General features: G+C 60.4%; 53 protein-coding genes and 1 pseudogene (2 of these 54 cut by a window edge). 26 read left to right on the top strand and 28 right to left on the bottom strand.

The genetic code is table 11. From position 1 onward, the window contains the following. Positions 1 to 374, bottom strand: the beginning of a protein-coding gene (locus tag ACVWVP_RS25845; protein ID WP_178922008.1) for a helix-turn-helix transcriptional regulator. It extends 391 nt beyond the left edge of the window; the window shows 374 of its 765 coding nt (coding positions 1-374); the start codon lies at positions 372 to 374; its stop codon lies off the left edge, out of view. Positions 375 to 467: 93 nt separating this feature from the next. On the opposite strand from ACVWVP_RS25845, the gene ACVWVP_RS25840 reads away from it, so the two are divergent. From ACVWVP_RS25840 to ACVWVP_RS25815, 6 genes are all read left to right on the top strand, one after another. Beyond that, a complete protein-coding gene (locus ACVWVP_RS25840; RefSeq protein ID WP_259171866.1) occupies positions 468 to 1289 on the top strand; it encodes a carbon-nitrogen hydrolase family protein in 822 nt (273 codons plus the stop codon). A 212-nt stretch (positions 1290 to 1501) separates the two neighbouring features. Further along, the gene (locus ACVWVP_RS25835; RefSeq protein ID WP_457408756.1) at positions 1502 to 2827 is read left to right on the top strand and encodes an APC family permease; all 1326 of its coding nucleotides are present in this window, start codon (positions 1502 to 1504) and stop codon (positions 2825 to 2827) included. A gap of 100 nt (positions 2828 to 2927) precedes the next feature. Next, on the top strand, positions 2928 to 3200 hold the full coding sequence (locus ACVWVP_RS25830) for a type B 50S ribosomal protein L31 (protein WP_176994891.1): 273 nt from the start codon (positions 2928 to 2930) through the stop codon (positions 3198 to 3200). Between the two features lie 168 nt (positions 3201 to 3368). Next, on the top strand, positions 3369 to 4709 hold the full coding sequence (locus ACVWVP_RS25825) for an HD domain-containing phosphohydrolase (RefSeq protein ID WP_457408754.1): 1341 nt from the start codon (positions 3369 to 3371) through the stop codon (positions 4707 to 4709). 165 nt (positions 4710 to 4874) lie between these two features. Continuing rightward, positions 4875 to 5282: an NUDIX hydrolase gene (locus ACVWVP_RS25820; protein ID WP_178922016.1), complete on the top strand. Its 408-nt coding sequence runs from the start codon at positions 4875 to 4877 to the stop codon at positions 5280 to 5282. Continuing rightward, positions 5279 to 5785 carry an N-acetyltransferase family protein gene (locus tag ACVWVP_RS25815; RefSeq protein ID WP_457408752.1) on the top strand — a complete coding sequence of 169 codons (507 nt, stop codon included), beginning with the start codon at positions 5279 to 5281 and terminating at the stop codon, positions 5783 to 5785. The genes ACVWVP_RS25820 and ACVWVP_RS25815 overlap by 4 nt, the downstream gene beginning before the upstream one ends. Before the next feature lie 139 nt (positions 5786 to 5924). Here the strand turns inward: ACVWVP_RS25815 and metR are convergent, their stop codons facing one another. Next, on the bottom strand, positions 5925 to 6842 hold the full coding sequence (gene metR, locus ACVWVP_RS25810) for a transcriptional regulator MetR (RefSeq protein WP_178922019.1): 918 nt from the start codon (positions 6840 to 6842) through the stop codon (positions 5925 to 5927). 186 nt (positions 6843 to 7028) lie between these two features. On the opposite strand from metR, the gene ACVWVP_RS25805 reads away from it, so the two are divergent. The 5 genes from ACVWVP_RS25805 (at position 7029) to ACVWVP_RS25785 (ending at position 10622) form a co-directional block, all read left to right on the top strand. Continuing rightward, positions 7029 to 8048, top strand: coding sequence for an alpha/beta fold hydrolase (locus tag ACVWVP_RS25805; RefSeq protein WP_178922021.1), 1020 nt, complete (start codon positions 7029 to 7031; stop codon positions 8046 to 8048). A gap of 55 nt (positions 8049 to 8103) precedes the next feature. Beyond that, the gene (locus ACVWVP_RS25800) at positions 8104 to 8757 is read left to right on the top strand and encodes a DsbA family oxidoreductase (RefSeq protein WP_178922023.1); all 654 of its coding nucleotides are present in this window, start codon (positions 8104 to 8106) and stop codon (positions 8755 to 8757) included. A 154-nt stretch (positions 8758 to 8911) separates the two neighbouring features. Continuing rightward, positions 8912 to 9832, top strand: a complete 921-nt coding sequence (locus ACVWVP_RS25795) for an arginase family protein (protein ID WP_176994884.1) — start codon at positions 8912 to 8914, stop codon at positions 9830 to 9832. After that, the gene (locus tag ACVWVP_RS25790) at positions 9829 to 10209 is read left to right on the top strand and encodes a DMT family transporter (RefSeq protein ID WP_176994883.1); all 381 of its coding nucleotides are present in this window, start codon (positions 9829 to 9831) and stop codon (positions 10207 to 10209) included. The genes ACVWVP_RS25795 and ACVWVP_RS25790 overlap by 4 nt, the downstream gene beginning before the upstream one ends. Continuing rightward, on the top strand, positions 10206 to 10622 hold the full coding sequence (locus ACVWVP_RS25785) for a DMT family transporter (protein ID WP_176994882.1): 417 nt from the start codon (positions 10206 to 10208) through the stop codon (positions 10620 to 10622). Before ACVWVP_RS25790 ends, ACVWVP_RS25785 begins: the two co-directional genes overlap by 4 nt. Positions 10623 to 10732: 110 nt before the next feature. Here ACVWVP_RS25785 and ACVWVP_RS25780 read toward each other — a convergent pair whose 3' ends face one another. Continuing rightward, the gene (locus ACVWVP_RS25780) at positions 10733 to 11605 is read right to left on the bottom strand and encodes a fatty acid desaturase (protein ID WP_178922025.1); all 873 of its coding nucleotides are present in this window, start codon (positions 11603 to 11605) and stop codon (positions 10733 to 10735) included. A 113-nt stretch (positions 11606 to 11718) separates the two neighbouring features. Then, a complete protein-coding gene (locus tag ACVWVP_RS25775; protein ID WP_178922027.1) occupies positions 11719 to 12489 on the bottom strand; it encodes a MipA/OmpV family protein in 771 nt (256 codons plus the stop codon). A gap of 230 nt (positions 12490 to 12719) precedes the next feature. Between ACVWVP_RS25775 and ACVWVP_RS25770 the strand changes: the two genes are divergently transcribed. The 6 genes from ACVWVP_RS25770 to ACVWVP_RS25745 are packed head-to-tail and all read left to right on the top strand — an operon-like array spanning position 12720 to position 19988. Beyond that, positions 12720 to 13433 (top strand): MtnX-like HAD-IB family phosphatase, encoded by a 714-nt coding sequence (locus ACVWVP_RS25770; RefSeq protein WP_178922030.1) that lies wholly within the window; start codon positions 12720 to 12722, stop codon positions 13431 to 13433. Then, positions 13426 to 14820 carry an aspartate aminotransferase family protein gene (locus ACVWVP_RS25765; protein ID WP_176994878.1) on the top strand — a complete coding sequence of 465 codons (1395 nt, stop codon included), beginning with the start codon at positions 13426 to 13428 and terminating at the stop codon, positions 14818 to 14820. Before ACVWVP_RS25770 ends, ACVWVP_RS25765 begins: the two co-directional genes overlap by 8 nt. Continuing rightward, complete coding sequence (locus ACVWVP_RS25760) at positions 14817 to 15683, top strand: alpha/beta hydrolase (protein ID WP_178922032.1); 867 nt, start codon at positions 14817 to 14819, stop codon at positions 15681 to 15683. The genes ACVWVP_RS25765 and ACVWVP_RS25760 overlap by 4 nt, the downstream gene beginning before the upstream one ends. Positions 15684 to 15698: 15 nt before the next feature. Further along, positions 15699 to 16823 carry a GNAT family N-acetyltransferase gene (locus ACVWVP_RS25755; protein ID WP_259171860.1) on the top strand — a complete coding sequence of 375 codons (1125 nt, stop codon included), beginning with the start codon at positions 15699 to 15701 and terminating at the stop codon, positions 16821 to 16823. Beyond that, a complete protein-coding gene (locus ACVWVP_RS25750; RefSeq protein ID WP_457408746.1) occupies positions 16823 to 18601 on the top strand; it encodes an ATP-binding protein in 1779 nt (592 codons plus the stop codon). Before ACVWVP_RS25755 ends, ACVWVP_RS25750 begins: the two co-directional genes overlap by 1 nt. Next, entirely contained in the window at positions 18591 to 19988 is a 1398-nt protein-coding gene (locus tag ACVWVP_RS25745) for a sigma-54-dependent transcriptional regulator (protein WP_176994874.1), read from the top strand. The genes ACVWVP_RS25750 and ACVWVP_RS25745 overlap by 11 nt, the downstream gene beginning before the upstream one ends. A 122-nt stretch (positions 19989 to 20110) precedes the next feature. Here the strand turns inward: ACVWVP_RS25745 and ACVWVP_RS25740 are convergent, their stop codons facing one another. The 8 genes from ACVWVP_RS25740 to ACVWVP_RS25705 all read right to left on the bottom strand — a co-directional run bounded on the left by ACVWVP_RS25740 (position 20111) and on the right by ACVWVP_RS25705 (position 29754). After that, on the bottom strand, positions 20111 to 20449 hold the full coding sequence (locus tag ACVWVP_RS25740) for a GlpM family protein (protein WP_457408744.1): 339 nt from the start codon (positions 20447 to 20449) through the stop codon (positions 20111 to 20113). Continuing rightward, entirely contained in the window at positions 20449 to 21786 is a 1338-nt protein-coding gene (gene aauR, locus ACVWVP_RS25735) for a two-component response regulator AauR (RefSeq protein ID WP_178922040.1), read from the bottom strand. The genes ACVWVP_RS25740 and aauR overlap by 1 nt, the downstream gene beginning before the upstream one ends. Further along, a complete protein-coding gene (aauS, locus tag ACVWVP_RS25730; RefSeq protein WP_259171858.1) occupies positions 21783 to 23684 on the bottom strand; it encodes a two-component sensor histidine kinase AauS in 1902 nt (633 codons plus the stop codon). The genes aauR and aauS overlap by 4 nt, the downstream gene beginning before the upstream one ends. Positions 23685 to 23855: 171 nt before the next feature. Then, positions 23856 to 24590, bottom strand: coding sequence for an amino acid ABC transporter ATP-binding protein (locus ACVWVP_RS25725; protein WP_016970736.1), 735 nt, complete (start codon positions 24588 to 24590; stop codon positions 23856 to 23858). Continuing rightward, entirely contained in the window at positions 24587 to 25258 is a 672-nt protein-coding gene (locus tag ACVWVP_RS25720) for an amino acid ABC transporter permease (RefSeq protein WP_010212763.1), read from the bottom strand. The genes ACVWVP_RS25725 and ACVWVP_RS25720 overlap by 4 nt, the downstream gene beginning before the upstream one ends. Next, the gene (locus ACVWVP_RS25715; protein ID WP_010212762.1) at positions 25258 to 26004 is read right to left on the bottom strand and encodes an amino acid ABC transporter permease; all 747 of its coding nucleotides are present in this window, start codon (positions 26002 to 26004) and stop codon (positions 25258 to 25260) included. Before ACVWVP_RS25715 ends, ACVWVP_RS25720 begins: the two co-directional genes overlap by 1 nt. Positions 26005 to 26198: 194 nt before the next feature. Next, positions 26199 to 27125, bottom strand: a complete 927-nt coding sequence (locus ACVWVP_RS25710) for a glutamate/aspartate ABC transporter substrate-binding protein (RefSeq protein ID WP_178922044.1) — start codon at positions 27123 to 27125, stop codon at positions 26199 to 26201. A gap of 376 nt (positions 27126 to 27501) precedes the next feature. Continuing rightward, complete coding sequence (locus tag ACVWVP_RS25705) at positions 27502 to 29754, bottom strand: TonB-dependent receptor (RefSeq protein WP_457408740.1); 2253 nt, start codon at positions 29752 to 29754, stop codon at positions 27502 to 27504. A gap of 194 nt (positions 29755 to 29948) precedes the next feature. Between ACVWVP_RS25705 and ACVWVP_RS25700 the strand changes: the two genes are divergently transcribed. Further along, positions 29949 to 30659, top strand: a complete 711-nt coding sequence (locus tag ACVWVP_RS25700) for a tetratricopeptide repeat protein (protein ID WP_457408737.1) — start codon at positions 29949 to 29951, stop codon at positions 30657 to 30659. 47 nt (positions 30660 to 30706) lie between these two features. Here ACVWVP_RS25700 and glpD read toward each other — a convergent pair whose 3' ends face one another. From glpD to ACVWVP_RS25680, 4 genes are all read right to left on the bottom strand, one after another. Further along, positions 30707 to 32245: a glycerol-3-phosphate dehydrogenase gene (gene glpD, locus ACVWVP_RS25695; RefSeq protein WP_457408734.1), complete on the bottom strand. Its 1539-nt coding sequence runs from the start codon at positions 32243 to 32245 to the stop codon at positions 30707 to 30709. Positions 32246 to 32506: 261 nt separating this feature from the next. After that, on the bottom strand, positions 32507 to 33262 hold the full coding sequence (locus ACVWVP_RS25690; protein WP_176994865.1) for a DeoR/GlpR family transcriptional regulator: 756 nt from the start codon (positions 33260 to 33262) through the stop codon (positions 32507 to 32509). Between the two features lie 83 nt (positions 33263 to 33345). Continuing rightward, complete coding sequence (gene glpK / locus ACVWVP_RS25685; RefSeq protein ID WP_457408732.1) at positions 33346 to 34851, bottom strand: glycerol kinase GlpK; 1506 nt, start codon at positions 34849 to 34851, stop codon at positions 33346 to 33348. A gap of 78 nt (positions 34852 to 34929) precedes the next feature. Continuing rightward, entirely contained in the window at positions 34930 to 35787 is an 858-nt protein-coding gene (locus tag ACVWVP_RS25680; protein WP_178922054.1) for an MIP/aquaporin family protein, read from the bottom strand. Positions 35788 to 36114: 327 nt separating this feature from the next. On the opposite strand from ACVWVP_RS25680, the gene ybaK reads away from it, so the two are divergent. Then, positions 36115 to 36585: a Cys-tRNA(Pro) deacylase gene (gene ybaK, locus ACVWVP_RS25675; RefSeq protein ID WP_057021816.1), complete on the top strand. Its 471-nt coding sequence runs from the start codon at positions 36115 to 36117 to the stop codon at positions 36583 to 36585. A 153-nt stretch (positions 36586 to 36738) separates the two neighbouring features. On the opposite strand, the gene ACVWVP_RS25670 is transcribed toward ybaK, so the two are convergent. Beyond that, complete coding sequence (locus tag ACVWVP_RS25670) at positions 36739 to 37848, bottom strand: ABC transporter ATP-binding protein (RefSeq protein WP_178922056.1); 1110 nt, start codon at positions 37846 to 37848, stop codon at positions 36739 to 36741. Beyond that, positions 37845 to 38765 carry an ornithine carbamoyltransferase gene (gene argF, locus ACVWVP_RS25665; protein ID WP_259171852.1) on the bottom strand — a complete coding sequence of 307 codons (921 nt, stop codon included), beginning with the start codon at positions 38763 to 38765 and terminating at the stop codon, positions 37845 to 37847. Before argF ends, ACVWVP_RS25670 begins: the two co-directional genes overlap by 4 nt. A 434-nt stretch (positions 38766 to 39199) precedes the next feature. Here argF and ACVWVP_RS25660 point away from each other — a divergent pair, with 434 nt between their 5' ends. Next, positions 39200 to 41308, top strand: coding sequence for a molybdopterin oxidoreductase family protein (locus ACVWVP_RS25660; protein ID WP_457408727.1), 2109 nt, complete (start codon positions 39200 to 39202; stop codon positions 41306 to 41308). 86 nt (positions 41309 to 41394) lie between these two features. Continuing rightward, entirely contained in the window at positions 41395 to 41733 is a 339-nt protein-coding gene (gene grxD / locus ACVWVP_RS25655) for a Grx4 family monothiol glutaredoxin (protein WP_065906770.1), read from the top strand. 159 nt (positions 41734 to 41892) lie between these two features. Here the strand turns inward: grxD and bfr are convergent, their stop codons facing one another. Beyond that, positions 41893 to 42363, bottom strand: coding sequence for a bacterioferritin (gene bfr, locus ACVWVP_RS25650; RefSeq protein WP_159956755.1), 471 nt, complete (start codon positions 42361 to 42363; stop codon positions 41893 to 41895). A gap of 201 nt (positions 42364 to 42564) precedes the next feature. Beyond that, positions 42565 to 42783 carry a bacterioferritin-associated ferredoxin gene (locus ACVWVP_RS25645; RefSeq protein WP_003208706.1) on the bottom strand — a complete coding sequence of 73 codons (219 nt, stop codon included), beginning with the start codon at positions 42781 to 42783 and terminating at the stop codon, positions 42565 to 42567. A 244-nt stretch (positions 42784 to 43027) separates the two neighbouring features. Between ACVWVP_RS25645 and ACVWVP_RS25640 the strand changes: the two genes are divergently transcribed. After that, positions 43028 to 43630: a peroxiredoxin gene (locus ACVWVP_RS25640; RefSeq protein WP_003172097.1), complete on the top strand. Its 603-nt coding sequence runs from the start codon at positions 43028 to 43030 to the stop codon at positions 43628 to 43630. 65 nt (positions 43631 to 43695) lie between these two features. Here ACVWVP_RS25640 and rnt read toward each other — a convergent pair whose 3' ends face one another. Together rnt and pyrC are read right to left on the bottom strand one after the other, a co-directional pair. Next, complete coding sequence (rnt, locus tag ACVWVP_RS25635; RefSeq protein WP_016970751.1) at positions 43696 to 44367, bottom strand: ribonuclease T; 672 nt, start codon at positions 44365 to 44367, stop codon at positions 43696 to 43698. Further along, positions 44364 to 45410 carry a dihydroorotase gene (pyrC, locus tag ACVWVP_RS25630; protein ID WP_178922062.1) on the bottom strand — a complete coding sequence of 349 codons (1047 nt, stop codon included), beginning with the start codon at positions 45408 to 45410 and terminating at the stop codon, positions 44364 to 44366. The genes rnt and pyrC overlap by 4 nt, the downstream gene beginning before the upstream one ends. A 156-nt stretch (positions 45411 to 45566) precedes the next feature. Between pyrC and ACVWVP_RS25625 the strand changes: the two genes are divergently transcribed. The 3 genes from ACVWVP_RS25625 (at position 45567) to ACVWVP_RS25615 (ending at position 49074) form a co-directional block, all read left to right on the top strand. Next, on the top strand, positions 45567 to 46475 hold the full coding sequence (locus tag ACVWVP_RS25625) for a flagellar protein MotY (RefSeq protein WP_457408723.1): 909 nt from the start codon (positions 45567 to 45569) through the stop codon (positions 46473 to 46475). Positions 46476 to 46604: 129 nt separating this feature from the next. Beyond that, positions 46605 to 47822: an argininosuccinate synthase gene (locus tag ACVWVP_RS25620; RefSeq protein ID WP_025856870.1), complete on the top strand. Its 1218-nt coding sequence runs from the start codon at positions 46605 to 46607 to the stop codon at positions 47820 to 47822. A gap of 619 nt (positions 47823 to 48441) precedes the next feature. Next, positions 48442 to 49074: a response regulator transcription factor gene (locus tag ACVWVP_RS25615; RefSeq protein WP_178922066.1), complete on the top strand. Its 633-nt coding sequence runs from the start codon at positions 48442 to 48444 to the stop codon at positions 49072 to 49074. Positions 49075 to 49159: 85 nt separating this feature from the next. Here ACVWVP_RS25615 and ACVWVP_RS25610 read toward each other — a convergent pair whose 3' ends face one another. The 4 genes and pseudogenes from ACVWVP_RS25610 to metG form a co-directional block, all read right to left on the bottom strand. Further along, positions 49160 to 49342 carry a PA3496 family putative envelope integrity protein gene (locus tag ACVWVP_RS25610; protein ID WP_178922068.1) on the bottom strand — a complete coding sequence of 61 codons (183 nt, stop codon included), beginning with the start codon at positions 49340 to 49342 and terminating at the stop codon, positions 49160 to 49162. A gap of 107 nt (positions 49343 to 49449) precedes the next feature. Beyond that, positions 49450 to 50088, bottom strand: a complete 639-nt coding sequence (gene nth / locus ACVWVP_RS25605) for an endonuclease III (protein ID WP_457408721.1) — start codon at positions 50086 to 50088, stop codon at positions 49450 to 49452. A gap of 879 nt (positions 50089 to 50967) precedes the next feature. Continuing rightward, a pseudogene (gene rsxB / locus ACVWVP_RS25600) lies at positions 50968 to 51447 on the bottom strand (electron transport complex subunit RsxB); the annotation flags it as partial. A 57-nt stretch (positions 51448 to 51504) separates the two neighbouring features. Then, on the bottom strand, positions 51505 to 53556 hold the full coding sequence (metG, locus tag ACVWVP_RS25595; RefSeq protein ID WP_178922073.1) for a methionine--tRNA ligase: 2052 nt from the start codon (positions 53554 to 53556) through the stop codon (positions 51505 to 51507). Positions 53557 to 53728: 172 nt separating this feature from the next. Here metG and apbC point away from each other — a divergent pair, with 172 nt between their 5' ends. Then, positions 53729 to 54823, top strand: coding sequence for an iron-sulfur cluster carrier protein ApbC (gene apbC / locus ACVWVP_RS25590; RefSeq protein ID WP_178922075.1), 1095 nt, complete (start codon positions 53729 to 53731; stop codon positions 54821 to 54823). A 496-nt stretch (positions 54824 to 55319) separates the two neighbouring features. Here the strand turns inward: apbC and fdxA are convergent, their stop codons facing one another. Continuing rightward, on the bottom strand, positions 55320 to 55643 hold the full coding sequence (fdxA, locus tag ACVWVP_RS25585; RefSeq protein ID WP_003208688.1) for a ferredoxin FdxA: 324 nt from the start codon (positions 55641 to 55643) through the stop codon (positions 55320 to 55322). 142 nt (positions 55644 to 55785) lie between these two features. After that, positions 55786 to 56437, bottom strand: partial view of a DNA mismatch repair protein MutS gene (gene mutS / locus ACVWVP_RS25580; protein ID WP_259171845.1) — the 3' end only. It continues 1940 nt past the right edge of the window; 652 of the gene's 2592 nt are visible here — the last part of the coding sequence; its start codon lies beyond the right edge, outside the window; its stop codon occupies positions 55786 to 55788.

Here is a 56437-nt window from a genome sequence, read left to right as displayed (position 1 = left end):
TCGTCGGCCACCACGTTCAGGCGGAAGTAGCGCTGGTAATACTCGGTGAGTTCGAAGTGCTCCGGTGCCACCTCGGCCAGGCGCAACAGGCCGGTGTGGGCGTGCTCGCGGCTGGCGATGTAGAAGGGGTCGAGCAGGTACAGGCCGTTGAGGTAATCCTGGAACAGATGGTCGGGCGTGCCGTCCGCGCCCGGGCATTCGGCGAACACCAGGGGGCGGTGCTCGCTGCTGAACAGCAGGGCCACCCAGCTGTCGGACGGCACATACTGGTCGAGCAAGCGCACCAGTTGGGTCCAGAAATTGGCCTGGTCCAGGGCGTCTATCATTTGCCCCACCGAACGGTGCCAGGCGATGTCTTCCAGCGACATGGTCATTGATCTACCCCTATCGGGTTACCCCCGCCGCGTAATTCCCTGGCAGGGTGTGGCTGCGCATACTGCGGCACAGATAAAGAACAAGGAATACTCATGAAGGTCGAATTTGCCCAGTTGGCAGGCCGTGATAACGACACAGCTTACAACCTTGAGCGCGCCTTGGCGGCAATTGCAGCCTGCGCCGACGATACCCAACTGATCGTCTTTCCGGAAACCCACCTGACGGGCTTCCCCTCGGCTGAAACCGTCGCCGCTGTGGCCGAGCCGCTGGACGGTCCCACCGTGCAAGCCATTATCCAGGCTGCCCGCGCGCGTGATGTGGCTGTGGTGATCGGCATGATCGAGAGCGAGGGCGGCCAATTCTATAACACCACCCTGCTGATCACGCCCGAAGGCATTGCCTTGCGTTATCGCAAGACCCACCTGTGGCCTTTGGAGCGCGGCGTGGTCAGCCCCGGCGATCGTTATGCCACCTGCCTGTGGAAGGGCGTACGTGTCGGCCTGCTGATCTGCTACGACATCGAATTTCCGGAAACCGCCCGCGCTTTGGGGCAGTTGGGGGCTCAATTGCTGCTGGTCACCAACGGCAACATGGACCCCTACGGGCCGACACACCGCACCGCAATCATGGCTCGCGCCCAAGAAAACCAGGCGTTTGCGCTGATGGTCAACCGTGTGGAAGACGGCGATGGCGAATTGGTGTTTGCCGGCGGCAGTGCGCTGGTGGACCCGTTCGGCACCTTGCTGTTTGAAGCTGGGCGTGAAGAAGGGCAATTCACCGTCGAGCTGGACCTCGACCAACTGGCGGCAGCGCGCAAGGACTACCGCTACCTGGACGACCAGCGCTTGAAATTGCCGGGTGAGGTGATCGAGCGCAGCGACGGGACGCGCGAACTGTTGATCCCCAAAAACTGATTTTCAAGGCTGGTGAGATTCTGTAGTGAGCGGGCTTGCCCCGCGCTGGGCTGCGAAGCGGCCCTACATCCTGCAATCCGATTGTGTCTGAACGGACGCAGCGCGAGGCAAGCTCGCTCACTACAAAACCTGTGCCTTAAATAAGAAAAAAGATACCTGCAACACCCCTTTCAGTTCTGCCATAAATCTAATAATTGCGCGGAGAATCGCTCATGGCTCGTTTGCAACGCACCCTGTCGCTAGGGTCGGTGGTGCTGTTTGGCATCGCCTATATGACGCCGATCATTGTGCTCGGTACCTTCGGTATCCTGGCGCAATCCACGGCGGGCATGGTCCCCGCCGCTTACCTGGCCGCCCTGGTGGCGATGTTCTTCACCGCCATGAGTTACGGGCGCATGGCTTCGGCCTTCCCGGTGGCCGGTTCCGCCTACAGCTACGTGCGCAAGGCCATCAGCCCCAAGCTGGGCTTTATCGCCGGTTGGGCGGTGTTGCTCGACTACCTGTTCCTGCCCATGGCCATCTGGCTGATCGGCGCGGCTTACCTGCACTCGGCGTTCCCGGCCGTGCCGCAGTGGGTGTGGGTACTGGCCTTCATCGGCATCACCACCGTGATCAATATCATCGGCCTCAAACTGGCCAACGGCATCAACGCGCTGCTGATGCTGGTGCAGTTCCTGGTGTTGATCGCGTTCGTCGCGCTGTGCATCCACTACATCGGTGGTGATGCGAGCAAGCCACTCTGGACCATCGCCCCGTTCTTCAACGGCCAGATGCAAATGCCCTTGATCATGAGCGGTGCGGCCATCGCCTGCTATTCGTTCCTGGGCTTCGACGCGGTCAGCACCCTGACCGAGGAAACCCGCGACCCGCGCCGCACCATTCCACGGGCGATCATGCTGATCACCTTGATTGGCGGGCTGATTTTTGTCGGTGTGTCGTACTTCGTGCAGGTGGCCCACCCGTCGTTCGAATTTGCCGATGTGGATTCGGCTGCGTACGAAATCGCGCGCAATATCGGTGGCGACCTGTTTGTGTCGATCTTCCTGATTGGCCTGATCGTCGGCCAGTTCGCCTCGGGGCTGTCGGCCCAGGCCAGCGGCTCGCGGTTGTTGTTTGCCATGGGACGTGACGGCGTGTTGCCCAAGTCGTTCTTCGGCACCTTGCATGCGCGCTTCGGTACGCCGGTCAACAGCATCCTGTTGTGTGCGGTCGTGGCGTTGCTGGCGCTGAAGCTGGACGTGACCACCTCCACCTCGTTCATCAACTTCGGTGCGTTCCTGGCGTTCAGCCTGGTGAACCTGTCAGTGATCTTTCACTACTGGATCGGTGCAAAAGAGCGCGGTGTGCGTGAGCTGATCCTGTTCCTGGTGTTCCCAGTGATTGGCCTGCTTGCGGATGTGTGGCTGATGGTCAGCCTGGATCACCTGGCGATTTACCTGGGCCTGGTGTGGTTGGCGATTGGCCTGGTTTACCTGGGTTTCCTGACCCGCGGTTTCTCGACACAGCCACCGGAAATGGACTTCCAGGAAGCCGCATAGAAGCGCCGGACCTAATCTTATTGCAATCCGTTCTCGTTTGGGTGCATGATTTATGTTACTGTGTAACACATATTTCGCACCCAGACGCCCCGGAGGCCTTATGAAAGCTGGTATCCATCCTGACTACCGCACCGTGCTGTTCCACGACACCGCCGCCGACGTGTTCTTCCTGATCGGCTCTACCGCCGACAGCGACCGCACCCACACGCACAGCGACGGCAACACTTACCCGTACATCCCGCTGGACGTGTCCAGCGCCTCGCACCCGATCTACACCGGCCAACAGCGCAAGACCCAGGCCGAAGGCCGGATTGCCGGGTTCAACAAGCGTTTTGCCTCCTTCGGTTCAAGCCCGAAAAAAGCCGACGCGTGACGGCACACCGTTTCACCTCGAAGGCCGCTCCGGTTTCTGGAGCGGCTTCTTTTATGCGTTGATATCGTAAGGCCATCATCTTGTCGAAAACCGACTAAACTACTCAGTAAACGCCAAGGAGGCAGGCCCAGACCGTAAGGAGCGCACACCGACGATCCGAGGTGTCCCATGGGAGAGTCCGTAACCTTCACCGATGCCGACCGTGCCGTGGTGCTGTTGATCGACGCCCACCCCGACGTGCTGCATAGCCTCACGCACCTGCTGCGGCTGGAACCCTTCGACCTTCACAGCGCCACCTGCGCTGCCGATGCCCTGGCCATCCTCGCCCGCCAACCCGTCGACCTGGTGATGAGCGCCGCGCGCTTGCCGGACATGGACGGCGCCACATTGCTGGCGCATATCCACCAGCACTATCCCCACACCGTACGCATCTTGCTCACCGGCGAAACCGACCTGACCCTGATCGTCAAAGCCATCAACGAGGGTGAGATCTACCGCTACCTCAGCAAGCCCTGGAAGGACGAAGAACTGCTGCTGGCCCTGCGCCAATCCCTGGCCCACCAACATTCGGAGCGTGAGCGCCTGCGCCTGGAGCAATTGATCCTGCAACAGAACGAGGCCCTCAAGCAGCTCAATGCCACCTTGGAAAAACGTGTGGCATCGCGCACCAGCGAGCTGCAACAGACCGCCGACATGCTCGACCTGGCCTACGAAGAGCTCAAGCACAGCTACGCCACCGGCACCGAAGTGTTCTCGCTGTTGGCCAACCTGCGCCTGCCCCGCGCCAAGCAGACCAACCGCCAGATCATCGAACTGGTGCGCACCTGGTGCGTGGCCCATGGCGTGGACGAGGCCAGCAATCGCGACCTGACCATGGCCGCTGCGCTCTACAACATCGGCAAGTTGAGCTGGAGCGACAGCATGATGGCTTCGCCCTCGGACCTGCTGCACAGCAGCGATCGTGAGCGTTATCGCGCCTACGCCGCCCAGAGTGAGTCGCTGCTGATGACCCTGGAACCGATGAAAGACGCCGCACGGCTGATCCGTCATCACCAGGAGCGCTGGGACGGCTCGGGCTTTCCCGACCACCTCAAGGGCGAGGCGATTCCGGCCGGTTCGCGCCTGTTGAAACTGGCGGTGGATTTCATCGAACTGCAAAAAGGCCTGATCCTGGAACGGCAGATGAACAGCGACGAAGCGCTGCTGTACATCCGCAAATACGCCGGGCGGCTGTATGACCCGCTGATGGTCGAGGACTTTGTGCTGGTCTGCGCCACCTACCTCAACGACGTGACTCTGGGCGACCCCAACGTCAAGGTGCTGGGCACTCGCGAACTGGAGGAGGGCATGATCCTGGCGCGCAATCTCAACGCCGATAACGGTATGCTGCTGCTCAATGCCGGGAAGGTGTTGAACCTGCCCTTGGTGGACAAGCTGATCGCTTTCGAAACCATGGAAGGTGCGCGGTACAGCGTGTTCATCAAGGACACCGCCGTAACCCCAGGCTGAACACACTCTACAACTGTGGGAGCGGGCTTGCTCGCGAAAGCGGTGGATCAGTCAATGCATCTGAGACTGACACTCCGTATTCGCGAGCAAGCCCGCTCCTACATCGATTGCGGCGTTCCCAACGATCATGTGATCCTTGCACCTTTGTGTTCAAGGTAACCTTTCATGACTTCTACCATCCGCATCGCCGCCGCCCTGCTGATCGGCAACGACGGCCAGACCCTGCTGGTGCGCAAGCGCGGTACCCAGGCTTTCATGCAGCCGGGCGGCAAGATCGATGCGGGCGAGCAACCCGCCGAAGCACTGGCCCGTGAGCTGCACGAAGAGCTGAACCTGCGGATCAATCCTGAAGATGCGCTCTACCTCGGCCACTTCTCGGCCCCGGCCGCCAACGAACCCGGCTTCACCGTACACGCGGAATTGTTCCAGGTACGGATCGACGTACCGGTAACCCCCGCTGCAGAAATCGAAGAAGTGCGCTGGATCGACCCGGCCGGTGACGGTGGCCTGCCGTTGGCGCCGCTGACGCGCGACTTGATCCTGCCGTTCTACCGCGCTTCGCTGCCCGCATGATCATTCGCACCCTGGGGGCGGGCGAGGCCGAGGCCTATCGAGCCTTGATGCTCGAAGCGTATGGCGCTTATCCCCAGGCCTTCACCTCCAGCGTGGCCGAGCGTGCGGCGATGCCGTTGAGCTGGTGGGAAAAGCGCCTGAGCAGCCCACTGGACTGTTTGCTGGGTGCTTTTGAAGAGGATGAACTGGCGGGCATTGTCGGCTTGGCCTTCGAGCCCCGGGAGAAAGCGCGGCACAAGGTGACGCTGTTCGGCATGTACGTCACCCGCGCGCATCAACGCAAAGGACTGGGCCGCCAGTTGGTGGAGGCGGCGCTCGATGAGGCACGCCGTCACCCACGCCTCAAGCTGATCCAACTGACCGTCACCGCTGGCAACGATGCCGCCTTTGCGCTGTACCAGCGTTGCGGTTTCATCCAGTACGGCCTGGAGCCGCTGGCGGTGCGGGTGGGGGTGGACTACTTCGACAAGATCCACATGTGGCGCGAACTCAAGACCGACTGATATCCAACTGTAAGAACCCATTCCAATGTGGGAGCGGGCTTGCTCGCGAATGCGGTGTGTCAGTGATGGATCTATCGACTGACACTGCGTTTTCGCGAGCAAGCCCGCTCCCACAGTTTGATCCTCACTGTTTCTAATATCAGCGCACCGCGCTGACGCCATCCAACGTTGAAAACGACGTGTCCTTGGCCGTCAGCAGGAAGTCGCGCATGTACGGCGCGTCCAGCATGTCGGCACGGATCGCCGCGTACAACGTTGCAAACAACCCTTTCTCGCCCAGGCGCTTGGCCTTCACGTAGCCACGCGAGCTGTACTCGTGCAGGGCCCAATGGGGCATGCCGCACACGCCACGGCCGCTGGCCACCAGTTGCATCATCATCACCGACAGCTCCGACGTACGTACCTGGGCGGGTTCCACGTCGGCGGGTTCGAGGAAGCGCGTGAAGATGTCCAGGCGGTCGCGCTCCACCGGGTAGGTGATCAGGGTTTCAGTCAGCAGGTCTTCGGGCACGATGTACGCCTTGTGCGCCAACGCGTGCTGGTTGGCCACCGCCAGCATGGCTTCGTAGGTGAACAACGGCACGTAGGTGATGCCCGGCAGCTCCAGCGGGTCGGAGGTCACCACCAGGTCGAGGTCGCCACGGGCCAGTGCCGGCAGTGGAGCGAAGGCGAAACCTGAGGCCAGGTCCAGCTCGACTTCCGGCCAGGCATCGCGGAATTGGTCGATGGTCGGCATCAGCCACTGGAAGCAGCTGTGGCATTCGATTGCCATGTGCAGGCGCCCGGCGGTGCCCCCCGCCAATCGTGCGATATCCCGTTCGGCACCGCGCAGCAGGGGCAGGGTGGCGTCGGCCAATTGCAGCAGGCGCAAGCCGGCGCTGGTGAAACGCAGGGGCTTGGTCTTGCGCACGAACAGCGGCATGCCCAAACGCTCTTCCAGCTCTTTGAACTGGTGGGACAGCGCCGACTGCGTCAGGTGCAAACGCTCGGCGGCTTCCACCAGGCTGTCGGCCTCGCGCAGGGCGTGCAGGGTCTTGAGGTGACGGATCTCGAGCACGGGATCTCCATGAATATAATTTGTAGAGAATCTGAATGGCGTGAGTTTGTCTCATGTTGACGCGCCTGTCGACAAAATGTGACCACTCGGCACTCTTCATCAAACTGTCACGGAACTGTGGCAGCGCGCTTGAACAAACTTCATCAGACTCGCGCTCTACTGGGGTTCTGCGTTTCGGTGTTTTTCATGCGCGTGTTGTTTTTACTGGCCGCTCTCTTGTTCGGCCTGCCGTCCTTTGCGGCTTCTCGATGTGACGTCAATGTCCCAACCCAAACGGTCGACTTGGAAAAGGTGAGCATCGCCTACCAGAGCATTGGCCGTGCGTCCGACCCTGCCTTGCTGCTGGTGATGGGCCTGGGCGGGCAGTTGATCCATTGGCCGGATGAGGTGGTGGTCGCCCTGTGCCAGCAAGGTTTCCGGGTGATCCGCTACGACAACCGCGATGTCGGCCTGTCCACCTGGCGCCAGGCGCCGGCCAGCGCCAACCTGACGTTTGAAGTGCTGCGCTACAAGCTCGGCCTGCCGGTGGCGGCGCCCTACACGCTGACCGACATGGCCGACGACGCCCTGGGCTTGATGGACGCATTGCAGGTCCAGCAGTTCCACGTGCTGGGCGCAAGCATGGGCGGCATGATCGCCCAGCACCTGGCGGCCATGGCACCGCAGCGGGTGGAAAGCCTGACCCTGGTCATGACCAGTTCCGGCGCCGAAGGACTGCCCGCCCCGAATGCGGCGCTGGTGCAGTTGCTGTCGCGGCGCAGCGCGCCCAATCGCGAAGTGGCGCTGGAACAACAGGCCGACCTGTTAGCCGCCCTCGGCAGCCCTTATGTGAAGGACGATCGCCAGGCGTTGCTGCACCAGGCGGCGCTGTCCTATGACCGCGCCTTCAACCCCGACGGCGTGAAGCGCCAGATCATGGCCATCCTTGCCGAGCCCAGCCGTGTGCCGCTGCTCAACCAATTGCGGGTGCCAACGCTGGTGGTACATGGCACCGCCGACCCGTTGTTGCCAGTGATGCATGGCGTACACCTGGCCGCGCATATCCAGGGCAGCCAACTGAAACTGATTCCGGGCATGGCCCATCGTTTCCAGGAGGCGTTCAAGGCGCCGCTGCTGACGGCGGTGCTGCCGTATCTCAAAGCCCACCGCGAAGATGCCGCGCACTGGGCGCAGATTGACCTGGGCGAGCCTTCGAAGGTGCTGTGACATTGGTGTATCGTGCGAGGTTTCCGGCGCGTGAATGCCAGCGAGGTTGCCTACCATGAGTACTCCCCTGAAAATCGATTTCGTCAGCGACGTGTCCTGCCCCTGGTGCATCATCGGCCTGCGCGGCCTGACCGAGGCCCTGGACCAACTGGGCGCCGAAGTGCAGGCCGAGATCCATTTCCAGCCGTTCGAGCTGAACCCCAACATGCCTGCCGAGGGGCAGAACATCGTCGAACACATCACCGAGAAATACGGCTCCACGGCCGAGCAGTCCCAGGCCAACCGCGAACGCATCCGCGACATGGGCGCCGCGTTGGGTTTTGCCTTTCGCACCGATGGCCAGAGCCGCATCTACAACACCTTCGACGCCCACCGCCTGCTGCATTGGGCCGGGCTGCAAGGTTTGCAGTACAACCTCAAGGAAGCGCTGTTCAAGGCATACTTCAGCGACGGCCAAGACCCGTCCGACCACGCCACCCTGGCGATCATTGCCGAAAGCGTCGGCCTGGACATCAAGCGCGCCGCCGAGATTCTCGCCAGCGACGAATACGCCGCCGACGTCCGTGAGCAGGAACAGCTGTGGATTTCCCGGGGTGTGAGCTCGGTGCCGACCATCGTGTTCAACGACCAATACGCCGTAAGCGGTGGCCAGCCGGCCGAGGCGTTTGTTGGCGCCATCCGCCAGATCATCAGCGAAGCCAAAGCCTAAGGCCGGTCACCGTTCAAAATGTGGGAGCGAGCAAGCCCGCTCCCACATTGGTTATTCACTGTTTTTAAGATAAGTGCTGGCCCGTCCCTTGCATTACCCCCTCAAAGCCCCTCCGGCAGCCGGATGGGCGCTGTTATTAGGGGGCAACACTGCCTTGAATATTCTTGACCTCGACCACAGCCTTACCGGCCAGGCACCGATTGCCCGGCGTTTGGCCAGCGGCCAGGCCACGCGCCTCGACTTGCTGGACCTGGGCCCGAAACTGCGCCTGTGGTCCACCGAAAAAACCTGGAAGTCTTTCGCCGAGCGCCTGGCCAAACGGCCGCGGCCGGTGGATGCACGCCCGGAAATCCTGTTTGTTGGCTCCGGTGATTATCACCACCTCACGCCGGCGTTCCTGGCGGACCTCAAGGAACCCATCAGCCTGATCCATTTCGACAACCACCCCGACTGGGTGCGCTTTGCGCCCAAGCGCCACTGTGGTTCCTGGGTCAACCGTGCGTTGAAGATGCCGGCCGTCAAACGCATCGTCACCCTCGGCCCATGCAGCGACGACCTGCATAACCCGCAACTGCGTGGCGGCAACCTCGGCGCCCTCAAACGCGGGCAATTGCAGCTGTTTCCGTGGCAGCATCCGCCGTCGAAAGTCTGGGGCCGGGTAGGCGATGGCGCCGGTCATCAACAGCAGGAAAACCACCTGCACTGGCGCAACCTGGCCGAGTTGGACTGGACCGCGTTTCTGGAGCAGATGATCAGCAGCCTGCCCACCGAAGCGATCTGGATCACCATCGACAAAGACGTGCTGGCCAGCGAAGACGCCGCCACCAACTGGGACCAGGGCGGCATGCGCCTGACCCATCTGCTGGAGGCCCTGCGGGCCTTGGCGGCGCGCAAGCGCATCATTGGCATCGACGTGTGCGGCGAGTTCGCCACCCCGGCGTTCAGCAACGCGTTCAAGCGCTGGGAAGCCAAGTCCGACCAGCCGCCGCCCGAGCGCTGGAGCCCGGAGGATATCCAGCGCAACGCCGCGACCAATGAAGCCCTGATTGACCTGTTTGAGGAGTTGTTCCCGTGACCTTGCTCGTAGTCATGCTGGTGGCGTTTTCCATCGTGCTCGATGTGATCGGCCAGCTGTGTTTCAAGATCGGCCTGGACCGCCTGCCGGAGCTGGAAGGCGGGTTTCGCCTGAATGCGTTCTGGGGCCAAGTGTTCAATGCGCCGTTGCTGTGGGCTGGGATCGGCGCCTATGCCATTGAGTTTTTCGTGTGGCTGGAAGCCTTGTCCCGTGCGCCGTTGAGCCTGTTGTTCCCGGCCGCAGCGCTGGCCTACTGCGGCGTGGTGCTGGCGGGCAAGCTGGTGCTCAAGGAAACCGTCAGCCGGCGTCGCTGGCTGGGCACGCTGGTGATTACCTTTGGCGTGATGTTGGTGGCCATTGCAGGGAGTCAGGCATGAGTTCGCAGAATGTAGCCGCAGAGCGGCCCAGCGGCTGGCTGCACGGGCGCCTGGGCACCGTGGTGCTGTGGGCGTTGCTGATCGGTTTTGAAAGCGCCGGGCAGCTGTTTACCAAGGTGGCCGGTGACCAACTGGGGCAGATGGATTTCAACTGGCAGTGGCTGGCCGACGTGGCGCGTAACCCGGGGATCCTGGCGGCGATCGGCAGTTACATCGGTGCCTTTTTCGTGTGGATGCTGATCCTGCGGCGCAGCAGTCTGTCCCTGGCGTTTCCGCTGAGTTCGCTGGTGTTTGTGGTGGTGCTGCTGGGGTCGTGGCTGGGGCTGGGGGAACACATCAGCCTGCTGCACTGGGTGGGGGTTGCGGTGATTATCGGCGGGATCGCCTTGCTGGCTGAGGGCGAAGAGAACTGATGCACCACCCCTGTAGGAGGCCGTCTTGCCAGCGAGTGGTGAACAGGTTGGATTGTGTAGTGAGCGAGCTTGCCTCGCGCGGGGCAAGCCCGCTCACTACAAAATCAGGATCAGCCCTGGGATTTGCGGTGTGCCACCAGGAAGCCTAGGCCGTGGGACACCGGAAGCGCCTTGACGCCCGCTTCACGCTGCTGCTCGGCAATCTCCCGATGAAACGCCTTCACTTTGGTCCAGTGCATCTTCGGCCGGTAGTGGTGCTCGGCGTGGTAGCCGTTGTTCATCCAGATCAGGTTGTACAACACGCTGTAGGAACTCACGCCCCAGGCAATCGGCAGGTCCGGGTTGCCACCGAAATGTTCGTAGTAGCCATTGAGCGATGACAGGCACTGGCCCAGGTACCAGAACGGCAACAGCCACAGCACCGCCTGCCAGTTGTAGAACGCCAGGGCGATGTAGAACGCCACCGTCACGCAGATCTCCACCTTGACCCAACGAGCGTCAGCGGGGCGCTTGCGCTTCATTTCGTCGTAGAACGGCTTGGGGTCGTCGCGGAAAAAACTGAGGAACGTGTAGGCCCACGGGTTTTCCGGCTGGCCGTCCTTGCCGCGTTGGTAGATCGACAGCGGGTCGATGGTTTGCCCGTCCGGGCCCGGCAGGTCGGCGTTGCCACGGTGGTGGCGGTTGTGGATATCGCGGTAGAGCGTCTGGGAAAACCCGATGGTCACCGACAGCAGAAGGTCGAACCCACGGTTCATGGCGCGATGGGTGAAGTAGGCGTTGTGGATCTGGTTGTGGGAGATGCTGTTGATGCTCCACGACAGGCTCACCGCGTACACCAGCGCCAGGGGCACCAGTGCCCACCAGCTCAAGCTATGAAACGCGGCAACCAGCCAGATGACAAAAGCAAAGTGCGCCAGGCCCATGGCGATCGGGACCAGGTCCCACAGCGAATGGTGCAACAGGCGGTAAGCGGGGCGAGCCATGAAGAACGTCCTGAAAAGTGGATTCCAGGGCGTTACTGCAAGGCTCAGACCAACTTCATCGGCACTCACGAAACCCAACTGTAGGATTCGACAAGCCGGCTCCTACAGGGGAATCAGTCGAATTTGTAGCTGATAGCGGTCTGCACCTGGCCCTGGTTCACTTCGCCGGTCTGGCGCACGATGCTGCTGTCCGCCGCCGAGCCCACCAGGTGGACCCAGCTGGCGCTGGTCAGCAACGACCATTTCGCCGCCAGGGGGAACTCGAAGCTCTGGGTAAACGTCAGGTTCTGGAAGCCGCCGCTGGCGTTGTAGGGCTTGAAGCCCGAAGCGGCGGCTTCGTTGTCATCCACGCCGAAAAACGTGTTGGTCTGGCGGTCGTCGGCGAAATGCGCCATCAGGCCGCTGCTGCCAATGATCCCGCCGCCCAGCGGGTAACCCAGCTCGCCACCGACCTTGCCGAGCACGCCGCCCTGGTCGTGGCCACCGCCCACGGCCCGGCCCAACTGGGCGTAGACCCGCCAGAACTCGGCCGGCGCGTACTGCACGAACCCGCCCACCTCGGCCATGCTTGAGACGTCCCGCAGGCCGGCGAGGGCGCCGTTGGCCGTGCGGCCCGGGATGTAATTGACGTAAGGCCCGGCGCTGAACCCGTTGGTATTCAGGGCGCTCCAGGTCAAGCCATCGTCAGTGCCGAGGCTGACATTGCCCCAGTCCAGGTCGAAGTACGGAATAGGGGTGATCTGATAGCGGCTGCCCGTGGGTTCGCGGGGCTGATAGCTGACGCCTGCGCCCACTTCACCGGTAATGCCCTCAGCCTGGGCGGCGTTTGAAAAGCCCCACAAGCCCAGCAAACCGGCGAATGCAGCACATGTGATCCTGAACATGGTCACGGTTCCTTGATTGATTACGTGCGCATGAACGCGCGAAGGGCCTTCCTGGCGCAAGCACTCATCTTGTTTGTAGCAAGCTACAAAAATTGTAGCTTGGGCGACACATATCACCACCGTTACACGGCAAGCCCCCAGCCCCGCTGGCTTTCGGCCAGTTGGCACGCTCCCTGCTCTACCGGTTGGGCAAGCGCATGCAGCGCGCTCCACCTTCAAGGTAAACGCAGATGATCCACTGGCATATCGTGTGTGACTTCGACGGGACCATTACCCCCACCGATGTCATCGACAACGTCCTCCAACGCTTCGCCGGCCCCGAGTGGGAAACCATCGAGCAGGAATGGCTGGATGGGCATATCGGTTCCCGCGAATGCCTGAGCCGTCAACTGGCGCTGATCAAGGCCACACCTGCCGAACTGCTGGCCTACTTCGACAGCGTCGAGATCGACCCGGACTTCCCGGACTTCGTCGACCACGTCATGGGCCTGGGCGCGACCATCGAAGTGGTCAGCGACGGCATCGAACAAGGCATCGCGCGCATCCTGTCGCGCAACTACGTGACCTTGCTGCCGATCCTCGCCAACCGCCTGCGCCAGGTCGACCAGAACAGCTGGCGCATCGACTTCCCGTACTCCAGCGATGCCTGCCGTGCCGCGTCCGGCAACTGCAAATGCAAATCCACCCCGCGCAACAAGCGCGTGCTGGTGATCGGTGACGGCAAGTCCGACATGTGCGTGGCCTCCACCGCCGATTTCGTCTTCGCCAAAGGCAGCCTGGCTGACTACTGCGAAACCAACAACATCCCTTACGCGCGCTTCGACACCTTTGCCGAAGTGCCCGCGCTGCTGGCCAAGTTGCCTCTGGGCATCGCCGCCAACGCCACCACCTTCACTGCTGCTGACCTCTCTGTTGAAAATCAGGAACTCTTCCACCATGTCTGATATCCGTATCGCTACCGCCGAAGACCAGATTCTTCTGGATAAAGAAGCCAAGTACTGCTCCTACGGCGACACCGTTCACTACATCGAGCCACCGCGTATTTTCAGCCGTTGCGAAGGCTCCTACGTGTGGGACACCGAAGACCAGGCGTACCTCGACCTGCAAATGTGGTACTCGGCCGTTAACTTCGGCTACGCCAACCCGCGCCTGAACAACGCGCTGAAGCAGCAGATCGACACCCTGCCGCAAATCGCCAGCCAGTACCTGCACAAAGGCAAGATCGAGCTGTCGGAAATGATCGCAGTCGACGCCAAGAAGAAGTTCGGCCTCGACGGTCGCGTGCACTTCAACGTCGGCGGTTCGCAGTCTATCGAAGACTCCCTGAAGGTCGTGCGTAACGCCACCAACGGCAAGAGCCTGATGTTCGCCTTCGAAGGCGGCTACCACGGCCGTACCCTCGGCGCCTCGTCGATCACCTCCAGCTACCGCTACCGTCGTCGCTACGGTCACTTCGGCGAGCGTGCGCAGTTCATCCCGTTCCCGTACCACTTCCGCGGCCCTAAAGGCATGACCAAGGAAGAATACGGCAGCCACTGCGTGCAGCAATTCGCCCGTCTGTTCGAGACGGAATACAACGGCGTGTGGGACCCGAAAGTCGGTTCCAGCGAATACGCAGCGTTCTACGTCGAGCCGATCCAAGGCACCGGCGGCTACGTGATTCCGCCGATGAACTTCTACCGCGAACTCAAGCAAGTGCTGGATCAGCACGGCATCCTGATGGTGTCCGACGAAATCCAGATGGGCTTCTACCGTACCGGCAAACTGTGGTCGATCGAACACTTCGACGTACAACCGGATGTGATCGTCTTCGGTAAAGCTCTGACCAACGGCCTGAACCCACTGGGCGGCATCTGGGCCCGTGAAGAGCTGATCAACCCGAAGATCTTCCCACCAGGTTCCACCCACTCCACCTTCGCCTCCAACCCACTGGGGACGGCGGTAGGCCTGGAAATGTTCAAGATGACCAACGAAGTCGACTACGGCGCGATGGTCATGGCCAAGGGCAAATACTTCCTGGAAGGCCTGCAAGACCTGCAGAAACGTTTCCCGATCATCGGCGACGTCGACGGCCTGGGCCTGGCCCTGCGCTGCGAAATCTGCGGCCCGGATGGCTTCACGCCAGACAAGGCGACCCTGGACTACATGGTTGAAGAAGGCATGAAGGGCGACATGGTGGTTGATGGCCAGAAACTCGGCCTGATCCTCGACGTCGGGGGTTACTACAAAAACGTGATCACCCTGGCACCGTCCCTGGAAATCAGCTACCCGGAAATCGACCTGGGCCTGAAGCTCCTGGAGCAACTGCTGGTGCGAGCAACCAAACGGTGAACAGCCTCGAGATCGACCTCGGTGAAGGTGATGCCGGCTTCGTTCTCGGTGAAGGTCCGGTCGGGATCCTGTTGATCCACGGCCTGACCGGCACCCCGACGGAATTGCGCCAGGTCGCCAAAGGCCTGGCCAAGGCGGGTAACTGCACGGTGTACGTGCCGACGCTGGCCGGGCATTGCGGGGGCAACAGCGACCTGCAGGCCACCGGCTGGCTGGACTGGTACGAAGGCGTGCGCAAGACCTTCGCACAGGTCAAGCAACGCCACGCGCAGGTGTTCGTCGGTGGCTTGTCCATGGGCGCGGTAATGTCGATGTACGTGGCCGCCGAACACCCCGGGCAGGTTGCCGGGTTGCTGATGTATTCCACCACCTTGAAGTACGACGGTTGGAGCATTCACAAGCTGGCGTTCCTGACGCCGTTGCTGATGAAGATTCCGTTCGGCGTGCACATCTGCCGCTTCGAAGAGAAGCCGCCGTACGGCATTAAGAACGAGCGCCTGCGGGCGATCGTCGAACGGCAGATGAAGGAAGGGCACAGCAGCGAGGCGGGCTTGTTGACCATGGAAGGCATCACGGTGCGCGAGTTGCACCGCATGAACGCCGTGGTCAAGAAGCGCATGCCCGAGGTCAAGGTACCGGCGCTGGTGCTGCATTCCATCGAGGATGACATCACCAGCCGCTGGAACGCCGATTACGTGGAACGCCACCTCGGCGGCCCCGTGACCAAGATCCTGCTGGACAACTGTTACCACATGATCACCGTCGACCTGCAGTACCGTCGTGTGATCGAGTTGAGTGCCGAGTTTGTCGAGCAGCACACCCATGCCATCGAGGCGCCCGAAGATTATCGACAGCGGGCGTAAGCCTAAGGAACAGACGTGATTACCGCCCAAGCCTTCCCGACCATCCGGGCTATCCAGCGCAGTGCCTGGAATGACTGTTTTCCCGGTGCCCTGGAGGACTGGGACTATTACGTGGCCGTGGAAAACGCCGCGATCGATGATTTTCAGTGGCGTTACCTGGCTGTTTACGATGATGGTGTGCTGGTTGCTGTCGCCGCCGCCTTCATCACTCATTATCGACTCGACACCACGGTGTCGGGTGCCGGCAAGCGCTTGACCGAGCGCCTGGAGCGACTGTGGCCGGGTGTTTTGCAGTTGGGCTTGTATGCCATCGGTTCGCCGGTGGCCGAGCGTTGCGACGCGGGGGTGGCCAGCCACGTCCCGAGCGAACGCCGCCCGCTGCTGCTCAAGCATTTGCTGCAGGCTGCACGCCAGGACGCCGACGAGTTCGGCATCGGCTTGGTGGCGGTCAAGGATGCGCCGACCAAAGACCCCGACTGGGCAGACAGCTGCCGCGCCGCAGGCTTTCAAAGCATGCCGAGCCTGCCCACCGGGCTGTTGCCGCTGCCTTACGGGTCGGTGGACGCCTACCTGGGGTCGCTGGGCAAATCCACCCGCAAGGACCTGCGCCGCAAGTTGCGCGCACCTGGGCCGCGCGTGGAATGGCGGCGCAACATCGACGACGTGTTGCCTGAGGTCATGCGCCTCTACGAAGCGACCCTGACACGCGCCGAATTGCAGTTCGAACGCTTGCCCGCCAGCTACTTCACCGGCGTGCTCGAACGCCTTGATGAGCGCGCGGTCTGTGTACTTTACTGGGTGGATGACAGCCTGGTGGCGTTCAACCTGGTGCTGGTGGATGAGCACCGCTTGATCGACAAGTTCTTCGGGCACGACGTGGCGTTCACCCGTGAGTACAACCTGTACTTCCGCAGCTGGCTGACCAACGTCGACTACTGTATCCAGAACAATATCGCGTTGTACGAGTGCGGGCAGGCCGGGTATGCCAGTAAGCTGCGCCTGGGTTGCGAGTTCCAGGGCAACAGCATGTTCTTCCGCCACCGCAATCGGTTGGTCAATGGGCTGCTCAAAGTAGTGAAAATGTTTTTCCGACCGGATCGTTCCGACCCTGCCATGGCTGCTGCGATAAGCGAAACCTGATGATCACCAAGACCCGCCAGAAAGCCCGCCCCTTTGCCATCTCGCGCTGGAGCGTCCAGCGCAAGCTGGTGCTGGCGTTCTGGCTGGTCAGCGTTATTCCCACCATGATCGCGGCCGAGCTGGCTGCTACCACGTTGTCGCAGATTTTCGACAGCAACGTGCGGATCTGGCTGCAAGAATCGACCAAGATCGTCAAGGACGAGATTGGCGACATCCTTCACGACAACGCGCGCATGGCCAAGCTGTTCTTGCGCTACACCAGCCCGCCCACGTCCAAACAGGCTGCTCGGCATGATCGGCTCACCGCCGACATTGCCGATGCCACGGACATCGACGTGGTGGCGCTGATTCGGGTCAGTGACCACAAGGTGGTGTTCAGCACGGCCGCCGATGACATCGTCAAGCAGATCAACCTGACCAGCAACGCGGTGTTGCAGACGGTGCAAGTGGCCGGCGTCAGTACGGGGTTGGTGGTCTCGACCTTCGAGACCAATCGCGATGGCGAGGATTACCTGCTGCTGGTCGCCACCTACCTGGACAGCAGCTTCCTCACCAGCGTGGCCGATGTGCATTCCCTGGACCTGCGTCTCTACCTGGCCAACCCCTCGGGCTTCTCCGAGATTTTCTCGACCCAGCGTTTCGAAGATCACCCCTCGCGCATCCCCAAGGGGGTTGAAGCGGCGTTGCGCAGCACCAAGCAACCCAGTGAGCAATTCACCAGCAAGTACAGCGGGTTGTACTGGCCGATCTTCAACGATGCCGGCGAACTGCAAGGTGTGATTTTCAGTGGTTTGCTGCGCCACACCAGCTTGGTGGGGCTGGTGAACCAGAGCAATCTGTTCGTGCTGATTTTCCTGCTCAGTTCGGCACTGTCCCTGGCGGCGGGGGTGCTGGTGTCACGGCGCCTGACCAAGCCGTTGCGGGATTTGTCCCAGGGCGTGAATGCGGTGATCTCGGGCAACTATGAACACCGCGTGCTGGTGAGCGGCGGCGATGAGCTGGCGCAGTTGAGCAGCACGTTCAACCACATGACCGAGCGCCTGGGCGAGTTGCATCACCTGGAAGCCCAACTGCGCCGGCGTGACCGCCTGCATGCCTTGGGCGAAGTCGCCATGGGCCTGGCCCATGAGATCCGCAACCCGTTGGGCATCATCAAGACCGCCACGCAACTGCTGCACCGGCGCGCCGATCTGGCGGAAACCGACAAGCGCCATTTGGAATACGTGATCAGCGAGGTCAGCCGTATCAACGACCTGATCACCGAGTTCCTCGATTTCGCCAAGCCCAACCCGCCGTTGCGCACGCTGCAGGCGGCACGCCCGGTGGTGGAAGAGATCCTCGGCTTCTGCGGCCCTGAGCTGTCTACCCATAACATCGATGCACAGATCGATGACCAGGCACCCGGCGCGACGATCTACGCCGATGCCAAGCAGCTCAAGCAGGCCTGCCTGAACCTGATCCTCAACGCCATCGACGCCATGCCTGAAGGCGGGCGCCTGACGCTGGGCATCCGCAGCGACGACGACAACACGATCATCAGCATTGCCGACACCGGCCAAGGGATCCCGGCGGACATGATCGAGCGCATCTTCACACCGTTTGTCACCACCAAGGCCTCGGGCACTGGCCTGGGCCTGGCCAAAGTCTATTCGATCATGGAAAGTCACGACGGCAGCATCGAATGTGCCAGTGAGAAAGATGCCGGCGCCACGTTCAGCCTGTACATTCCGGCTAACGGCGAAGACGACGGGGATGATGAGGAAGGTCATGACGCATAACGTATTGGTGGTCGACGACGAACCCAAGCTGTGTGACTTGTTGTCGTCGGCCCTGAGCCAGAGCGGCATCCAGGTGTTTACCGCAGGCAACGGCCTGCATGCGCTCAAGGTGCTGGAACAGGAAGACATCGACCTGGTGATCAGTGACTGGCGCATGCCGGGCATGGACGGGCCGGCGCTGCTGGCCGAGATCAAGGTGCGCTACCCGCACTTGCCGGTGATTGTGATGACGGCCTACAGCACGGTGAAAAACGCCGTGCAGTCGATGCGTAACGGTGCGTATGACTACATCGCCAAGCCGTTCGATATCGATGAACTGGACATCACCGTGGCCAAGGCCTTGCAGTTTCGCGACATCATGCGCGACAACGCCCGCCTGCGCGCCGAGCTGGATGAACATGCCCAGTTCGACAGCCTGGTGGGTGACAGCCCCGCGTTTCGCAAAGTGTTGCAGGCGGTGGATTCGGTACGCGACAGCACCGCCACCATCCTGCTGACCGGCGAAAGCGGAACCGGCAAGGAAATGGTCGCCCGCGCCATTCATAAGCACGGCAGCCGCGCCGACAAACCCTTTGTCGCGGTCAACTGCGCCGCGATCCCGGAAGGCCTGCTGGAAAGCGAAATGTTCGGCCACCGCAAAGGCGCGTTCACCGGCGCCGTGGCGGACCGGGTAGGGCGCTTCATGCAGGCTGACAAAGGCACACTGTTTCTCGACGAAGTGGGCGACATGCCCCTGGCGTTGCAGGCCAAGATCCTGCGCGCGCTGCAAGAGCGGGTGATCGAACCGGTGGGCGACCCGCGTGAGCGCAAGGTCGATGTGCGGGTGATCGCCGCCACCAACAAGAATTTGCTGGACGCGGTCGCCAATAAAGAGTTTCGCGAAGATCTGTATTACCGCCTCAACGTGTTCCCGATCCCGCTGCCTGCCCTGCGTGAGCGGGTGGAAGACATCGCGCCCCTGGCCCGCCACTTCGCCCAGACCCTGAGCGCCACGGCCGGCAAGCGCATCACCGGTTTCAGTGCCGAGGCGTTGCAAGCGATGGCGGCCTACAGCTGGCCGGGCAATATCCGTGAGCTGCAGAACTGTGTGGAACGGGCGACCATTGTGGCGGCATCGCCGGTGATCGAGGACATTGACCTGCCGGGTTATCTGTTCGCTTCCAAACCGAGCGAAGGCGGGGTGGCAACGATCCTCAGTGACGGCCCGGGGATTCCCCAGGACCTCGACGCGGCGCTGGCTGAGGTGGAAAAGGCTTACATCCTGGCGGCCCTGCAGGAGAGCAACGGAGTGCAGGCGGCTGCCGCGGCGAAGATCGGGATATCGGAGCGAAGCTTCTGGTATCGCCTGAAGAAGCTGGGCATCCAGGTCGACAAAATAGTCCGCTGACACCCTGAGGTCCAAATGTGGGAGCGGGCTTGCTCGCGAAAGCGGTGTGTCAGTCAAATAGGTTCCAACTGAACCTCCGCATTCGCGAGCAAGCCCGTTCCCACAGTTTTGATTACATTGGGTCAGGCGTGGACGCGTACCCACACGTTGACCAGCACGGTCGCGGCCATCAACCATGCTACTGCTGCGACGGCCAAAGACGCCTCCAGCCGCATCCGGTCGACCATCACATACAGCGTCGCCAAATACACAAAGTACGGAATGATCGACCACATCCCGAACAGGATCGTGGTCTTCAGGTCGTCCACCGAACGGCCCTTGCCGACGATGTAATGGGCGATCAGCGCGAAGGTCGGGAACAGCGGCACCAGGCCTGCGATGTAGTAGTTCTTGGTCTTGGCCAGCGCGGCCAGGATCAGCACGACCGCTGCGCCCAGGGCAGCCTTGAGTAACAGATCCATCAGTGGCTCAACCCGTATTTCTTGACCTTGTCGAACAGCGTGGTCTTGGCCATCCCCAGTTCCAGGCTGGCTTGGGTCAGGTTGCCGCCACTGCGTTGCAGTGCATCGTTGAGCAGGTTGCGTTCGAACGCCTCCACCGCTTCGGTAAACGCCAAGCCGTGGTTGCCACTGCCGGTGCCGCTTTTCTTGAAGGCGGGCAGGCCCAGGGCGAAGCGTTCGGCGACGTTGCGCAGCTCACGTACGTTGCCCGGCCAGTCGTGGCTCATCAGGCTCGACAGGGTCTGGTTGTCCAGTTCCGGCGCGGTGCGGTCGAAGCGCAGGGACGACTGCTGCAGAAAGTGCTCGAACAGTTGCAGGATGTCTTCGCGGCGCTCGCGCAGAGGCGGCAGTTCCAGGGTGACCACGTTGAGGCGGTAGTACAGGTCGCTGCGGAACTGGTTGGCGCGGCTCAGCTCATCGAGGTCGGACTTGGTGGCGGCGATCACCCGGCAATCCACCGCAACGCTCTGGTTCGACCCCAGGCGTTCGAGGGTGCGCTCCTGCAAGACCCGCAGCAGTTTGATCTGCAGGTTGATCGGCATGCTTTCCACTTCATCGAGGAACAGCGTGCCCTCGTGGGCGTGCTCGATCTTGCCGATGCGACGCTTGCCGGCGCCGGTGAAGGCGTTGGCCTCGTGGCCGAAGATCTCGCTTTCAAACAGGTTTTCCGGCAAACCGCCGCAGTTCAGTGCCACGAACTGGTGAGTGTGGCGTCGGCTGAAATCATGCAGGCACCGCGCAACCAATTCCTTGCCGGTACCGGTCTCACCTTCGATCAGCACGTTGGCCGAGGTGTCGGCGACGTTGGCGATCAGTTCGCGCAGGTTCTGCATGGCGGGCGAGCGCCCGATGATGCGACCTTCCAGGGAGTCGCGTTCGGCCAGTTGGCGGCGCAGCGACCAGACTTCCCGGGCCAGGCCACGTTGCTCCAGGGCACGGCGGACCACATCCACCAGACGCTCGGGGGAAAAGGGTTTTTCCATGAAGTCGTAGGCGCCGTTGCGCATGGCGCCGACGGCCATGGAAATGTCGCCGTGCCCGGTGATCAACACCACCGGCAGGCTTTTATCCAGGGCCTTGAGGCGCGTCAGCAGTTCCAGGCCGTCGATGCCCGGTAGGCGGATGTCGCTGATGACGATGCCGGCAAAGTTTTCGCCGATGCGCTTGAGCGCTTCCTCGGCGCTGCCCACTCCCACGCTGGGAATATCTTCCAGCGCCAGGGCTTGCTGGCAGCCGAGCAGCACATGGGGGTCGTCTTCGACGATCAGGACGGTGAGGTCTTTAGGATCTGTTTTCATGTCGACTCAGCTTTTTGAGTGCCCGCCAACGGCAGGCACAAGACAAAGGCAGTACCACCACTGGCCGGGTGTTCCACGGCAAGGTTGCCGCCGGTGGCCGCCGCGAGGCTGGCGGAAAGGGTCAGGCCCAGCCCCAGGCCTTGCTCGCCGGGCTTGGTGGTGAAGAACGGTTCGAACAAATGCTTGCGCGCCTCGGGGTCGATGCCGTGGCCGTTGTCGCGCACCTGCAGGCGATATTTGCCGTCGCTGCTGCTGCCTTCGAGCCACAACTGCGGCGTCGGTTGTGCCTGCATGGCGTCCAGGGCGTTGCCGATCAGGTTGACCAGGATCTGCTCCAGGCGCGTCTGGTCGATTTGCAGTTGGGCGTTGGCGAAGTCGCGGTGCAGGGTCAGCGGCAAGCTGTCCAGGCGCGCACCAAGCACCTGGAAGGCAGCCTCCACGGCCTTGGCGAGGCTGGCTTCGCCCTGGTCATCACCGCGCCGGGCAAAGGAGCGCAGGCTGGCGGTGATGCGGCCCATGCGGTCGATCAGTTCGTTGATGGTCTTGAGGTTGGCGCTGGCGGTGTCCAAGGCGCCACGCTCGAGGAAGCGCACAGTGTTGCCAGACAAAGTGCGCAGCGCGGCCAGTGGCTGGTTCAGTTCGTGGGCGATGCTGGTGGACATCTGACCGATGGCAGCCAGTTTGCCAGCCTGTACCAGCTCATCCTGGGCGCGGCGCAGGGTCTCTTCGGCCTGGCGCCGTTCGCGGATCTGGCCCTTGAGTCGTTCGTTGCTGGCGCGCAGGTCGGCGGTGCGTTCGGCAATCCGACGTTCCAGCTGGCTGTTAGCTTCCTGCAAGGCTTCCCGCGCGGCGAGGCGGGTGGCGATGACTTTGCGCCGCTCGTTCCAGGCAATCAGCAGGAATGCGACCAGGCCAAAGGCCACGGCCACCAGGATGCCCTGGTTGATGGCGGCCCGGCGCAGGTCATTGAGCGGGGTGAGCAGGGTGAAATTCCACGGTGTGTCATTGAGCGGGCGAGTTTGTGCCAGGTAGCTGACTTCGTGCTCGTCGTTGACCACTTCACTGTTGGCCGGGAAGGTCAGTTTTTCGGTGCCTTCGTTCAGGCGCTCGCGGGCCAGGGGCTCAAGCTCGTTCAGTGTCGCCCAGTAATATTGCAGGCTGTGGGCCAGGCGTTCCTTGGTGTCGTCGCTCAGCGGGCGCACAGCCTTGAGGCGGCGGGCCGGGTCGCTGGACAGAATGATGATGCCGTTCTCGTCGCTCACGAAGGCTTCGAGGCGCGCGCGCTGCCAGCGTTCTTCAAGGGCTTCGAGGCGCACCTTGACCACGGCGACGCCGATGATCTTGCCGTGCTCTTCCAGGCCATGGGCCAGGTAGTAGCCGGGTTCGCCGTTGGTGCTGCCGATGCCGTAGAAACGGCCGGGTTGGCCGCGCACGGCATTCTGGAAATAGGCGCGAAAGGACAGGTCTTCACCTTGGTAACTGTCGGCATCGCGCCAGTTACTGGTGGCCAGCACACGGCCGGTGGTGTCCATCACGTAGATGGCCCGACTGCGACTACGTCGATTCAGGCCTTCGAGGTAATCGTTGACGGTCTTGCGGGTTTCCTGATTCGGGTCGGCCAGCAGCGTCGACACGCTGGATTCCAGTTCCAGCAGGCTGGGCAGGTAGGTGTATTTGCTCAGTTCGCTTTCGACGGTACGGGCGTGCAGCTCCAGCTGGCGTTCGCCGTTGTCGCTGAGGGTGCGGATGCCATAGTACTCACTGACCCAGAAGCCGATATAACCCAAGCCGATCATCAGGGCGATGATCAACGGCGGCAGGAACAGTTGGCGAATCAGACGAGGCTTCACGGCAAGTGATGGCGGCGCGGCGCGATAGGGGTTGGGGTCGCATTTCATCACAGATGCCTTGGGTCAACCAGAGCTTACCGGCCTGCGCGGGCCCTGTGGGAGCGGGCTTGCTCGCGAAGGCGGTGTGTCAGTCAAAGATGCAGTGGCTGATGTACCGCTTTCGCGAGCAAGCCCGCTCCCACAATTGGCCCGGCTTTTACAGTGGAAGCTTTGTAGGGCTTAGTGCTGCAGGATTTTCTCGAGGAAGTGCTGCGCGCGTTCGGAACGGGCGCTGATGTCGCCGAAGAACTCTTCTTTCGGGCAGTCCTCGATGATCTTGCCGGCGTCCATGAAGATCACGCGGTCGGCCACTTTACGGGCGAAGCCCATTTCGTGGGTCACGCACATCATGGTCATGCCTTCGTGGGCCAGCTGCACCATCACGTCGAGCACTTCGTTCACCATCTCCGGGTCCAGCGCCGAGGTCGGTTCGTCGAACAGCATGACGATCGGGTCCATGGCCAGGGCGCGGGCGATCGCCACACGTTGTTGCTGGCCGCCGGACAGCTGGCCCGGGTGCTTGTGGGCATGGGCCGACAGGCCGACGCGGTCGAGCAGTTGCAGGCCTTTCTTGGTGGCCTCTTCCTTGCTGCGACCCAGCACCTTGATCTGCGCGATGGTCAGGTTTTCGGTGATGGTCAGGTGCGGGAACAGCTCGAAGTGCTGGAACACCATGCCCACGCGCGAACGCAGTTTCGGCAAGTCTGTCTTCGGATCGGCGATGGAGGTGCCGTCGACCACGATGTCGCCCTTCTGGAACGGTTCCAGCGCGTTGACGCACTTGATCAGGGTGGACTTACCCGAGCCCGACGGCCCGCACACCACGATCACTTCGCCTTTTTTAACCTCGGTGCTGCAATCGGTCAGCACCTGGAAGTCGCCATACCACTTGTTGATGTTCTTGATAGAGATCATACGGCAAACCTTTTTTGCAGACGCTTGACCAGCAGCGAGGCGGAAAAGCTGATGATGAAGTAGACGACACCGGCGAAGATCAGGAACTCGTTGGAGCGGCCGATGATGTCGCCGTTGGAGCGGGCGGAGTTGAGGAAGTCCACCAGGCCCACGGTGTAGACCAGCGAGGTGTCCTGGAACAGGATGATCGACTGTTGCAGCAGCAACGGGGTCATCTTGCGGAACGCCTGGGGCAGGATGATCAGGCGCATGGTCTGGCCATAGGTCATGCCCATGGCCTGTGCCGCCGCCATCTGACCTTTAGGGATCGACTGCACGCCGGCCCGTACGATTTCACAGAAGTACGCGGCTTCGAACATCATGAAGGCCACGACGCAGGAGGTGAACGCGCCGATCGGGGTGTCTTCGCCGGTGATCCAGCGCAGCACGAACGGCACCGCCAGGTAGAACCAGGTGATCACCAGCAGCAGCGGGATCGAGCGGAAGTAGTTCACGTAGGCGCCGGCCACGCGGGACAGCAGTTTGCTGGACGACAGGCGCATCAGCGCCAGGACCGTACCAAGGGCAATACCGCCGACCACGCCCATGACCATCAACTGCAAGGTCATGACCATGCCGTTCCACAGGCCCGGGATGGCGGGGATGATGCCGCTGAAATCGAAGTCCATTATTTACCCCCCACGGAGATCAGGCCGGGCACGGCGACTTTCTTCTCGACCAGGCGCATGAGCAGCATCAGGCTCATGTTCAGGGTGAAGTAGATCAGCGTGGCCAGGGTGAAGGCTTCAAACAGGTTGGCCGAGAACTCGGCGGTCTGCTTGGTCTGCGCCAGCAATTCCATCAGGCCGATCAAGGACGCCACGGAGGAGTTCTTGAAGACGTTGAGGAACTCCGAGGTGAGCGGCGGAATGATGATCCGGTAGGCCTGGGGCAGCAGCACGTTCCAGTAGATCTGCGGCAGCTTGAAGCCCATGGCCCGCGCGGCGGATTCCTGGCCCCGTGGCAGCGCCTGGATACCGGTGCGCACTTGCTCACAGACGCGAGCGGCGGTGAACAGGCCCAGGCACACGACAACGCTCAGGTAGGCCGAGGTGGTCGGGTTCAGGTCTTGTTTGTACCAGTCCTGCAGGTTCTGCGGCAGCATGTCCGGTACCAGGAAGTACCAGATGAACAGCTGAACCAGCAGCGGCACGTTACGAAACAGTTCCACGTAGCAGGTCGCGATGCCCGATACGATGCGGTTTGGCACGGTGCGCATGACGCCCAGAATGGACCCCAGCAGCAAGGCGATAATCCATGCCACGACAGCGATGGCGATGGTCCAGCCCAGGCCGGCGATGTACCAGTCGAGATAAGTCTCGCTGCCAACGCCGGTGGACTTGAAGAACACGCCCCAGTCCCAGTTGTAATTCATTAGGGTCTCCCCTCGAGATCGATCGATGTACAAGCACCCGCTTGGGGAAGATCCTTTCCCGCCTGACGGTGAACGCCAGGCACACGCGATCGGCTCGAAAACCGCCAGGTCGAGTGTTCCACATTAAAGCCAGCAGGTAGTAACAGACGCCTGAGGGAGGGTTGGCTCCCTCAGGAGATAAGCTTAGTCAGGTATCAGATTTTTACGTCAGGCGCTGGCTTGTCGCTTGGGTTGGCGATCAGCTCCTTCACCTTGTCGCTCATCGGGAAGTTCAGGTTCAGGCCTTTTGGTGGGATCGGGCTCTCGAACCACTTGCTGTAGATCTTGTTGATCTCGCCGGATTTGTACAGGGCGACGATGGCGTCATCGACAGCTTTCTTGAATGCTGGGTCGTCTTTACGCACCATGCACGCGTAGGCTTCGAAGGACTGCGGAGTACCGGTGATGACCCAGTCGTCCGGCTTCTTGGCCTTGGCTTCTTCACCGGCCAGCAGGGCGTCGTCCATCATGAAGGCAACGGCACGGCCGCTTTCCAGCATGTTGAAGGATTCACCGTGGTCTTTGGCGGAGATGACGTTCATGCCCATTTGCTTGTCAGCGTTCATCGCCTTGATGATGCGCTCGGACGTGGTGCCCGCGGTGGTCACGACGTTCTTGCCTTTCAGGTCGGCAAAGTCAGCGTAGGACGGCTTGCCATCAGCGTCTTTCTTGACCAGCAGACGGGTGCCGATTTCGAAGATGTTGACGGTGAAATCAACTTGCTGGGCGCGTTCGGCGTTGTTGGTGGTGGAACCACACTCAACGTCCGCAGTGCCGTTCTGGATCAACGGGATGCGGGTCTGCGAGGTCACCAGGTTGTATTTAACCTTGAGGTCGGGCTTGTTCAGGTCTTTTTTCAGTTGTTCAACGATGGCCAACTGAATGTCGTGGGAGTAGCCCACGGGTTTGCCCGAACCATCCGCGATGTAGGAAAACGGAATGGAGCTGTCGCGGTGCGCGAGGGTGATGGTGCCGGAGTCGTTGATTTTCTTCAGTGTGCCGGTGAGTTCGGCGGCGAAAACTGGAGTGCTGATCAGAGCAGCAGCGATAGCTGCGCCCAGGATATGGGGAACGATGCGCATCAATACTTCCTCGACATTTGTTTTTTTTATGAAGCCGGCTAAACGGCTCTCTTGTACAGCGAATGCCCATGACGGCTCCTGAGGCGTCTCAGGCAATCGTCAGGGAGTGTAGAGCATGAGTCGTGCCATACCCGAAACAAACAGTTAACTATCTGATTTATATATAGATTAACTTTGTGTGACGAAGGATTTTAAAGCGCGGGGTCCGGCAAACCGAATAGGGGGGAGGGCGGCGTTCGGAAAACCGAATGGTGCGCAGGGTGTCTCAGGCGTGGCTTTTGTGTGGGAGCTGGCTTGCCTGCGATACAGGTACCTCGGTTGTCTGAAGAGACCGAGGTGATGCCATCGCTGGCAAGCCAGCTCCTACAGGGGCGGGTTAGAAGGTGTAGTCGGCGGAAACGACGGCTGCGCGGCCATCGCCTGGCACAGCCCAGCCGTTGTTGCGGATGCGCGTCAGGTAGTCCTTGTCGAACAGGTTATTGACGTTCAACTGCAGGTTCAGCTGCTTGTTGACCTTATAGCCGAGCATCGCGCGCTGCACCGCATAGCCGGGCGCCGTCGGTGCCCCGGCGGCGCTGACCAGGTACTGCTTGGATTGCGCGGTGATGCCGTAGCCCACCTGGAAGTCGTAGGGCAGGTCGTACACCGTCCACAGGCTGGCTGCGTGTTTGGGCGTGAAGGGCAGAGGCTCGCCTTTCTGCGTGTCGAAGCCGGTGTTGGCCAGGGTAAAGTCGCTGGCGCTGCGCAGGACGCGGGTGTCGAGGTAGGTGTAGTTGGCGAAGACCTTCCAGCGATCGGTGATCGCGCCGCTCAGGCCCAGTGCCACGCCGTCTGCGCGCGCCTTGCCGTCGAGGGACTGCGTACCGCTCAGGTTGGTGGGGTCGGGGTCGGCCACTTTGTAGTTGGTGCGGTCGTTGCGGAAGATCGCGCCGGTGACCGACAAGGCATTGTCGAGGAAGTCCCACTTGGTGCCGATTTCATAGCTGACGGCGGTTTCCGGGGCGACGTTGCAGTTGTTGGTGGCGATGCTGGAGCTTTTGGCCGGGGTGAAGCAGCCACCGTTCACGCTCGCTTGGGACGGGGTCTTACTGTTGCCGTAGGCGACATAGAAGCTGCCGTTCTCCACTGGCTTGTAGACCAGCGCCAGGCGGTAGGAGGTCAGGTCGTCGGCTTGGCCGTAGCGCTGGCCCGGGGTTTCCACGCCCGAGGTCGAGTAGGCGTTGGTCACCGAACTGCCGGCGTTGTGCTCGTAGCGCAGGCCGCCGTTGATTTCCCACTGCGGGTTCAGCTTGAGCGTGTCGAAGGCGTAGGCCGCACGGTTGTTCAGCGCGCCGTCGACGTGGGCCGCGCGGGTGAAGTTGACCGGGCCAGCCCAGTAGGAGTTCGGGTCGCTGAAGCTGACCGGCGGCGGCACGATCGCGGTGCCGTTGCTGTCGGTCAGCCATTTGCCGGTATCCGCCTCGTATTCCTCACGGCTGATGGCGATGCCGGTCACCAGGGTGTGGTCGATGAAGCCGGTGCTGAAGCGGCTGGTGACGTCGGTCTGGTTGGTGAACATCTTGTTCTGGGTATTGCGCTCGTTACCCAGCGAGCCGCCGCTTGGCTGGAAGAAACCCGGGTTCAAACCCGCAGCGCACGGGGCGCCAGTGATCTGGGTGCCGCTGGCCAGGCAACCGGCCTGCGCGCCTTCTGGACCGGAGGCGCGCAAATCTTGGCGCACGCGCTCGACGCGGGTGAAGTTGCGCACCGACACGGCGTCATTGAAATCGTGTTCGAGCTTCAGGCTGAACGCGTCCGAGGTGATCTGCTGGTCGTTGATGTTGTGGTAGCCGTAGAAGTCGCTCCAACCCACGCCCGGCATGGGTTTACCGTTGTAGATGGGGATGCCGTATTGCGGGGTGTTGTTGTCTTTCTGGTGCTCGTAACTGACGGTGACGCGCGTCGGCGTGCCCAGGCCGAACGCAATGGAAGGCGCAATGCCCCAGCGTTCGTAATCTTCATAATCGCGCCCCGGCACGTCGTTACCATGGGCCATGAGGTTGAGCCGGAACGCGGTGGTGTCGTTGAGCATCTGGTTGGTATCAAGCGTGGTGCGCTTGTAATTGTCGGTGCCAATGCCAGCACTGATGGTGGTTTTGTCACGCAACTCCGGGGTCTTGCTCACCAGGTTGATGGTGCCGCCGACCGCGCCCGAGCCTGAATACACCGAGCTTGCGCCGCTGACGACTTCCACCTGCTCCAGGTTGAACGGGTCGGTGCGGCTGTATTGCGCACTGTCGCGCACGCCGTCCACGTAGATGTCGCCGCTGGCAGAAAAACCGCGCAGGTTGATGCTGTCGCCATAGCCGCTGCCGCCTTCGCCGGCGCCGAAGGTGATGCCCGGCACGGTGCTGAGCACATCGCGCAGGGTCAGCAGGTTCTGGTCATGAATGACTTCCTTGGGGACGACCGTGATGGTCTGCGGCGTATCGCGCAGCGCTTCGGTGTACTTGGGGGATGAAGGCGCCACAGGGTTGTAGGCGCTCTGGCTCGGGGCCTGGCCCTCAATGCTCGTCGCGCCCAGCTGAATGACGCCTGTGTCATCGGTTGCGGTCTCCGCCGCGTAACTGAATCCTCCTTGCGCAGCCACTGCCAAACCCACAGCCGACGCGAGCAAATGCCGCGATGAGAGGGGGGCAGAACTGATCCCGGTAGCCATTGAATAGTCTCTTGTTGGTAGAAGTGAGAGGCGATCGTAATTGATAGCAGATCTCAAATGTAATACTTTGTAACGAAATGATTCATGAAATTTCAGTCAGTTTTATCAGCCTGTGAGAAGCGCCAATGCAGAGTGGGCAGTCAGAAATTGCGGACAACCCGCGTGCGTATGTGCGCTGGGTCATGCATGCCGCGCAGCTGGGGGACGTGGATGCGCAGGCAACCCTGGCCCAGTTGTTGCTCGATGGCCGTGGCGTGCAGAAAGACCCGACATTGGCGCTGAGCTGGTTTCGAATCGCTGCCCGCCAACGTCACCCGATGGCGATCAACATGGTCGGACGTTGCCTGGAGAACGGCTGGGGTTGCGCGATCGACCTGGCCGATGCGGCGCAGCATTACCGGCAGGCCGCCGACTTGGGGCTGGATTGGGGGCTCTACAACTACGGCCAATTGCTGAGCCGTGGTCGTGGCGTGGAGCAAGACCTGGCGGCCGCATACGAACAGTTCCGCCTGGCCGCCGCCAAGGGGCACGCCAAGTCGATGAACCTGCTGGGGCGCTTTCACCATGAAGGTGTTGTGGTGCCCAAGGATGTGCCACTGGCGCGGCAGTGGTACCTGCGCGCCGCCGAGGCCGGGGATTTTCGCGGCCAATACAACCATGCTGCAGAGCTGGCCCAGGCGGGCGATGAAGAGCAGGCGTGCGTATGGCTCGAGCGCGCCATGAACACGGCGACCCCGGGCTTCCTAGAAGCGGCTTACCCTGTTTTGCTCGCGTCGACCTCCAGCGCCATCCGTGAGATGGGGCTGCGTTACCAACAACAATCAGACACCCAATAAAAAGCCCCCGGACCTTTCGGCACGGGGGCTTTGTCTGGCTGCGGTGATCAGGCTGCCTGGATCTTGCCGCGATTCTGCTCAACCTGTGACAGATAGCGCTGCACGTTCTCCTGCTCGTCCGGCGTGGTGAACAGACCGAGCTTGGTGCGGCGCCACAGCACATCGTGAGCCTGGGTGGCCCATTCTTCGGCGCACAGGTAGTCGACTTCACGGGTGTACAGGCCGCCACCCAGGTGATCGCCCAAATCGGCCAACGATTGCACACCTTCCAGCAGGCGCCAGGTGCGGCTGCCGTAGGTGGTGGACCAGCGGCGGGCGATCTCGCTCGGCACCCAGTCGAACTTGCTGCGAATGGCGTCGGCCAATGCCTCTGGCGTGGTCATGTTCTCGCCGCCGGGCAGACTGGCTTTGGCGGTCCAGCTCGGACGCATCTGCGTGAAGTAGGGGGCCAGTTGCGCCATCGCCGACTCGGCGAGTTTGCGATAGGTGGTCAGCTTGCCGCCGAACACCGACAGGATCGGTGCTTCACCCGTGCCGCCAGACAGCGCCAGGGTGTAGTCGCGGGTGATGGCCGACGGGTTGTCCGATTCGTCGTTGCACAGCGGGCGCACGCCGGAGTAGGTGTGCACGATGTCGTCACGGCTCAGCTGTTTCTTGAAGTGCGCGTTGACCACCTTGAGCATGTAGTCGGTTTCACCTTCGGTAATCGCGACTTTCGCCGGGTCGCCGGTGTATTCGCGGTCGGTGGTGCCGATGATGGTCAGGTGGTTGAGGTACGGAATGGTGAAAACGATGCGTTGGTCTTCGTTCTGCAGGATGTGCGCGTGAGCGCCTTCGTACAGCTTCGGTACGATCAGGTGGCTGCCCTGGATCAAACGGATGCCGTAAGGCGAGTCCAGCTTCAAGTCGTCCTTGATGAACTTGGCGACCCATGGGCCGGCAGCGTTCACCAGCGCACGGGCGCGGATCGAGAACAGGCTGCCGTCGGCGCGCTCCATGTTCATTTCCCACAGGCCTTTGCTGCGGTGAGCGCTCACGCAGCGGGTCTGAGTGTGGATGTGCGCGCCTTTTTCACGGGCGGCCATGGCGTTCAACACGACGAGTCGCGCGTCATCGACCCAGCAATCGGAGTATTCGAAGCCTTTGGTGATTTCGCTTTTGAGCGGGCTGTCCGCGCCGAACTTGAGGCTCTTGGAACCCGCGAGTTTTTCGCGTTTGCCGAGATGGTCGTACAGGAACAGGCCGGCGCGGATCATCCACGCCGGGCGAAGGTGCGGGCGGTGTGGCAGCACGAAACGCATCTGCTTGACAATGTGCGGCGCCTTGGCCAGCAGCACTTCACGTTCGGCCAGGGCTTCGCGCACCAGGCGGAATTCGTAATGTTCGAGGTAGCGCAAGCCGCCGTGGATCAGCTTGCTGCTGGCCGACGAGGTGTGGCTGGCCAAGTCGTCCTTTTCGCAAAGGAATACCGACAACCCGCGACCGGCTGCGTCTGCTGCAATGCCGACGCCATTGATCCCGCCACCGATAACGGCAACGTCATAGACTTCGGCAAGCGGTGGAGCAGGCAAGGTGGAAGGGTTCATCGGCTGGCCTCGCGATCTTTTTCGTCTTGGAATTCGAACATTAATGTTCATTTGCGAAAATGGTAGCTGATAAACGCGCGCGCAGCCACCTGCCTTCGATTGAAAAAACTCATCGAAAGACCGAGAAAGGAAAATTTGTGAACAAAAAGTGAGGGTGATGTGGGGTCAGGCAGGCCGCCATCGCGGGCAAGCCCGGCTCCCACATTGAAATGCGATTACCTGTGGGAGCCGGGCTTGCCCGCGATGGCGTCAGAACAGGCGCTAGACGACTTCCAGCCGAACCTTGTGCTGATTCAACAGCTGCACCAGCGCCGGCACTGGCTGCTGATCGGTCACCAGACAATCCACCAGACTGATCGGCCCCAGGCGAATCATGGCATTGCGCCCGAATTTGCTGGAGTCCGCCGCCAGGATCACCTGGCGTGCATTGGCGATGATCGCTTGGGAAACGCGCACTTCCTGATAATCGAAGTCCAGCAGGCTGCCGTCCTCATCGATGCCGCTGATGCCCACCAGCGCAAAGTCGACCTTGAACTGGTTGATGAAGTCCACACTGGCCTGGCCCACCACACCGCCGTCACGGCGCACGTTACCGCCGGTCAGCAGCACATCGAAGTCATCCTTGGCACTGAGCATGGTGGCGACGTTGAGGTTGTTGGTGATGATTTTCAGGTGACTATGGTTCAGCAGCGCACGAGCGATGGATTCGGTAGTGGTGCCGATATTGATGAACAGCGAGGCGTGATCGGGGATCTGGGCGGCGATGGCTTCGCCGATGCGTTGTTTCTCGTCGCGCATCTGGTCGGCACGCATGGCGTACGCGGTGTTCTCGACGCTGGAGTCATAGGCCGCGCCGCCGTGGTAGCGGCGCAGCAGATTGGCGTCCGCCAGCTGGTTGATATCGCGGCGGATGGTTTGCGGGGTGACAACGAACAGCTGCGCCATTTCTTCGATGCTGACGTAACCGCGTTCGCGGACCAGCTCGAGGATTTGTTGTTGGCGGGGAGGCAGATTCATGGGGCGTCCTTTGGGCTGCCATACAAAAGTGGCCCATGATGACGCAGGAATCAGCTCCCTGCCAGTTACAACCAGACGTTGGCTTATTCAGCGCCTTCGTGAGGCTCCCAGTCACGGGTGCGGCTGACCGCTTTCTGCCAGCCGGCGTACAGCTTCTCTTTTTCCTTTTCTTCGAGCTGCGGCTCGAATTCGCGTTCGATCACAGCCTTGCCGCGCAATTCTTCCAGGCTGCCCCAGAAACCGCACGCCAAGCCCGCCAGATAAGCCGCGCCGAGTGCCGTGGTCTCACGCATTTGCGGGCGCTCGACCTGGGTGCCGAGGATGTCGGCCTGGAACTGCATCAGGAAGTTGTTGGCCACTGCACCGCCGTCCACGCGCAGGGCTTTGAGGCGCTCGCCGGAATCCTGTTGCATGGCGTCGAGCACGTCGCGGGTCTGGTAGGCAATCGACTCCAGGGCCGCACGAATAATGTGATCCACGCGTACGCCACGGGTCAGGCCGAACAACGCGCCACGGGCGTACGGGTCCCAGTAGGGCGCCCCCAGGCCAGTAAACGCAGGCACCAGGTACACGCCGTTGCTGTCCTTGACCTTGCCGGCGAAGTATTCGGTGTCGTGGGCATCGATGATGATTTTCAGCTCATCACGCAGCCACTGCACGGTGGAGCCGCCGTTGAACACGGCGCCTTCCAGGGCGTAGGCCACTTCGCCACGTGGGCCGCAGGCGATGGTGGTGAGCATGCCGTGCTTGGATTTCACCGCCTTGTCGCCGGTGTTCATCAGCAGGAAGCAACCGGTGCCGTAGGTGTTTTTGGCCTGGCCGGCTTCGACACACATCTGGCCGAACAGGGCGGCTTGTTGGTCGCCGGCGATACCGCCGATGGCAATACCGCTTTTGGTGCGGCCGTAGATTTCCGAGGACGACTTCACTTCCGGCAGCATCTCGCGCGGAATGTCGAGAATCTCCAGCATCTTCGCATCCCACTCCAGGGTGTGGATGTTGAAGAGCATGGTGCGCGAGGCGTTGGTGTAGTCGGTGACGTGGGTCTTGCCGCCGGTAAATTTCCAGATCAACCAGCTGTCGACGGTACCGAACAGCAGTTCGCCAGCGCGTGCGCGCTCGCGGCTGCCTTCGACGTTGTCGAGGATCCACTTGAGCTTGGTGCCGGAGAAGTAGGGGTCGGTGACCAGGCCCGTGGTGTCGCTGATGTACTGCTCGTGGCCGTCGCGCTTGAGCTGCTGGCAGATCTCGGTGCTGCGGCGGCACTGCCAGACGATGGCGTTGTAGATTGGGCGGCCGGTGACCTTATCCCACACCACGGTGGTTTCGCGCTGGTTGGTGATACCGATGGCAGCCACTTGGTCATGGTGCAGGCCAGCTTGGGCCAGGGCCTCGACCATCACGGCGCTTTGGGTAGCGAAGATTTCCATCGGGTCATGTTCGACCCAACCGGCTTGCGGGTAATGCTGGGCGAATTCGCGCTGGGCGGTGCAAACCACGTTGGCATCGCGATCAAAGATGATCGCGCGCGAGCTGGTGGTGCCTTGGTCAAGGGCGATGATGTAGTTCTTATTCTGAAGATCGGTCATGTCGAATGCCTTGGAAAATAAGAAAATCGGTAATCAGCCTGGGCCACAAAAAGGGCAGGTGCGTCCAGGCTGGCGCTATCAGGAAATACGGGTCTTGCCGTTGACAGCCGTGTCAGGTGTTTCTTCAGCTATAGCAGGTGCGGCGCTCGGCAGGTGGCGGGCAATCAGCCCGCGATAGGCCGCAGCACCGAGGCATGCGCCAACAATTGGCGCGAAAATCGGAACCAGGAAGTAAGGAATATCGCGGCCACCCGTGAAGGCCATTTCACCCCAGCCTGCGAAAAAGGTCATCAGCTTCGGCCCGAAATCCCGTGCAGGGTTCATGGCGAAGCCGGTCAGCGGGCCCATGGCGCTGCCAATCACGGCGATCAGCAAGCCAATCAGCAGCGGCGCCAAGGGGCCACGCGGCAGGCCGTTGTTATCGTCGGTCAGGGCCATGATCACGCCCATCAGGATCGCGGTAATCACCACTTCTACCAGGAAGGCCTGGGCGGTGCTCAGCAGTGGGTGAGGGTAGGTGGAGAAGACCGAGGCCAGTTCCAGGCTCGCTTGCGTGCCGCGAACCATATGGTGGGTTTGTTCGTAATCGAAAAACAGATTGCTGTAGAGGGTGTAGACCAACGCGGCGGAGCAGAAGGCGCCGGCGACTTGGGCAAGGATATAGAAGGGCAGTTTGCGCTTTTCGAAGTCGGCGAAAATACACAGGGCAATACTGACGGCAGGGTTGAGGTGCGCCCCGGAAATACCGGCGCTCAGGTAGATCGCCATGCTGACGCCCACCCCCCAGATGATGCTGATTTCCCACAACCCGAAGCTGGCACCCGCAACCTTGAGCGCAGCGACACATCCTGTACCGAAGAAGATCAGAAGCGCAGTCCCCAGGAACTCGGCCATGCATTGGCTCGAAAGTGAAGGCTGTTGAAGAGCAGTCGTCATGGAAAACCTCAGTTGTTGTTCTTGTCTGGCGCACAACCTCAACGGGTTGTTGCGCGATTTTCACCGTGGCAAGGATCCCCATCCCGGTCGCGGCTTACTGCTCGAGTGCTGCAGGTCTATTCCTACAGTATTCGGAAACGAAAAAATATAGACAAGAATGACGGCTGTCAAAGGTCGAAAGTGAACCGTCAGTCACTTTCAAACTATTGGTCTGGTGAATGATCACGCTTGTCACATTGCCCGTGCACCTTAAAGGTGGGCGGACTAGAGCCTTTTATGTGGCCTTGGCCTAGAATTGGCCATCTGTTTGCCACGCCCGGAGACGTCATGACCCCCGCATTGGACCTGTTGAAAAAAGTTCGCGCCGAACATCGTATTCACAGTTACGAGCACGATCCCAAGGCCGCGTCATATGGCCTGGAGGCCGCAGAGAAATTGGGGTTGGATCCGGCGCAGGTGTTCAAGACCTTGTTGGCCAGCAGCGAGAAAGGTGAGTTGCTGGTGGCCGTGGTGCCGGTCGTCGGAAGCCTGGACTTGAAAGCGCTGGCCCATGCAGCGGGGGTAAAAAAAGTCGAGATGGCTGACCCGGCAGCGGCGCAGCGTTCTACCGGTTATTTGTTGGGCGGTATCAGCCCGCTGGGGCAGAAGAAGCGCTTGCGTACTTTTATCGATGAGACGGCGCAGCCGTTCGCGACGATTTTTGTGAGTGCGGGCAGAAGGGGGTTGGAAGTTGAATTGCCAGCGGCTGTGCTGGCGGAGCACACCCAGGCCAAATTCGCGCCGATTGGCCGGGCCTGAATCACCGCTTTTGAAGCCAATGCAAAACCAATGTGGGAGCGGGCTTGCTCGCGAATGCGGAGTGTCAGTCAACGAATTTTTTTCTGATACACCGCATTCGCGAGCAAGCCCGCTCCCACAAAAGCCGGCGCCTACATTTTTGATCCTGTGTGGTCAGTGGGCCGGGCTGTACCGCCGCACGCCTGATTCGGACTGCGGAATCTGCGCCGCCGTGCTGCCCGAAGCCTGGAACAACACCAGGTGTTCGGCGGCAACACGAATCCCCACATCAGCCCCGACCTGATGGTCGGCATGGCTTGGGAAGATCGATTCCAATTGCGCGCCCGTTGGCAATTGCAGGCGATACAGGGTCGATGCACCGAGGAATGTCTTGCCGACGATCCGTGCTTTCAACGCACTGTCCGGCGCGTAGACGATGTCATCCGGGCGCAGCAACACATCCACCGCACCACCGGTAGGCCAGGTGTAGGCACGATTACCGCGCAGGTCACCCAGTTCGGTACTCACCGACTCCGGCGAACTCAATTGGCCACGAATGAAGTAACCCTGGCCGATAAAGCTGGCAACGTAAGGCGTCTGCGGTTCGTGGTAGAGGTTGTAGGGCGTGTCCCATTGCTCCAGGCGGCCCTCTTTGAACACGCCTACTTGATCGCTGACGGCAAACGCTTCTTCCTGGTCATGGGTCACCAGAATCGCACTGGTGCCCCGTGCCTTGAGAATGTCGCGCACTTCGTGGCTGAGCTTGCGGCGCAGTTCGCCATCAAGGTTGGAGAACGGTTCGTCCAGCAGCAACAATGCCGGCTCCGGCGCCAGGGCGCGGGCGAGGGCGACACGCTGTTGCTGGCCACCGGAAAGCTCGTGGGGAAAACGCTTGCCCAGGTTCTTCAGGTTCACCAGTTCCAGCAGTTCGGCCACCACGCGATCTTTTTGCGGGTGCTTGCGAATGCCGAAGGCGATGTTGTCGGCCACGCTCAGATGAGGAAACAACGCGTAGTCCTGAAACACCATGCCGATACGACGTTTCTCCGGTGCCAGGGTGAAACCGGCGCTGGAGATCACTTCGCCCGCCAGGCTGATTTCCCCTTCGTGCACCGGTTCAAACCCGGCAATCGCCCGTAGCGTAGTGGTCTTGCCACAGCCCGAAGAGCCCAGCAGGCAACCGATGTCGCCAGCGTTGAGGTGCAGGTTGAGGTTCTGCACCACCCGTTGATCTTGATAGCCGCATGCCAGATTGCGCAGGTTCAGCAGTAAGGGCTGGCTCATGCGTGGTGGTACGACGGCGGCACGAGAAACTCCAGCAAGGCTTTCTGTGCATGCAGGCGGTTTTCAGCCTGGTCCCAGGCGACTGAACGCGAGTCGTCAAGCAGGTCGAGGCTGATTTCTTCGCCACGGTGCGCAGGCAGGCAATGCATGAACAGCACGTCTGGCGCGGCCAGGTCGAGCAGGGCGCGGGTGACCTGATACGGAGCGAACAAGGCCAGGCGCTTGGCGGTTTCGTCTTCCTGGCCCATGGAGGTCCAGACGTCGGTGCTTACCAGGTGCGCGCCGATCACGGCGTCGCGCGGGTCACGCACGAGGGTCACGCGGTCGCCGGCCTGCGCCAGGAAGCGCGCGTCGGGCTCGTAACCTTCCGGGCAGGCGACACGCAGTTTGAAGTCGAACTGGATCGCCGCTTCTATATAGCTGTTGCACATGTTGTTGCCGTCGCCGATCCAGGCCACGGTCTTGCCCTGGATCGAGCCACGGTGTTCAAGGAAGGTTTGCATGTCGGCCAGCAACTGGCACGGGTGCAGGTCATCGGACAGGCCGTTGATCACCGGCACGCGGGAGTGGGCGGCAAATTCGGTGACGGTGCTGTGGGCGAAGGTACGGATCATCACCGCATCAAGCATGCTCGACAGGACGATGGCGCTGTCGGCGACCGGTTCGCCACGGCCCAATTGGGTATCGCGCGAGGACAGGAAGATGGCTTGGCCACCCAACTGGATCATGCCGGCTTCGAACGACACGCGGGTGCGGGTCGAGGACTTCTCGAAAATCATCCCGAGCACACGGTTTTTCAAAGGCTCGAACAGTACGCCGCGGTTACGCAGGTCTTTAAGCTCAATGCCTCGACGGATCACGCTGACCAGCTCTTCGGGCGTGCAATCCATCAGGGAGAGAAAGTGCCTTGCGCTCATCATTAACTACCTTTTTGCAACAGACCGCAGATACTCAAAGCCTTGTTTATTGTGACAACGGGCGAGACCTGCGGCGAAAGCCGCACGGGGCGACGAAATAGGGGAAGGCGCGATCTTATAATTAAATGTCGCGTCTTACCAATAGGGCTACGGTTTTTAAGGGTGTTCAAGAAGGGCGCCAGAGCGCTTTTGAAGACGATTTCCAGACAGCAGCGGGCCATTTGTACACTGGCGCCGAGACCTTTTGCAATGTGTGGGGGCGGGCCCAGACCAGGCCGTGTCGGTTTCAGGGGCTGTGCGCCGGGTTCTGAAACATTTGCTCACGCTTGCCCATGGTTTGGCCTGATGGGCTTGGATTCACGGGGCGAACGATACTGGTGCCTGCTGCTGTCGCGGCCCATAGTGCAATCAAAGCCCTGATAAAGAGACTGGCCATGACCAAGACTCTCCACCACCGTGCCTGCCACCTGTGCGAAGCCATTTGCGGCCTGACCCTGGAAACCACTGAGGCCGACGATGGCAGCCTGGCGATCACTTCGATCAAGGGTGATGCGTTGGACACCTTCAGCCGTGGTCACATCTGCCCCAAGGCTGTGGCGCTGCAAGATATCCAGAACGACCCCGACCGCCTGCACCAGCCTATGCTGCGTGAGGGCAGCGAATGGCGACCGATCCCGTGGGACGAAGCCTTCTCGCTGGTCGCCGAACGGCTGGCAGGCATCCAGGCTCGGCATGGGCAAAACGCCGTCGCGGTGTACCAGGGCAACCCCAGCGTGCATAACTACGGGCTGATGACCCACAGCAACTATTTCCTGGGCCAGCTCAAGACGCGTAACCGCTTTTCCGCGACGTCGGTGGACCAGTTGCCCCACCACCTCACCAGCTACCTCATGTACGGGCACGGTTTGCTGCTACCGATCCCGGACATTGATCACACTGACTTCATGCTGATCCTGGGCGGCAACCCGCTGGCGTCCAACGGCAGCATCATGACCGTGCCCGACGTGGAGAAGCGCCTGAAGGCCATCCAGGCCCGGGGCGGTAAAGTGGTGGTGGTTGACCCGCGACGCAGCGAAACGGCGGCGATGGCTGATCAGCATCTGTTCGTACGCCCAGGCGGCGATGCGGCGCTGTTGTTCGGCGTGCTCAATACGCTGTTTGCCGAAAACTTGACCCGTGCCACGCACTTGCCGGTTGTGGGCCTGGATGAGGTGCGCCAGGCGATCGCCGGGTTCACTGCCGAGGCCATGAGCCGCCAATGCGCGGTGCCGGCCGAGCAGATCCGCCAGCTGGCGCGTGACTTTTCGGGTGCGGATAAGGCCGTGTGTTACGGGCGCATGGGGGTATCGACCCAGGCGTTCGGCACGTTGTGCCACTGGCTGGTGCAATTGATCAACCTGGTGACTGGAAATCTGGATCGAGTGGGCGGCGCCTTGTGCACCACGCCAGCGGTGGACTTGGTTGCGTCCACGGGGGGCGGGCATTTCAATCGTTGGCAGAGCCGGGTTTCCGGGCGCCCTGAGTACGGTGGCGAATTGCCCGTGTCGGCCCTGGCCGAGGAAATGCTCACTGAGGGCGAAGGGCAAATCCGTGCGCTGGTGACGGTGGCCGGTAACCCGGTGTTGTCGACGCCCAATGGCCGCCAGCTGGAACAGGCGTTGGAAGGTTTGGAGTTCATGGTCAGCGTCGATCTGTATATCAACGAGACCACCCGTTATGCCGACCTGATACTGCCGTCCACCTCGGCGCTGGAAAACGATCACTACGACACCACCTTCAATATGTTCGCCGTGCGCAACGTCACGCGTTTTAACCGGGCGATCTTGCCCAAGCCCGAAGGTGCGCTGCATGACTGGGAGATCTTTGTCGGCTTGGCCCAGGCGTTCGCGGCGCGCACCGGTGCCACGCTCAAGCCGACCATGGCGCCGGCCCAGATGATCGACTTCGGCCTGCGTGCTGGGGTTTATGGCGATGCTTCCGAGCACAAGCTGTCGATGGCGAGGTTGGCGGATCATCCCCATGGTGTGGATTTGGGGCCACTTAAGGCCAATCTCGTTGCGCGGTTGAAAACCGCCGATGGCCACATCCAGGCCGCACCGGCGGTGATCCTTGCGGATCTCGCGCGGTTTGCAGCGCAGCCGGTGCCCCAGGTGGGCGAACTGCTTCTGATCGGCCGCCGTCATGTGCGCAGCAATAATTCGTGGATGCATAACTATCACCGACTGGTGAAGGGCAAGCCGCGCCATCAATTGCTGATGCACCCCGACGACCTGGCGAGCCGGCAGTTGGCTGATGGGCAGCGTGTGCGGGTGAGTTCGCGTATCGGCATGATCGAGGTGGAAGTGGTGGCCAGCCAGGACATGATGCCCGGCGTGGTCAGTCTACCCCATGGCTGGGGCCACGGCCGGCCAGGGGTGCAGATGACGATTGCCAGTGGGCAGCCGGGGGCGAGCGCGAATGACTTGACCGACGAGCGGCAATTGGACGAATTGTCCGGAAATGCCGCGCTGAACGGGGTTCCCGTGCAGGTGGCGGCCGCATAAGGAGCCTGAGCACCACGCTGGGATTTTGCGTTACAATGCGCCACCGTGCCGACCTGTGAGTCGCAAAGTTCCAGCCGAGGTGTTCCATGGATATCATCGAAACGATCAAAGAGCAGATTGCCAACAACACCATTCTGCTTTACATGAAGGGCGCGCCAAACGCTCCTCAGTGCGGTTTCTCCGCGAAGGCTTCCCAGGCCATCATGGCGTGTGGCGAGAAATTCGCTTACGTGGATATCCTGCAGAACCCTGAAATCCGCGCCAACCTGCCGAAATACGCCAACTGGCCAACGTTCCCACAACTGTGGGTCGCCGGTGAGCTGGTCGGCGGCAGCGACATCATCGTTGAGATGGCGGCCGATGGCTCGCTGCAAGCGCTGATCAAGGAAGCAGCGGCCAACGCCGCCGCCAAGACCGACGCGTAATCTGTGTAGGAGCCGGCTTGCCGGCGATAGGGCCTTGAGCCAAGCGGTGATTTTGAAGCCGCCATCGCCGGCAAGCCGGGCTCCTACAAAATCCGCGGTCAATAAAAAGCCCCGCTTCTCGTAAGAGAGCGGGGCTTTTTTATACCTGAGCGTTTGGGCTTATTCGCCCATCTGCGATTGCAGGTAGTTTTCCAGGCTGACTTTGTCGATTAGGCCCAGCTGGGTTTCCAGCCAGTCGATGTGTTCTTCCTGGTCTTCCAGGATATCTTCCAGCAGTTCGCGGCTGCCGAAATCACCCTTGGTTTCGCAATGAGCAATAGCGGCTTTCAGGTCGCTGTGGCTCTTGTGCTCGAACTTCAGGTCGCTGCTGATCATTTCCTGGGTGTGCTCGCCGATGTTCAGCTTGCCCAGGTCTTGCACGTTCGGCAGGCCTTCGAGGAACAGGATGCGCTTGATCAGCGCGTCGGCGTCCTTCATGGCCTTGATGGATTCTTTGTATTCACGCTTGCCCAGCTTTTCCAGGCCCCAATCGTCATACATGCGCGCATGCAGAAAGTACTGATTGATCGCGACCAGTTCATTGGCAAGGATTTTGTTGAGTTGCTGGATGACTGAGATGTCGCCTTTCATGACTGGGGTCCTGCCCTGTAATAGCTGTGTATAAGGCGGAGTTTGAGCGGCGAAATCCTTAGTGTCAAACCTAAGTTATTGAATAATAAATGAAAATTAATCGGAATAAGAATGTTTGTGTTCCGCGTCTTGACGCTAACTAATTGAATTGCGGGCATAAAAAAACCGGACACTAAGTCCGGTTCTTTAAAACACGCTCAATCAAGCGTGTGTAAATTCTGCTGAATAGGGGATCGCGGCCTGGGCTGTCTGCAGCTGCGTCAGGGTTTCCCGTACCACTTGCTTGGCAAGGCAAGCACATTTGCCGCACTGGCTGGCAACGCCAGTGGTTTCACGCACTTCCTTGTAGCTGCAGCAACCTTCATAGATTGCTTCGCGGATTTGTCCGTCGGTGACGCCAGTACACAGGCACACATACATAAGGGAGAACCGTCGCGGGTTTAAGGCTTAAGTGCGATGGATCTTAATGTTAACGAGAATGATTGTCAAAGTAGAATCGTAGGGTATTCACCGTTGCTGCCTGTGCGCTGACGAACGGTTTTTTCAGTGTATGATGGTCGGTCTTCACGAAGCGTGACGGCGTCACAGGGTTGTCGTTTACACACGGCAGACTGGGAAGCTGTCCTTTTACTTCAATCGTCACCCTCACATCAGGAGATACCCAATGAGCGTACTCGTCGGCAAACAAGCCCCGGATTTCGACGTACCTGCCGTCCTCGGCAATGGCGAAATCGTAGACAGCTTCAAACTGTCTGAAGCCATCAAAGGCAAATACGGCCTGGTGTTCTTCTACCCACTGGACTTCACTTTCGTCTGCCCTTCGGAGCTGATCGCTCTGGACCACCGCATGGACGATTTCAAGGCGCGCAACGTTGAAGTGGTCGCTGTTTCCATCGACTCCCATTTCACCCACAACGCCTGGCGCAACACTGCCATCAACGATGGCGGCATCGGCAAAGTCAAATACACCATGGCTGCCGACATGAAGCACGACATCGCCAAGGCCTACGACGTTGAATCCGAAGGCGGCGTGGCGTTCCGTGGCGCATTCCTGATCGACGACAAAGGCGTGGTTCGCTCCCAGATCATCAACGACCTGCCACTGGGCCGTAACATGGAAGAGCTGATCCGTCTGGTTGACGCCCTGCAATTCCACGAAGAGCACGGTGAAGTCTGCCCAGCCAACTGGAAAAAAGGCGACAAAGGCATGAACGCTTCGCCAGAAGGCGTTGCGGCTTACCTGACCGAGAACGCTGGCAAGCTGTAAGCCACGTTAACGGTACAAAAAAACCGGCCTGAGAAGGCCGGTTTTTTTATGCGCGGGAAACGATTTCAATCGTTGAAATCTTCCCAACCGCCCATGTCTTTCCAGCGGTTGACGATGCCGCAGAACAGCTCCGCCGTCTTCTCGGTGTCGTAGCGAGCAGAGTGGGCCTCACGCCCGTCAAAGTCGATACCGGCTGCCTGGCAGGCTTTTGCCAACACAGTCTGGCCATACGCCAGGCCGGCGAGGGTGGCCGTGTCAAAGCTGGAGAAGGGGTGGAACGGGTTGCGCTTCATGTCCAACCGCGCCACGGCGGCGTTCAGGAAGCCCAGGTCGAAGCTGCTGTTGTGACCCACCAGGATCGCGCGTTTGCAGCCATTGGCCTTCAACGCCTTGCGCACGCCACGGAAGATGTCGGTCAGCGCCGCTTCTTCGCTCACGGCCATGCGCAGTGGGTGATCGAGCTTGATCCCGGTGAACTCCAAGGCGGCGGCCTCGATATTCGCACCTTCGAACGGCTCGACGCGGAAGAAGTGGGTATGTTCCGGGAACACAAAGCCCTGTTCGTCCATGCCGATGGTGGTCGCAGCGATTTCCAGCAGGGCGTCAGTTGCGCTGTTGAAACCACCGGTCTCTACGTCGATGACAACCGGCAGATAGCCGCGAAACCGCTCGGCCATCGGGTGGCGCGAACCGCCACCACTGTGCTCGTGTTCGTCGTCGTAATGATCTTCACTCACTTGCTTTCCTCCAGCAGGCGCCAGCGCAGTGTTTCACCGGCGCGCAGCGGGATGACAGTCAGCTCGCCAAACGGCAGGCTGGCAGGGGCGGTCCAGTCTTCACGAACCAGGGTGATGCGGTCGGTGTTCGCCGGCAGGCCGTAGAAACGCGGGCCGTTGAGGCTGGCAAACCCTTCGAGTTTGTCCAGCGCATTACGTTGTTCGAATGCTTCGGCGTACAGCTCGATGGCCGCAAACGCCGTGTAGCAACCGGCACAACCGCACGCGGCCTCCTTGGCGTGCTGGGCGTGGGGCGCCGAGTCGGTGCCGAGGAAGAACTTCGGATTGCCGCTGGTCGCGGCATCCAGCAGCGCCACCTGATGGGTGTTGCGCTTGAGAATCGGCAGGCAATAGAAGTGCGGCCGAATCCCGCCCACCAGCATGTGGTTGCGGTTATAGAGCAGGTGATGTGCGGTGATGGTTGCGCCAACGTTGGCCGAAGCCTCGTTGACGAACTGCACGGCATCGGCCGTGGTGATGTGCTCAAACACCACCTTCAGGGTCGGGAACAGCTCGACCACACGGCGCATGTGCTCATCGATGAAGATCTTTTCACGATCGAACACGTCGACGTCGCCACGGGTGACTTCACCGTGGATCAACAGCGGCATGCCCACTTCGGCCATGGCCTCGATCGCCGGCAGGATCTTGTCGATACTGGTTACGCCGGAGTCGGAGTTGGTGGTCGCGCCTGCCGGGTACAGCTTGGCGGCATGCACGAAACCACTGGCCTTGGCTTCACGAATCTCTTCGGGCTGGGTGCGGTCGGTGAGGTAGAGCACCATCAACGGTTCGAAGCGGCTGCCGGCCGGTCGTGCAGCGAGGATACGCTGGCGATAGGCATCGGCTTGCTCGGCGTTACGCACCGGAGGTACCAGGTTAGGCATGATGATGGCGCGGCCAAACGTGCGCGCTACATCGGCCACGGTGTGGGGTAACGCAGCACCATCGCGAAGATGAATATGCCAGTCGTCGGGACGCAGCAGGGTCAGGCGGTCGGACATTGGGGATTCCAGGCGGGTCAATCTGGTGGGAATGCTACCGGAAAAGACTCTATCAGGCACTCGCTATCAAGTTTTGCGGGATGCATCCGATAGCCTTTTGTATGCCTTATCGATGTATGACGCTTTGAAGTGTTGTAGAAACCAGTGGAGCCTCCCGTGCGCCAGCATTATCTAGCCCTGCTCAGTGTGTTCGCCAGCCTGCCTGCGATGGCCCTCACGTTCCAGACACGTCTGGAGAACATTGAGTGGAAGGTGGAAGGCGACCAGTTCGAGTGCCGCCTGACCCAGCCGATCACGGATTTCGGTTCGGGTGAGTTCGTGCGCCGGGCCGGCGAGCAGGCGACGTTTCGTCTGAAAGCCTATAACGGCTCGCTGGGGGCTGGCTCGGCCACGCTGTTGGCCGCTGCTGCACCGTGGCAACCAGGGCGCGGTGATATTAACCTTGGCGCCGTACGCGCGGGCAGTGGCGATGTGCTGTTCAACAGCTCCCAGGCCCAGGCCGGGCGATTGTTCACCGGCTTGCTTGAAGGTCGCAGCCCCACCGTTCGGCATTACGGACGAGAAGGGGGCTATTCTGAAATTCGTCTGTTACCGGTGAAATTCAGCAAGGCCTACAACGACTACCAGTTGTGCACCACCAAGCTGTTGCCGATGAATTATGACCAGGTCAAGCAGACCGAAGTCGGGTTCCCCGGGGGAGGCATCGAGCTGGATGCGGCCGCCAAGAAGAAACTGGATGTGATACTCGCGTTCATGAAAGCCGACCCCACGGTCAACCATGTTGAGTTGAATGGTCATTCGGACAACAGCGGCAATCGACTGACCAACCGCGACGTTTCGCGCCGTCGCGGGCTGGCGGTGATGGACTATCTAAAGGCCAACGGCATCCAGGAATCGCAGATCACCCTGCGCTTTCATGGCGAAAGCTACCCGTTGGCACCGAACACCAACGCGGCAAACCGGGCCCGCAATCGCCGCGTCAACATTCAGCTTGAGCGCGTGGCAGCCCCCGAGAAACCGGCGCCCACGGCCACCGGCCCGAGCAACCCGGCGCACACGTCGTAAGGTGCGACCATCGGTCGCCCGCTCGACATAATCTGTCGCTTTATCTTCATTTGCTGTCGCGCCTCTGTAAATCCACGGTTTTGGTCGGTAGAATCGACGCCTTTCCGTACAACCCCGTGGAGTGATGGCATGGCCGACGTAAACAAGGTCGTTCTCGCGTATTCCGGCGGCCTGGACACTTCGGTGATCCTCAAGTGGCTGCAGGATACTTATAACTGTGAAGTGGTGACCTTCACCGCTGACCTGGGTCAGGGCGAAGAGGTCGAACCTGCACGTGCCAAGGCGCAAGCCATGGGCGTGAAAGAGATCTACATTGACGACCTGCGCGAAGAGTTCGTCCGCGATTTCGTTTTCCCGATGTTTCGCGCCAACACCGTCTACGAAGGCGAGTACCTGCTGGGTACTTCCATCGCACGTCCGCTGATCGCCAAGCGCCTGATCGAAATCGCCAACGAAACCGGCGCCGACGCCATTTCCCATGGCGCTACCGGCAAAGGCAACGACCAGGTACGTTTCGAACTGGGCGCCTACGCCCTCAAGCCAGGCGTGAAAGTGATTGCTCCATGGCGTGAGTGGGACCTGCTGTCCCGTGAAAAGCTGATGGATTATGCTGAAAAGCACGCCATCCCGATCGAGCGCCACGGCAAGAAGAAGTCCCCGTACTCGATGGACGCCAACCTGCTGCACATCTCCTATGAAGGCGGCGTGCTGGAAGACACCTGGACCGAGCACGAAGAAGACATGTGGCGTTGGACCGTCTCCCCGGAGAACGCTCCAGACAAGCCGCAGTACCTGGAACTGACCTATCGCAACGGCGACATCGTCGCGCTGGATGGCGTCGAAATGACTCCGGCCACCGTACTGGCGACCCTGAACCGTATCGGCGGCGAACACGGCATCGGCCGTCTCGACATCGTCGAGAACCGTTACGTGGGCATGAAGTCCCGTGGCTGCTACGAAACCCCAGGCGGCACCATCATGCTGCGCGCCCACCGCGCCATTGAGTCCATCACCTTGGACCGCGAAGTGGCTCACCTCAAAGACGAACTGATGCCCAAGTACGCCAGCCTGATCTACACCGGCTACTGGTGGAGCCCAGAGCGTCTGATGCTGCAACAGATGATCGACGCATCCCAGGTCCACGTGAACGGCGTTGTGCGCCTGAAGCTGTACAAGGGCAACGTGATCGTCACCGGCCGCAAGTCCGATGAGTCGCTGTTCGACGCCAACATCGCCACCTTCGAAGAAGATGGCGGCGCCTACAACCAGGCGGACGCAGCGGGCTTTATCAAGTTGAATGCACTGCGCATGCGTATTGCGGCCAACAAGGGTCGCTCGTTGTTCTGAGTGTTCCGCGCGTTATAAAAAATGGCCCCTTGTTCAAGGGGCCATTTTTTTTGCCCGTTTTGAAAGGGTTCTTGGCGTTTAAATATGTTTAATTTGTGTTGATGTTTTGGAGGAGAAAAAATGTTCGATAGATAGCCTTGATTGATCGTAAAGTTTATTTGGATAGGAATGATTTTTTTACACCTGTATAGGAACTGGTCTTACAGAAAATTCACTCATGAAGTACAGCGAAGCCGCTGTGTGCTGAATAGTCTGTAGGAATTTAGGGTGTAATTAAATATGTTAAATGGAACTAAAACAGTCGAATTATTTCAGCCTGCTTCTCTGTTGGAAGGCCACAAGCAAGGGGCATTTCCTGAAAGTAATGTGCGGAACGTTTACCTCGGCCCCCTTGGGCCCTGGTTATTTCACTCAAGATATGTAAGTCCCCGGAAAGGTCTGAAAGCCTCCATAAAACTCGATACATCCGCGTTGACGTTTTTTTGTAGGGTATTTCCTTTATCGTTGTGGGTTGGGTCTCTGCTTGTTGTTGCTAGGGGGGGAGCACTATGCCAACTAGGAAACGACTAGGCTATTGTGCTTGCTCTAAATAATTCGAACAGCGAAATTGGACTTTCTCATGAATAAAGTGCTGATCGTGGATGATCATCCTGTCATTCGACTTGCTGTGCGCATGCTAATGGAGCGTCATGGTTATGAGGTCGTTGCAGAGACGGATAACGGTGTCGATGCGCTGCAACTTGCCCGGGAACATATGCCGGATATCGTCATCCTGGATATCGGAATTCCCAAACTCGATGGGCTGGAAGTTATCTGCCGGCTGTCTTCCACCAAGCAACCCGCCCCCTTCAAGGTGCTGGTGCTGACATCCCAGGCGCCGGGGCATTTTTCGATGCGTTGCATGCAGGCAGGCGCGGCAGGTTATGTGTGCAAGCAGCAGGATTTGACCGAACTGCTGAGTGCTATCAAGGCAGTACTGTCCGGCTACAGCTACTTCCCCAACCAGGCCTTGAACTCGGTGCGTTCAACCATTGGCAACGCCAGTGAGGCGGACATGGTCGAGCGTCTTTCAGGGCGGGAAATGATGGTGTTGCAGCAGCTGGCGCGAGGCAAAACCAACAAGGAGATTGCCGACGGCATGTTCCTCAGCAACAAGACCGTCAGTACCTACAAGACTCGCCTGTTACTCAAGCTCAACGCTCGTTCCCTGGTGGACTTGATCGAACTGGCCCAGCGCAACGGCCTGGTTTAGAGGAGAAGCGATACAGCGTTGGTATCCAGCTTAGCCGGCACAAAAAAGCCTCCGTCAGGGAGGCTTCCGGTCGTCAACGGATTGATCAGAGGTCGAAGTCGTAGTCGGCCAGTTGTTTTTGCAAGCGTCGCTCTTCCAGAAGATTGTCGATGGTGCGGCGTTTGCTCAAATTGGTCTTGGCCACCTCTACAACGGGTGCTTCCCCATCATCGTCCGACTCCGCAACGAGGTCGTCTTCTACATCGAGTTGTTCTTTGCCAGTGCTCATAAGGTTAACTCCAGGCTAAGACTGCCGTTGGCGCTCCTTATAACGATAATCCATGAATGGGTAAAAAAGATTTTTTCAATCGATTCATCGAAAAAAACAATGATCACTCAATCGTCGGACGTTTTCTCCTTGTATTCACACAAGTCTTCAATGCGACAGCTGCCGCAACGCGGCTTGCGCGCCTGGCAAACATAGCGCCCGTGCAGGATCAGCCAGTGATGTGAATCGAGCAGGTACGGCTTGGGCACGAACTTCATCAACTGTTTTTCGACTTCTACCACGTTCTTGCCGCGGGCAATGCCGGTGCGGTTGCTGACACGGAATATATGGGTATCCACTGCCATGGTCAGTTGCCGAAATGCAGTGTTCAGTACAACGTTGGCCGTTTTTCGACCGACTCCGGGCAGCGCCTCCAGTGCTTCGCGAGTCTGCGGCACTTCGCCTCCATGGCGCTCCACCAGCAGGCGACAGGTCTCGATGACGTTCTTGGCCTTGCTGTTGTACAGACCGATGGTCTTGATGTATTCCGATAACCCTTCCACACCCAGGGCGTAGATCGCCTCTGGCGTATTGGCCACTGGATACAGTTTGGCGGTGGCCTTGTTGACACCAACGTCCGTGGATTGGGCTGACAGGATCACCGCAATCAGCAATTCGAAGGGCGTTGAGTAGGCCAGTTCGGTCTTGGGCTCAGGATTGTCTTCATGAAGCCGGCGGAATATTTCCAGGCGTTTTGCGGCGTTCATCGGGTGGGCGATTCCTTGCAGGGGGCAGCGTAATTTTTTAATGGGAATGCAGGTCTTGCAGGATAAACCATCGCCGGCGCCTCCTGCTGTGCCTGTCGCGGGTCAGGCGGTTGTGTGGGTGTCTACCCGCAACTGCGCTTCTTCGAGCTTCTGTTGCGCGGCTTCCAGTGCCTGCGCGCTGATCCCTGGTTGGCGTTGCAGCTTGCTGACCTCAGCCCGTGCATAAGCCAGCGCTGTTTTCAGCTGGCGCAACTGGGCATCGATAGGGCGTTTTTCCACACGCTGCAAATCGGGCCTGGGTTGGTCGCTTTCCGCTTCGGCATCATGCAGCGCTTGCTCCGCACTGGACAGGGCAGCACTCAAGGTTGCCAGTTGTTGCTCGTCAGCGTTCAGGTCCTGAGCTTTTTTCAACTCGGCTCGACGCATGGCCAACTGTATTTTGGCGCGTTTGAGTGCTGGATCCTTTTGCGCCGGCAAGGCCACCGGGTGGCTGGTTTCCAGCGTTGCGAGCGCCCGCTCCGCTGCTTCGAACTGCTGTTGCAACACGATCAACTGCGACTGTTGCTCAAACGTCGGCGGGTGGCCGAATGCTTTCAAGGATTTGTGCAACTGGGCGCGACTCATTGCAACCGCGATTTTGGCCTTCTTGACCGCTGCATCCTGGGCGGCCTGAGTCGTATCAGCCTGCATGGGGGCAGCCGTTGCTGGGCGGTTGGCCCGAGCCAGGCGTTCGGCGAGCCTATGCGCTTCTTCCCGCTGCAACCGTGCAGCGCGTTGTTCATAGCGCCGTCTGGCGCGATCGCGCTTGAGGCTGCGCTCATGCAGCTCGTGAGCGTGGGTTGCCAGGCCGCCTACGATCGGCAATACGTTGGTTGCAGGGCGCATCTCAATGCAATCGACGGGGCAGGGCGCGACGCACAGGTCGCACCCGGTGCATTCATCGGCGATAACGGTATGCATCAGCTTGGCGGCACCGACAATCGCGTCCACCGGGCAGGCCTGGATGCATTTGGTGCAGCCGATGCACTCGGCTTCACGGATATAGGCAACCTGCGCAGGCGCCTCGCCACGGCGGGTGTCCAGTTCCAGCACTGGCACCTGGAGTAACTGCGCCAGGCCGGTGATGGTTTCCAGCCCCCCGGGCGGGCACTTGTTGATCGCCTCGCCAAGCGCGATGCCCTCGGCGTAAGGCTTGCAGCCCGGGTGCCCGCACTTGCCGCATTGGGTCTGTGGCAGCAGCGCGTCGATACGTTGAATCAGGTTCATGGGGTGATCATTGACATGCCGGTCAAGCGAACGGGCGGGTAGTGGATGTGTAAGAGCCCGGCCTGCTTGCGATGGCGTCCTTGAGAACGCCATCGCCGGCAAGCCGGGCTCCTACAGTAGACCTGTTTCGCTCATCGTAGGCCCATGGGCTTACTTGATGCGTTGGCCCGGCTTGGCACCGCTGTCAGGGCTCAACAGGTAGATTTCTTCGCCGCCTGGGCCGGCGGCCATCACCATGCCTTCGGAGATGCCGAACTTCATCTTCCGAGGCTTGAGGTTGGCGATCATCATGGTCAAGCGACCATCAAGCTTGGACGGGTCCGGGTAGGCACTCTTGATCCCGGAGAACACGTTGCGTTGCTCGCCTCCCAGGTCCAGTGTCAGGCGCAACAGCTTGTCGGCACCTTCCACGGCCTCGGCCTTGACGATCAGCGCCACGCGCAGATCCACGGCAGCAAAGGCGTCGAACTCGATTTCCGGGGAAATCGGGTCCTTGGCCAGTTCACCATTGCCGGCCGGCGCGGATTCACCGGTGTCGGTCTGGCTGGCGACCAGGTCTTCCTTCGAAGCGTCGGTCATGGCCTGCACCTTCACCGGATCGATACGGGTCATCAGCGGCTTGAACTCATTCAACTGGTGATTGCTGAGCAATGTGGCGTGGTCGTTCCAGGTCAGCGGCGCGACGTTCAGGAACGCCTCGGCATCGGCGGCCAGCAACGGCAGAACTGGCTTGAGGAAGATCACCAGCTGGCGGAACAGGTTGACGCCCGTGGCGCAGATCGCCTGGACTTCCGCCTGCTTGCCTTCCTGCTTGTTCAGCGACCACGGTGCCTTGTCGGCGATCCAGGCATTGGCACGGTCGGCCAGGCCCATGATCTCACGCATGGCGCGGGCAAAGTCACGGGCTTCATAGGCGTCGGCGATGCTCGGCGCGGCCGCCAGGAAGGCGTCGGTCAGTTCCGGTGCGGCGTTCTCGGCCACCAGCACACCGGCGTTGCCCTTGTGGATGAAGCCGGCGCAGCGGCTGGCAATGTTGACCACTTTACCGACCAGGTCCGAGTTGACCTTCTGTACGAAGTCTTCCAGGTTCAGGTCGAGGTCATCCACGCCACGGCCCAGCTTGGAAGCGTAGTAATAGCGCAGGTATTCCGGCGACAGGTGATCCAGGTAGGTGCGCGCCTTGATAAAGGTGCCACGGGACTTGGACATCTTCTGGCCGTTGACGGTCAGGTAGCCGTGCACGGCAATACCGGTCGGTTTGCGGTAGCCCGAACCTTCGAGCATCGCCGGCCAGAACAGGGCGTGGAAGTTGACGATGTCCTTGCCGATGAAGTGGTACAGCTCGGCGGTGGAGTCCTTGTTCCAGAACGCGTCGAAGTCCAGCTCCGGCGTGCGGTCACACAGGTTCTTGAAGCTGGCCATGTAGCCGATCGGCGCGTCCAGCCACACGTAGAAGTACTTGCCCGGTTCGCCCGGGATCTCGAAGCCGAAGTACGGCGCATCGCGGGAGATGTCCCACTGCTGCAGGCCGCTGTCGAGCCATTCGGCGAGTTTGTTGGCTACAGCGTCCTGCAAGGTGCCGCTGCGAGTCCAGGCTTGCAGCATGGCCTGGAAGTCCGGGAGCTTGAAGAAGAAGTGCTGGGAATCCTTGAGCACCGGGGTGGCACCGGAAATCGCCGACTTCGGGTTCTTCAGTTCAGTGGGTGCGTAGGTGGCACCGCATTTTTCGCAGTTGTCGCCGTACTGGTCTTCGGTGCCGCATTTCGGGCATGTACCCTTGATGAAGCGGTCGGCCAGGAACATTTTCTTTTCCGGGTCGAAATACTGGGTCACCGACCGCTGGTCGATATGCCCGGCTTCTTTCAACCGCAGGTAGATCTGGCTCGACAGCTCGCGGTTTTCTTCGGAGTGGGTCGAGTGGAAGTTGTCGAAATCCACCAGGAACTCGGCAAAGTCGGCGCTGTGTTCAGCCTGCACGTTGGCGATCAGTTGTTCCGGTGTGATGCCTTCCTTTTCGGCGCGCAACATGATGGCCGAACCGTGGGCGTCGTCCGCGCAGACATAAATGCATTGATTGCCGCGATGCTTCTGGAAGCGCACCCACATATCGGTCTGGATGTACTCAAGCATATGGCCAAGATGGATGGAACCATTGGCATAGGGCAGGGCGCTGGTGACGAGGATCTTGCGTGGCTCGGACATGGGGCTCGGCTACTTGATGAAACGGAGGTCGGCCACTATAAAGCGCCGGGAAATATATTTCACCCCGTGGCGCTGTTTCAGCCTCTTTCGAGACTGCGAAAGCATGCCGTTAACCGGCGGGAACGGTTAGGATAGCCGCCTGTTTCAGTCAGTCTTTTTTCGGGAGTAGCCCATGAGCGCCGTCAATCGCGCAGCGGTGGAAGCCGTTCTTCGCCAGTACACCGACCCCTATTTGAACCAGGACCCGGTCAGTGCCGGTTGTGTACGGGCCATCGAGGTCCAGGGCGACCAGGTCTCGGTCCAGTTGGAACTGGGCTATGCCGCCGGTCTGTTCAAGAGCGGCTGGGCGCAGATGCTGCAGATGGCCATCGAAGGTCTCGACGGCGTAGCGTCCGCCAAGGTCGACATTCAATGCGTGATTGCCCCGCACAAGGCCCAGGCGCAGATCCCTGGCCTGGCCAACGTCAAGAACGTGGTCGCGGTGGCGTCCGGCAAGGGCGGTGTGGGTAAATCCACTACTGCCGCCAACCTGGCCCTGGCCCTGGCCCGTGAAGGCGCGCGCGTAGGCATTCTCGACGCTGACATTTACGGCCCGAGCCAAGGCGTGATGTTCGGCATTGCCGAGGGTACTCGGCCCAAGGTCAAGGACCAGAAGTGGTTCGTGCCGATCGAGTCCCTGGGCGTGGAGGTCATGTCCATGGCCTTCCTCACCGATGACAACACACCGATGGTCTGGCGCGGGCCGATGGTTTCCGGCGCACTGCTGCAACTGGTGACCCAGACCGCCTGGGGCGACCTGGACTACCTGGTGATCGACATGCCGCCAGGCACCGGTGATATCCAGCTGACTCTGGCGCAGAAAGTCCCGGTGGCCGGTTCTGTGATTGTCACTACGCCCCAGGACCTGGCGCTGCTGGACGCGAAGAAAGGCGTGGAGATGTTCCGCAAGGTCAACATCCCGGTGCTGGGCGTCGTGGAGAATATGGCGGTACATATCTGCTCCAACTGCGGCCATGCCGAGCATTTGTTCGGCGAAGGCGGTGGCGAGAAACTGGCCACTCAATACGGCGTGGAATTGCTGGCCTCGCTGCCGTTGTCGATGCTGATTCGCGAGCAGGCCGATGGCGGTAAGCCTACGGTGGTTGCAGAGCCGGATAGCCAGATCGCGATGATCTATCAGGAATTGGCCCGCCATGTGGGCGCGCGGATCGTCCTGCAGGAAGCCGCTGCGCCAGCGATGCCGACCATTACGGTCAGCGACGACTGAGCCGTTGGTGGGAAAAAGAGCCTCGACGTGTCGGGGCTTTTTCTTGTCTGGAGGGTCGATGGAAGGCGGCAGTTACGCTTTTACGCAATTGCTCGTGTAAGCATTCGCTTACTTTTTCGTAAGTGATTGGTTTTTTTACCCGCCTTGGCCGTCTTGAATCGTTGAGAGTGTTTTTTATCTCATTGATATTAAAGGATTATTTTTGTCGGGTTGACCGAGGTCAATGGGCGGTACTGCGCTTGGATCCCGTTGAACTTACATTGGAACTCTTTAAGATCAGCCCTGTGTCCACGGATTGACACAGCCATCAAGGAACGATGGTTCAAGGAACGTCGCAGGATGCGATTCATCAGGATGATGAAAAGGAATACAGGGACTAGGGAAAAAATGTGGGCGGGTCATACCGCCCCTTTTTTTTGCCTGTAGAAAAGTAAAACCGGCTACGCAGAAACGCAAAAAGGCCCGCAAGGGGCCTTTTTAGTGGGCGGCAGCGCGATCAGCGCTCGAGGTCTGCAATCTTACCTTTTTTGCCATCCCACTCCGCAGCATCCGGCATCGGATCCTTGCGTTCAGTGATATTCGGCCAGATTTCCGCCAGCTCGACGTTCAACTGAATAAATTCCTGCATCTCTGCCGGGACTTCGTCCTCGGAGAAAATGGCGACGGCCGGGCATTCTGGCTCACACAGGGCGCAGTCGATGCACTCGTCCGGGTGGATAACCAGGAAGTTCGGGCCTTCGTAGAAGCAGTCCACCGGACATACTTCCACGCAGTCGGTGTACTTGCACTTGATGCAGTTGTCGGTGACGACGAAGGTCATTTCTAATTCTCTCCTCAGGCGGCGGCAGCGAAACCCTTTGTGGCAGGGCTCGCGAGGTTCGGGAGCGATAGTCTGCAGGCCAGGCTAATAGCCTGCAGCATCCCAAACCGCGCGAGAGTCTACCAGCTTGCAAGCGTCAGCGTTATATCCGAACCTTCAGTGCATATAACATTTCGAGCGCTTTACGCGGCGTCAAGTCATCCACGTCAAGCTTGGCCAACTCTTCCAGTACCGGGTGGGGCAGGCTGGCGAACATATCGCTCTGGTGCGGAGCGGCAGGTTTGCTGGCGGCCTTGGCAGGGCTGGCGACCACGGTTTCATGGGGCAGGGCCGTGGTTTCCAGGCGGCTGAGGTGCTCGCGGGCGCGCAGGATCACATCGTTTGGCACACCGGCCAATTGGGCCACGGCCAGGCCATAGCTCTGGCTGGCCGGCCCTGGCAGTACGTGGTGCAGGAACACGATGCGTTCGTTGTGCTCGGTGGCGTTCAGGTGCACGTTGGCCACCAGTGGCTCGCTTTCCGGCAGCACGGTCAGCTCGAAGTAGTGAGTGGCGAACAACGTATAGGCACGCAGGTGTGCCAATCGCTCGGCCGCCGCCCACGCCAGGGACAGACCGTCGAAGGTGCTGGTGCCGCGCCCCACTTCGTCCATCAGCACCAGGCTGCGCTCGGTCGCGTTGTGCAGGATGTTGGCGGTTTCGCTCATTTCCACCATAAAGGTCGAACGGCCACCGGCCAGGTCATCACTGGAGCCGATCCGCGTGAAAATGCGGTCCACCAGCGACAATTCGCAA

Source organism: Pseudomonas sp. TE24901, from assembly GCF_054058375.1.
The sequence above is the reverse complement of the archived record's forward strand: the minus strand, read 5'-3'. Positions and strand labels throughout refer to the sequence as shown.

Bases quoted from the DNA above. Each gene is read 5' to 3' on its own strand.
- ACVWVP_RS25840 (WP_259171866.1), top strand. From the start codon at position 468: ATGAAGGTCGAATTTGCCCAGTTGGCAGGCCGTGATAACGACACAGCT.
- ACVWVP_RS25835 (WP_457408756.1), top strand. From the start codon at position 1,502: ATGGCTCGTTTGCAACGCACCCTGTCGCTAGGGTCGGTGGTGCTGTTT.
- ACVWVP_RS25830 (WP_176994891.1), top strand. From the start codon at position 2,928: ATGAAAGCTGGTATCCATCCTGACTACCGCACCGTGCTGTTCCACGAC.
- ACVWVP_RS25825 (WP_457408754.1), top strand. From the start codon at position 3,369: ATGGGAGAGTCCGTAACCTTCACCGATGCCGACCGTGCCGTGGTGCTG.
- ACVWVP_RS25820 (WP_178922016.1), top strand. From the start codon at position 4,875: ATGACTTCTACCATCCGCATCGCCGCCGCCCTGCTGATCGGCAACGAC.
- ACVWVP_RS25815 (WP_457408752.1), top strand. From the start codon at position 5,279: ATGATCATTCGCACCCTGGGGGCGGGCGAGGCCGAGGCCTATCGAGCC.
- ACVWVP_RS25805 (WP_178922021.1), top strand. From the start codon at position 7,029: ATGCGCGTGTTGTTTTTACTGGCCGCTCTCTTGTTCGGCCTGCCGTCC.
- ACVWVP_RS25800 (WP_178922023.1), top strand. From the start codon at position 8,104: ATGAGTACTCCCCTGAAAATCGATTTCGTCAGCGACGTGTCCTGCCCC.
- ACVWVP_RS25785 (WP_176994882.1), top strand. From the start codon at position 10,206: ATGAGTTCGCAGAATGTAGCCGCAGAGCGGCCCAGCGGCTGGCTGCAC.
- ACVWVP_RS25780 (WP_178922025.1), bottom strand. From the start codon at position 11,605: ATGGCTCGCCCCGCTTACCGCCTGTTGCACCATTCGCTGTGGGACCTG.
- ACVWVP_RS25775 (WP_178922027.1), bottom strand. From the start codon at position 12,489: ATGTTCAGGATCACATGTGCTGCATTCGCCGGTTTGCTGGGCTTGTGG.
- ACVWVP_RS25770 (WP_178922030.1), top strand. From the start codon at position 12,720: ATGATCCACTGGCATATCGTGTGTGACTTCGACGGGACCATTACCCCC.
- ACVWVP_RS25765 (WP_176994878.1), top strand. From the start codon at position 13,426: ATGTCTGATATCCGTATCGCTACCGCCGAAGACCAGATTCTTCTGGAT.
- ACVWVP_RS25750 (WP_457408746.1), top strand. From the start codon at position 16,823: ATGATCACCAAGACCCGCCAGAAAGCCCGCCCCTTTGCCATCTCGCGC.
- ACVWVP_RS25745 (WP_176994874.1), top strand. From the start codon at position 18,591: ATGACGCATAACGTATTGGTGGTCGACGACGAACCCAAGCTGTGTGAC.
- ACVWVP_RS25740 (WP_457408744.1), bottom strand. From the start codon at position 20,449: ATGGATCTGTTACTCAAGGCTGCCCTGGGCGCAGCGGTCGTGCTGATC.
- aauR (WP_178922040.1), bottom strand. From the start codon at position 21,786: ATGAAAACAGATCCTAAAGACCTCACCGTCCTGATCGTCGAAGACGAC.
- aauS (WP_259171858.1), bottom strand. From the start codon at position 23,684: ATGAAATGCGACCCCAACCCCTATCGCGCCGCGCCGCCATCACTTGCC.
- ACVWVP_RS25725 (WP_016970736.1), bottom strand. From the start codon at position 24,590: ATGATCTCTATCAAGAACATCAACAAGTGGTATGGCGACTTCCAGGTG.
- ACVWVP_RS25720 (WP_010212763.1), bottom strand. From the start codon at position 25,258: ATGGACTTCGATTTCAGCGGCATCATCCCCGCCATCCCGGGCCTGTGG.
- ACVWVP_RS25715 (WP_010212762.1), bottom strand. From the start codon at position 26,004: ATGAATTACAACTGGGACTGGGGCGTGTTCTTCAAGTCCACCGGCGTT.
- ACVWVP_RS25710 (WP_178922044.1), bottom strand. From the start codon at position 27,125: ATGCGCATCGTTCCCCATATCCTGGGCGCAGCTATCGCTGCTGCTCTG.
- ACVWVP_RS25700 (WP_457408737.1), top strand. From the start codon at position 29,949: ATGCAGAGTGGGCAGTCAGAAATTGCGGACAACCCGCGTGCGTATGTG.
- glpD (WP_457408734.1), bottom strand. From the start codon at position 32,245: ATGAACCCTTCCACCTTGCCTGCTCCACCGCTTGCCGAAGTCTATGAC.
- ACVWVP_RS25690 (WP_176994865.1), bottom strand. From the start codon at position 33,262: ATGAATCTGCCTCCCCGCCAACAACAAATCCTCGAGCTGGTCCGCGAA.
- glpK (WP_457408732.1), bottom strand. From the start codon at position 34,851: ATGACCGATCTTCAGAATAAGAACTACATCATCGCCCTTGACCAAGGC.
- ACVWVP_RS25680 (WP_178922054.1), bottom strand. From the start codon at position 35,787: ATGACGACTGCTCTTCAACAGCCTTCACTTTCGAGCCAATGCATGGCC.
- ybaK (WP_057021816.1), top strand. From the start codon at position 36,115: ATGACCCCCGCATTGGACCTGTTGAAAAAAGTTCGCGCCGAACATCGT.
- ACVWVP_RS25670 (WP_178922056.1), bottom strand. From the start codon at position 37,848: ATGAGCCAGCCCTTACTGCTGAACCTGCGCAATCTGGCATGCGGCTAT.
- argF (WP_259171852.1), bottom strand. From the start codon at position 38,765: ATGAGCGCAAGGCACTTTCTCTCCCTGATGGATTGCACGCCCGAAGAG.
- ACVWVP_RS25660 (WP_457408727.1), top strand. From the start codon at position 39,200: ATGACCAAGACTCTCCACCACCGTGCCTGCCACCTGTGCGAAGCCATT.
- grxD (WP_065906770.1), top strand. From the start codon at position 41,395: ATGGATATCATCGAAACGATCAAAGAGCAGATTGCCAACAACACCATT.
- bfr (WP_159956755.1), bottom strand. From the start codon at position 42,363: ATGAAAGGCGACATCTCAGTCATCCAGCAACTCAACAAAATCCTTGCC.
- ACVWVP_RS25645 (WP_003208706.1), bottom strand. From the start codon at position 42,783: ATGTATGTGTGCCTGTGTACTGGCGTCACCGACGGACAAATCCGCGAA.
- ACVWVP_RS25640 (WP_003172097.1), top strand. From the start codon at position 43,028: ATGAGCGTACTCGTCGGCAAACAAGCCCCGGATTTCGACGTACCTGCC.
- pyrC (WP_178922062.1), bottom strand. From the start codon at position 45,410: ATGTCCGACCGCCTGACCCTGCTGCGTCCCGACGACTGGCATATTCAT.
- ACVWVP_RS25620 (WP_025856870.1), top strand. From the start codon at position 46,605: ATGGCCGACGTAAACAAGGTCGTTCTCGCGTATTCCGGCGGCCTGGAC.
- ACVWVP_RS25615 (WP_178922066.1), top strand. From the start codon at position 48,442: ATGAATAAAGTGCTGATCGTGGATGATCATCCTGTCATTCGACTTGCT.
- ACVWVP_RS25610 (WP_178922068.1), bottom strand. From the start codon at position 49,342: ATGAGCACTGGCAAAGAACAACTCGATGTAGAAGACGACCTCGTTGCG.
- nth (WP_457408721.1), bottom strand. From the start codon at position 50,088: ATGAACGCCGCAAAACGCCTGGAAATATTCCGCCGGCTTCATGAAGAC.
- metG (WP_178922073.1), bottom strand. From the start codon at position 53,556: ATGTCCGAGCCACGCAAGATCCTCGTCACCAGCGCCCTGCCCTATGCC.
- apbC (WP_178922075.1), top strand. From the start codon at position 53,729: ATGAGCGCCGTCAATCGCGCAGCGGTGGAAGCCGTTCTTCGCCAGTAC.
- fdxA (WP_003208688.1), bottom strand. From the start codon at position 55,643: ATGACCTTCGTCGTCACCGACAACTGCATCAAGTGCAAGTACACCGAC.